This is a genomic window from Streptomyces sp. ISL-12 (genome assembly GCF_018614415.1).
Lineage (GTDB): Bacteria > Actinomycetota > Actinomycetes > Streptomycetales > Streptomycetaceae > Streptomyces.
Window position 1 is genome coordinate 1 of sequence record NZ_JAGGOO010000058.1, and the last position, 42075, is coordinate 42075.

At 72.0% G+C, this 42075-nt stretch carries 35 protein-coding genes and 2 pseudogenes; 17 read left to right on the forward strand and 20 right to left on the reverse strand.

The window, feature by feature from the left end; translation table 11 throughout:
* The 4 genes from J7I94_RS16135 to J7I94_RS16150 form a co-directional block, all read left to right on the forward strand.
* Positions 1 to 842: VWA domain-containing protein (locus J7I94_RS16135; protein ID WP_215167797.1), on the forward strand; the 842-nt coding region annotated here is incomplete at its 5' end.
* Positions 843 to 852: 10 nt separating this feature from the next.
* Entirely contained in the window at positions 853 to 2469 is a 1617-nt protein-coding gene (metG, locus tag J7I94_RS16140) for a methionine--tRNA ligase (protein WP_215167798.1), read from the forward strand.
* Positions 2470 to 2592: 123 nt separating this feature from the next.
* On the forward strand, positions 2593 to 2958 hold the full coding sequence (locus J7I94_RS16145; RefSeq protein WP_215167799.1) for a PH domain-containing protein: 366 nt from the start codon (positions 2593 to 2595) through the stop codon (positions 2956 to 2958).
* A gap of 168 nt (positions 2959 to 3126) precedes the next feature.
* Positions 3127 to 4629 carry a polysaccharide pyruvyl transferase family protein gene (locus J7I94_RS16150; RefSeq protein WP_215167800.1) on the forward strand — a complete coding sequence of 501 codons (1503 nt, stop codon included), beginning with the start codon at positions 3127 to 3129 and terminating at the stop codon, positions 4627 to 4629.
* Positions 4630 to 4706: 77 nt separating this feature from the next.
* Here the strand turns inward: J7I94_RS16150 and aspS are convergent, their stop codons facing one another.
* On the reverse strand, positions 4707 to 6470 hold the full coding sequence (aspS, locus tag J7I94_RS16155; protein ID WP_215167801.1) for an aspartate--tRNA ligase: 1764 nt from the start codon (positions 6468 to 6470) through the stop codon (positions 4707 to 4709).
* Positions 6471 to 6683: 213 nt separating this feature from the next.
* Here aspS and J7I94_RS16160 point away from each other — a divergent pair, with 213 nt between their 5' ends.
* Complete coding sequence (locus tag J7I94_RS16160; RefSeq protein WP_215167802.1) at positions 6684 to 8825, forward strand: SpoIIE family protein phosphatase; 2142 nt, start codon at positions 6684 to 6686, stop codon at positions 8823 to 8825.
* Here the strand turns inward: J7I94_RS16160 and J7I94_RS16165 are convergent.
* The 3 genes from J7I94_RS16165 to J7I94_RS16175 all read right to left on the reverse strand — a co-directional run bounded on the left by J7I94_RS16165 (position 8783) and on the right by J7I94_RS16175 (position 11484).
* Positions 8783 to 9841: an AI-2E family transporter gene (locus tag J7I94_RS16165; RefSeq protein WP_215167803.1), complete on the reverse strand. Its 1059-nt coding sequence runs from the start codon at positions 9839 to 9841 to the stop codon at positions 8783 to 8785. The genes J7I94_RS16160 and J7I94_RS16165 overlap by 43 nt on opposite strands.
* Before the next feature lie 80 nt (positions 9842 to 9921).
* Positions 9922 to 10899, reverse strand: coding sequence for a pirin family protein (locus J7I94_RS16170; protein WP_215167804.1), 978 nt, complete (start codon positions 10897 to 10899; stop codon positions 9922 to 9924).
* Between the two features lie 120 nt (positions 10900 to 11019).
* Positions 11020 to 11484: an SseB family protein gene (locus J7I94_RS16175; RefSeq protein ID WP_215167805.1), complete on the reverse strand. Its 465-nt coding sequence runs from the start codon at positions 11482 to 11484 to the stop codon at positions 11020 to 11022.
* A 160-nt stretch (positions 11485 to 11644) separates the two neighbouring features.
* On the opposite strand from J7I94_RS16175, the gene J7I94_RS16180 reads away from it, so the two are divergent.
* The 3 genes from J7I94_RS16180 to J7I94_RS16190 all read left to right on the forward strand — a co-directional run bounded on the left by J7I94_RS16180 (position 11645) and on the right by J7I94_RS16190 (position 15211).
* Entirely contained in the window at positions 11645 to 13471 is a 1827-nt protein-coding gene (locus J7I94_RS16180) for an acyl-CoA dehydrogenase (protein ID WP_215167806.1), read from the forward strand.
* A gap of 93 nt (positions 13472 to 13564) precedes the next feature.
* Positions 13565 to 14863, forward strand: coding sequence for a M18 family aminopeptidase (locus J7I94_RS16185; RefSeq protein ID WP_215167807.1), 1299 nt, complete (start codon positions 13565 to 13567; stop codon positions 14861 to 14863).
* Positions 14864 to 14965: 102 nt separating this feature from the next.
* Positions 14966 to 15211 (forward strand): DUF6458 family protein, encoded by a 246-nt coding sequence (locus J7I94_RS16190; RefSeq protein WP_215167808.1) that lies wholly within the window; start codon positions 14966 to 14968, stop codon positions 15209 to 15211.
* Positions 15212 to 15316: 105 nt separating this feature from the next.
* On the opposite strand, the pseudogene J7I94_RS16195 reads toward J7I94_RS16190, so the two are convergent.
* Positions 15317 to 15706: pseudogene (locus J7I94_RS16195) on the reverse strand (cupin domain-containing protein); the annotation flags it as partial.
* A 52-nt stretch (positions 15707 to 15758) separates the two neighbouring features.
* Between J7I94_RS16195 and J7I94_RS16200 the strand changes: the two are divergent.
* From J7I94_RS16200 to J7I94_RS16210, 3 genes are all read left to right on the forward strand, one after another.
* Positions 15759 to 16790, forward strand: a complete 1032-nt coding sequence (locus J7I94_RS16200; RefSeq protein WP_215167810.1) for a GlxA family transcriptional regulator — start codon at positions 15759 to 15761, stop codon at positions 16788 to 16790.
* Positions 16787 to 17311, forward strand: a complete 525-nt coding sequence (locus J7I94_RS16205; RefSeq protein ID WP_215167811.1) for an LURP-one-related/scramblase family protein — start codon at positions 16787 to 16789, stop codon at positions 17309 to 17311. Before J7I94_RS16200 ends, J7I94_RS16205 begins: the two co-directional genes overlap by 4 nt.
* Positions 17312 to 17587: 276 nt before the next feature.
* On the forward strand, positions 17588 to 18412 hold the full coding sequence (locus J7I94_RS16210) for a maleylpyruvate isomerase family mycothiol-dependent enzyme (RefSeq protein WP_215167812.1): 825 nt from the start codon (positions 17588 to 17590) through the stop codon (positions 18410 to 18412).
* Between the two features lie 88 nt (positions 18413 to 18500).
* Here J7I94_RS16210 and J7I94_RS16215 read toward each other — a convergent pair whose 3' ends face one another.
* The 3 genes from J7I94_RS16215 to J7I94_RS16225 are packed head-to-tail and all read right to left on the reverse strand — an operon-like array spanning position 18501 to position 20953.
* Positions 18501 to 18953: an ester cyclase gene (locus J7I94_RS16215; RefSeq protein WP_251075235.1), complete on the reverse strand. Its 453-nt coding sequence runs from the start codon at positions 18951 to 18953 to the stop codon at positions 18501 to 18503.
* Between the two features lie 51 nt (positions 18954 to 19004).
* Complete coding sequence (locus tag J7I94_RS16220; protein WP_215167813.1) at positions 19005 to 20306, reverse strand: nitrate/nitrite transporter; 1302 nt, start codon at positions 20304 to 20306, stop codon at positions 19005 to 19007.
* The gene (locus J7I94_RS16225; RefSeq protein WP_215167814.1) at positions 20303 to 20953 is read right to left on the reverse strand and encodes a GntR family transcriptional regulator; all 651 of its coding nucleotides are present in this window, start codon (positions 20951 to 20953) and stop codon (positions 20303 to 20305) included. The genes J7I94_RS16220 and J7I94_RS16225 overlap by 4 nt, the downstream gene beginning before the upstream one ends.
* Before the next feature lie 256 nt (positions 20954 to 21209).
* Between J7I94_RS16225 and J7I94_RS16230 the strand changes: the two genes are divergently transcribed.
* Complete coding sequence (locus J7I94_RS16230; protein ID WP_251075239.1) at positions 21210 to 22043, forward strand: serine hydrolase; 834 nt, start codon at positions 21210 to 21212, stop codon at positions 22041 to 22043.
* Between the two features lie 69 nt (positions 22044 to 22112).
* Here the strand turns inward: J7I94_RS16230 and J7I94_RS16235 are convergent, their stop codons facing one another.
* The 3 genes from J7I94_RS16235 to pdhA (J7I94_RS16245) are packed head-to-tail and all read right to left on the reverse strand — an operon-like array spanning position 22113 to position 25835.
* A complete protein-coding gene (locus J7I94_RS16235) occupies positions 22113 to 23612 on the reverse strand; it encodes a dihydrolipoamide acetyltransferase family protein (RefSeq protein ID WP_215167815.1) in 1500 nt (499 codons plus the stop codon).
* A gap of 10 nt (positions 23613 to 23622) precedes the next feature.
* Positions 23623 to 24600, reverse strand: coding sequence for an alpha-ketoacid dehydrogenase subunit beta (locus J7I94_RS16240; RefSeq protein ID WP_215167816.1), 978 nt, complete (start codon positions 24598 to 24600; stop codon positions 23623 to 23625).
* Positions 24601 to 24602: 2 nt separating this feature from the next.
* The gene (gene pdhA / locus J7I94_RS16245; protein ID WP_215167817.1) at positions 24603 to 25835 is read right to left on the reverse strand and encodes a pyruvate dehydrogenase (acetyl-transferring) E1 component subunit alpha; all 1233 of its coding nucleotides are present in this window, start codon (positions 25833 to 25835) and stop codon (positions 24603 to 24605) included.
* Positions 25836 to 26334: 499 nt separating this feature from the next.
* Here pdhA (J7I94_RS16245) and J7I94_RS16250 point away from each other — a divergent pair, with 499 nt between their 5' ends.
* On the forward strand, positions 26335 to 27366 hold the full coding sequence (locus J7I94_RS16250) for a phosphotransferase (RefSeq protein ID WP_215167818.1): 1032 nt from the start codon (positions 26335 to 26337) through the stop codon (positions 27364 to 27366).
* Positions 27367 to 27638: 272 nt separating this feature from the next.
* Here the strand turns inward: J7I94_RS16250 and J7I94_RS16255 are convergent, their stop codons facing one another.
* Both J7I94_RS16255 and J7I94_RS16260 read right to left on the reverse strand, forming a co-directional pair.
* The gene (locus J7I94_RS16255; RefSeq protein ID WP_215167819.1) at positions 27639 to 29258 is read right to left on the reverse strand and encodes a protein kinase; all 1620 of its coding nucleotides are present in this window, start codon (positions 29256 to 29258) and stop codon (positions 27639 to 27641) included.
* A gap of 489 nt (positions 29259 to 29747) precedes the next feature.
* Positions 29748 to 30290: a bacterial proteasome activator family protein gene (locus J7I94_RS16260; protein WP_215167820.1), complete on the reverse strand. Its 543-nt coding sequence runs from the start codon at positions 30288 to 30290 to the stop codon at positions 29748 to 29750.
* A 574-nt stretch (positions 30291 to 30864) separates the two neighbouring features.
* Between J7I94_RS16260 and J7I94_RS16265 the strand changes: the two genes are divergently transcribed.
* On the forward strand, positions 30865 to 31164 hold the full coding sequence (locus J7I94_RS16265) for a hypothetical protein (RefSeq protein WP_215167832.1): 300 nt from the start codon (positions 30865 to 30867) through the stop codon (positions 31162 to 31164).
* A 32-nt stretch (positions 31165 to 31196) separates the two neighbouring features.
* On the opposite strand, the gene J7I94_RS16270 is transcribed toward J7I94_RS16265, so the two are convergent.
* Positions 31197 to 32177 carry an NAD(P)H-quinone oxidoreductase gene (locus J7I94_RS16270; protein ID WP_215167821.1) on the reverse strand — a complete coding sequence of 327 codons (981 nt, stop codon included), beginning with the start codon at positions 32175 to 32177 and terminating at the stop codon, positions 31197 to 31199.
* 211 nt (positions 32178 to 32388) lie between these two features.
* Between J7I94_RS16270 and J7I94_RS16275 the strand changes: the two genes are divergently transcribed.
* Complete coding sequence (locus J7I94_RS16275; protein WP_215167822.1) at positions 32389 to 33444, forward strand: ATP-binding cassette domain-containing protein; 1056 nt, start codon at positions 32389 to 32391, stop codon at positions 33442 to 33444.
* Positions 33441 to 34289: an ABC transporter permease gene (locus J7I94_RS16280; protein ID WP_215167823.1), complete on the forward strand. Its 849-nt coding sequence runs from the start codon at positions 33441 to 33443 to the stop codon at positions 34287 to 34289. The genes J7I94_RS16275 and J7I94_RS16280 overlap by 4 nt, the downstream gene beginning before the upstream one ends.
* A 13-nt stretch (positions 34290 to 34302) precedes the next feature.
* On the opposite strand, the gene J7I94_RS16285 is transcribed toward J7I94_RS16280, so the two are convergent.
* The 6 genes from J7I94_RS16285 to pdhA (J7I94_RS16310) form a co-directional block, all read right to left on the reverse strand.
* Entirely contained in the window at positions 34303 to 35400 is a 1098-nt protein-coding gene (locus J7I94_RS16285) for a TrkA family potassium uptake protein (RefSeq protein WP_215167824.1), read from the reverse strand.
* Entirely contained in the window at positions 35397 to 37013 is a 1617-nt protein-coding gene (locus J7I94_RS16290; protein ID WP_251075236.1) for a molybdopterin molybdotransferase MoeA, read from the reverse strand. The genes J7I94_RS16285 and J7I94_RS16290 overlap by 4 nt, the downstream gene beginning before the upstream one ends.
* Positions 37010 to 37975: an NTP transferase domain-containing protein gene (locus tag J7I94_RS16295; protein ID WP_215167825.1), complete on the reverse strand. Its 966-nt coding sequence runs from the start codon at positions 37973 to 37975 to the stop codon at positions 37010 to 37012. Before J7I94_RS16295 ends, J7I94_RS16290 begins: the two co-directional genes overlap by 4 nt.
* 77 nt (positions 37976 to 38052) lie before the next feature.
* Positions 38053 to 39480 (reverse strand): dihydrolipoamide acetyltransferase family protein, encoded by a 1428-nt coding sequence (locus J7I94_RS16300; RefSeq protein WP_215167826.1) that lies wholly within the window; start codon positions 39478 to 39480, stop codon positions 38053 to 38055.
* Entirely contained in the window at positions 39480 to 40484 is a 1005-nt protein-coding gene (locus J7I94_RS16305) for an alpha-ketoacid dehydrogenase subunit beta (protein WP_215167827.1), read from the reverse strand. Before J7I94_RS16305 ends, J7I94_RS16300 begins: the two co-directional genes overlap by 1 nt.
* Entirely contained in the window at positions 40481 to 41665 is a 1185-nt protein-coding gene (gene pdhA, locus J7I94_RS16310) for a pyruvate dehydrogenase (acetyl-transferring) E1 component subunit alpha (protein WP_215167828.1), read from the reverse strand. The genes J7I94_RS16305 and pdhA (J7I94_RS16310) overlap by 4 nt, the downstream gene beginning before the upstream one ends.
* 175 nt (positions 41666 to 41840) lie before the next feature.
* On the opposite strand from pdhA (J7I94_RS16310), the pseudogene J7I94_RS16315 reads away from it, so the two are divergent.
* Positions 41841 to 42075, forward strand: a pseudogene (locus tag J7I94_RS16315) (hypothetical protein); the annotation flags it as partial.

Genomic DNA, 42075 nt, shown 5'->3' on the forward strand with positions numbered 1-42075 from the left:
CCACCACTCCCGCCCCCACCCCCGAACCCGCAGCCGCCGACGTCGAAGAACCCCCACAGGGGCCACCCGCACCCGAAGACGAAAGCAGCACGGGCGGTGCGGGTGGGAAAACAAAGGAGGCCGAAGCCGAAGGCGAGGCCAAAACCCCCGCCACCCCACCCGCACGCATCCGATCCCGCGCCCCCCACCTCCTCCCCGCCCACAAGGCCGCCGCCGCCACCCTCCGCAAAAAAGACCTCACCGGCACCCGCGCCAAGGTCTACCTCGTCCTCGACCGCTCCGCGAGCATGCGCCCGTACTACAAGGACGGCTCCGCCCAGGCCCTCGCCGACCAGGCGCTCGCCCTCGCCGCGCACGTCGAGGCCGACCCCGCCGTCCCCGTCGTCTTCTTCTCCACGGAGATCGACGGAACGACCACCCTCACCCTCACCGACCACGAGAACAAGATCGACACCACCCACGCGGAGCTGGGCCGCATGGGCCGCACCAGCTACCACGCCGCCGTCGCCGAGGTCCTCTCCCTCCACGACAAGTCCGCGGACCCCACCGCCCCCGCCCTGGTGATCTTCCAGACGGACGGCGCCCCCGACGCCAAGACCCCCGCCACCCAGGCCCTCGCCGAGGCGGCGAAGACGCACCCCTCCCTCTTCTTCTCCTTCGTCGCCTTCGGCGACCCGGAGAACAAGGCGTTCGACTACCTCCGCAAGCTCAGGACCGGCAACACGTCGTACTTCCTCGCCGGCGCGACCCCGCGCGAGCTGACCGACAAGGAGCTGTACGAGGGCGTCCTCGCATCCTGGCGCCCGGAAACGCGGGTGAGTGGATCTCCCCAGGCCAAGTAGGATTTCGACCATGGCGGCCACTGGAACCGAGAAGCAGGGGGCGAAGGCGTTCTACGTCTCGACCCCCATCTACTACGTCAACGACGCTCCTCACCTGGGCCACGCCTATACGACCGTCGCAGGCGACGTGCTCACCCGCTGGCACCGCCAGCGCGGTGAGAAGGTGTGGTACCTCACCGGCACGGACGAGCACGGTCAGAAGATCATGCGCACGGCGGAGGCGAACGGCGTCAGCCCGCAGCAGTGGGCGGACAAGCTCGTCACCGAGTCCTGGGAACCCCTGTGGGAACACCTCGACATCGCCAACGACGACTTCATCCGCACCACGCAGCAGCGGCACACCGACCGCGTCCAGGAGTTCGTGCAGGACCTGTACGACAAGGACGAGATCTACAAGGGCGGCTACGAGGGCCCGTACTGCGTGGGCTGCGAGGAGTACAAGCTCCCCGGCGAGCTGCTCGACGGCGAGGGCGAGTACGCGGGCCAGAAGCTGTGCCCGATCCACAAGAAGCCGGTGGAGATCCTCAGCGAGGAGAACTACTTCTTCAAGCTGAGCGCGTACGGCGAGAAGCTCCTCGCCCACTACGAGGCCAACCCGGACTTCATCCAGCCCGAGTCCGCGCGCAACGAGGTCGTCAACTTCGTCCGCCAGGGCCTCCAGGACCTCTCCATCTCGCGCTCGACCTTCGACTGGGGCATCCCGATCCCCTGGGACGAGAAGCACGTCATCTACGTGTGGATCGACGCACTGCTGAACTACGCCACGGCGGTCGGCTACAACCAGAACCAGCAGAAGTTCGAGGAGACCTTCCCCGCCGACGTGCACCTGGTCGGCAAGGACATCCTCCGCTTCCACGCGGTGATCTGGCCGGCCATGCTGATGGCCCAGGGCCTGCCCCTGCCCGGCAAGGTCGCCGCCAACGGCTGGCTGATGGTCGGCGGCGAGAAGATGTCGAAGTCGAACCTGACCGGCATCAAGCCGCAGGACCTGACCTCGCACTTCGGCGTGGACGCCTACCGCTGGTACTTCCTGCGCGCCATCGCCTTCGGCCAGGACGGCTCGTTCTCGTGGGAGGACTTCTCCGCCCGCTACACCAGCGAGCTGGCCAACGACTACGGCAACCTCGCTTCCCGCGTCGCCGCCATGGTCGGCAGGTACTTCGGCGGCTCCCTGCCCGAGGCCACGGCCGACGGCGCGGCCGAGGAGGCGATCCACGCGGGTCTCGCCAAGGCCGTCACCGAGGCCGACCGCAAGATCGGCGACGAGCTGGACTTCCAGGGCGGCATCCTGGCCGTCTTCGACTTCGTGAAGCAGGTCAACGGCTACATCACGGAGCAGGAGCCGTGGAAGGTGGCCAAGGACACCTCGGACGAGGGCAAGGCCCGCCTGGCCACCATCCTCTACACGGCCGCCGAGGCGCTCCGCGCCGTCGCCGTCCTGCTCAACCCGGTCATGCCGGAGACCTCCCAGAAGCTCTGGGACTCCCTCGGCGCGGAGGGCTCCCTGGGCGCCCTCGCCGAGCAGCGGATCCAGGACGCCGCGGACTGGGGCCGGCTGCCGGCCGGCTCGACGGTGACCAAGGGCGCGGTCCTCTTCCCGCGTCTCGAGGAGAAGCCGACCGCGTAACACACGTGCCACAAGCGCGGGGCCGGGGAGAGCGGAACCTTCTCCCCGGCCCCGCGCTCTGCCACGATCACCCCAGGCGGGCCGTCCGGCCGTCGCCGCAGCTCATCCGGGGGGACAGATCCCATGGCCCTGTTCGGCAACGCCCACAGCATCAACCCGACACAGGCGGCCCAGGAGTACGCGCGCCTGCTCGGCCACGGCGAGCAGGTGCACGCCGCGTACCTGCTGATCCGCGACACCATCCTCTTCACCGACCGCCGCCTGATCCTGATCGACAAGCAGGGCATCACCGGCAAGAAGACGGAGTACCACTCCGTCCCGTACCGCAGCATCACCCACTTCTCCGTCGAGACGGCCGGCCACTTCGACCTCGACGCCGAACTGAAGATCTGGCTCTCCGGCACCCCCGCGCCCCTCCAGAAGACCTTCACCAAGGGCGTCGACATCTACGAGGTCCAGGCGATCCTGACCCAGTTCGTGGCCCGCTAGGACCTGGTGACGGTTTCCGCGCCACCACCGCTTCACGCCTCATTCACCCGACGTATAAGGTTTGCTCACCCGTGCGGTCATATCGAACGCACATCCCCCGCACGGGTGTGCGTCGCGGTCGCGCCGACCGGTACGCAGCCGAGTCCGCCCGCGTACCGAGGGACTGTCGTGAAGCGCATCCTCATCCGCTCCGGAAAGAGCCCGTTCCGCGTGGCCACCCCGACGGAGTTCATCCAGCAGGATCTGATCGGCACCAACACCGGCAACCTGCTGTTCAGCGACTCCGCCCACAAGATGCTCTCGGCACCGGACACCGAGGTGACCTCCAACGGCATCCGTACCGACCCCTCGGCCCGCCGCGCCGCGGAGATCAACGAGCAGTACGACGTGTTCGTCGTCCCGCTCGCCAACGCCTTCCGCCCGAGCTTCCACGCCTCGCTGGACCGGCTCTCCACCCTGATCGAGCAGCTCACCATCCCGGTGGTGGTCTTCGGCGTCGGCGCCCAGGCCCCCGACGACTACGACACCGGCGGGCTCGGCCCGATGGCGGCCTCCGTCAAGCGCTTCGCCTCCGCGGTCCTGGAGCGGTCCGCCTCCATCGGCGTCCGCGGCGAACTGACCGCCGGCTATCTCAACAGCCTGGGCTTCAAGGACGTCGACATCATCGGCTGCCCGTCGATGTTCCTGTACGGTGCCACGTTCCCGGAGATCCGGACCGCCGAGCTGACCGCCGCCTCCCGCGTCGCCGTCAACCTCTCGCCGGACGCGATACCCGTCGGCGACATCGCCGGCATCGCCCGGCACGCCTGGGAGCACTACCCGCACCTCACGTACTACGCGCAGAACACCGACGACGCCGAACTGCTGCTCTGGGGCGACACCACCCCCGAGTCCGGCGTCACCGACCCCTTCCCGCGCCACCTCACCCACCCCCTGCTGCGCGAGAACAAGGTGCGCATGCCCCTGGACCCGGCGACCTGGATCAAGGAACTGCGGGACTACGACTTCGCCTACGGCACCCGCATCCACGGCAACGTCGCCGCCCTGCTCGCCGGCACCCCCAGCGTCGTCCTCACCCACGACTCGCGCACCCTGGAGCTGTGCCGGTACTTCGACATCCCGCACCGGTCGCTGGCGGAGCTGCCCGCCGACACCGACCCGCGCGACCTGTACGAGAACGCCGACTTCTCCGCGATGCTCAAGAACCACGGCGAACGCTTCGAGCGGATCGTCGCCTTCCTGGACCGCAACGACCTGAAGAACACCTACACGCACGGCGACGGCGGCGCCGCCTTCGAGACGCGGATGGCCGCTCTCGACCTGCCCGCGTCGATGCCGGTCTGGGACGGTACGGACGACGGGCAGCTGCGCTACCGCTTCAGCCGCCTGCGCGAGCAGCTCACCACGGTCTCCGAGAAGACCCGTGAGCAGGCGCGGAAGCAGGCCAAGCAGGCCAAGGAGCTGCGCGCCGAGCTGGCCGCCGCCGAGCAGCGCGCCGAGGAGACGGCGAAGCGGCTGGACGCCGTCCAGGCGGAGCTGCAGGCCGCCCGCAAGACCCTGGCCGCCGTGGAACGCAAGGTCAACGGCATCGACAAGCGGCTCCTGGTCCGCCTGGGCCCGGCCCTGCGCCGCCGCACCCGCAAGCTCTCCGGCGGCGGCGACAAGGGCTGACCCGACCGCCGCACACGCGAAGGCGCCCGGGACGGATGACGTTCCGTCCCGGGCGCCTTCGCGCGCGTACCGCCGTCCTACTTCGGCTGCGGCTTGCGCACCGACAGGTGCAGCTCCCTGAGCCGGGACTCGTCCAGCTCCGTCGGGGCGCCCATCATCAGGTCCTGGGCGTTGCCGTTGAGCGGGAAGGCGATGGTCTCGCGGATGTTGGGCTCGTCGGCCAGCAGCATGACGATGCGGTCGACGCCGGGGGCGATGCCGCCGTGCGGCGGGGCGCCGAAGCGGAACGCGCGCAGCATGCCGGCGAACTCGCGCTCGACGGTCTCCGCGTCGTAACCGGCGATCTCGAACGCCTTCAGCATGATGTCCGGCTCGTGGTTCCGGATCGCGCCGGAGGACAGCTCCACACCGTTGCAGACGATGTCGTACTGCCAGGCGAGGATGGACAGCGGGTCCTGGGACTGGAGGGCTTCCATGCCGCCCTGCGGCATCGAGAACGGGTTGTGGGAGAAGTCGATCTTCCCCGTCTCCTCGTCCTTCTCGTACATCGGGAAGTCCACGATCCAGCAGAACCGGAAGACGTTCTCCTCGAACTGCCCGGCGCGCTTGGCGGCCTCGACCCGCACCGCGCCCATGATCTTGGAGACCTCGTCGAACTCGCCCGCGCCGAAGAACACCGCGTGCCCGGCGGCCAGCGACAGCCGCTTGGTCAGCTCCGCGACGTTCTCCTCCGTCAGGAACTTCGCGATCGGGCCGGTCAGCGAGCCGTCCTCGCCGACCCGGACCCAGGCCAGGCCCTTGGCGCCCTGGGAGACTGCGTAGTCACCGAGCTGGTCGAAGAACTTGCGCGGCTGGGCCGCGACGTCCGGCACCGGCAGCGCGCGCACGTGCTTGCCGGCGAAGGCCTTGAACTCCGAGCCCTCGAAGATGTCGGTGATGTCCACCAGCTCCAGCTTGGCGCGCAGGTCCGGCTTGTCGGAGCCGTACTTGAGCATCGCCTCGCGGAACGGGATGCGCGGGAAGGGAGAGGTCACTTCCCGGCCGTTGCCGAACTCCGTGAACAGCTCCGTCATCAGCTGCTCGATCGGCTGGAAGACGTCCTCCTGCTCGACGAAGCTCATCTCGACGTCGAGCTGGTAGAACTCGCCCGGCGAGCGGTCGGCTCGGGCGTCCTCGTCGCGGAAGCAGGGCGCGATCTGGAAGTAGCGGTCGAAGCCCGAGATCATCAGCAGCTGCTTGAACTGCTGCGGCGCCTGGGGCAGCGCGTAGAAGCGGCCCGCGTGCAGCCGGGAGGGGACGACGAAGTCGCGGGCGCCCTCGGGGGAGGTGGCGGTCAGGATCGGCGTCGCCATCTCGTTGAAGCCGAGGGCGACCATCTTGCTGCGGATCGAGGAGATCACCGACGTACGCAGCATGATGTTGCGGTGCATGCGCTCGCGGCGCAGGTCCAGGAAGCGGTACTCCAGGCGCCGCTCCTCGTTCACCCCGTCCTCGGTGTTGATGGTGAACGGCAGCGGCTGGGCGGCGCCGAGCAGCTCGACCTCGCCGACCTCGACCTCGACCTCACCGGTGGGCAGGTCCGGGTTGACGTTCTCGGCACCGCGCGAGACGACCTTGCCGTCCACCCGGACGGTGGACTCCTTGGTCAGCTTGTCCAGCGCCTCGTACGCGTCCGTGCCCGGACGGGCGACGAGCTGGGTGATGCCGTAGTGATCACGCAGATCGATGAAGAGGATGCCGCCCAGGTCGCGCCGATTGTGCAGCCAGCCGCTCAGCCGGACGTCGCTGCCGACGTCAGAGGCGCGGAGCTCGCCGCAGGTGTGGGACCTGTACCGATGCATCGTCGTTCATCCAGTCTTCGCGGATCGGGGTGGGCGTTTCACGTGAAACAACCCCAGCGTACCGGGCGGCCGGTCCCCGCTTCCTCCCCATTGGCTCCGCCGCGGCCGTCACCCCGCCACGACCACCGGCACCATCGACGATCGGCACCGCGGGACCACCGGCATCACCACGACCGGTGGCAACCTGCGATCACCTCTCCATAGAGTGGAGCAATGCGCACTGGTGAGCCCCTGCCCGCTGTGGGGGACGTCCTGGCCGCCCTCGCGACCGGCCTGTGGCACTGGGACACGGCCACCGGGCTCGTCACGGTCGACGCCGAGGCGGCACGGCTGCTCGGGCTGCCCGCCCGCCGGGTGAGTCTCCAGCAGACCGAGGTCCGCTCCCGGCTGCACCCGGTCGACTGGAACGAGATCATCGGCGTCGTCCGGCTCGCCGCCACCGAGGGCACGGTCGCCGAGGTCCGCGTCCGGATCGTGGACGGACAGGGGCGGGTCGTCCGGGTGGCCCGCAGCCGCTCCAAGCCCTCCTTCGACCCCGGGAGCAAGACCTACCGGGTGGTCGGCACCCTCCAGGAGGTCACCGAACCGTCGCCGGGCACCGCCGCCGGGAGCGGCGCGGTCACCGGTGACTGGCGCCGCTCCCGCGAGGCGTTCCTGCTGGACGCGGGCCGGGCACTGGCCGAGGCGCGGTCGACGGAGGAGGTGCTGCGGGTCGCGGCGGGGCTGTCGATGCCGGGATTCTCGCCGGACGGGCTGGCCGTCTTCGGCGTCGAGGGCGACGAGCTGGCCATCATCGGCCACCGCACCCAGCCGGAGCGCCAGGACAGCCCGTTCGCCCGGATGGCGCTGGAGACCGACTACCCGGCCGCCGAGGTGGTCCGCACCGGCCGCGCCGTCTACCTCTCCTCCCCCGAGGAGTACGCCGCCCGCTACCCGCTCACCTGGCCGCTGGCCAAGTCCTTCCAGCGGCACTCCTGGGCGTTCCTGCCGCTGACCGTGGCGGGCCGCACGATGGGCGCCTGGATGGCCGCCTTCTCCTACCCGGTCACCTTCACCCCGGACGAGCGGTCGGTGCTGACCACCGTGGCCCGGATGATGGCGCAGGCCCTGTCCCGGGCGAGCGCCGACGAGACCCAGCGGGAGCTGACCGACGGGCTCCAGCGCTCCATGCTCCCCGCGGTGGGCCCGGAGATCCCGGGCGTGCGGATCACCGCCCGCTACGTCCCCACCGGCGGCGGACTCCAGGTGGGCGGCGACTGGTACGACGTGATCCCGCTGCCCCACGACCGCCTCGCCCTGGTCATCGGCGACGTACAGGGCCATGACGTACGGGCCGCGGGGCTGATGGGCCAGCTGCGCATCGCCCTGCGCGCCTACGCCTCCGAGGGCCACCGCCCCGACGCGGTGCTCTCCCGCGCGTCCCGCTTCTTCCACGGGCTCACCCAGGCCGCCGACGACCCCGGCGACACCCGCTTCGCCACCTGCCTCTACGTCGAGGTCGACCCCGCCACCGGGACCCTGGAGACCGCCCGCGCCGGCCACCTCGACCCGGGGATGCGGATGGCGGACGGGACGGTGCTGGTCCGGTCCACGGCCGGCGGGCTGCCGCTGGGCGTCGACCCGGACAGCGACTACCCCACCACGCGGCTCGCCCTGGAGCCCGGCGAGACGCTGATGCTGATCACCGACGGCGTGCTGGAGACCGGCGGCCACGACCTGGACTCCGGCTGGCTGCGGCTGCGCGCCGTCCTGGAGGAGCACCGCACCAGCGGCCTGGAGGAACTGGCCGACGCGATGGTCCAGGCCGTCCACGGGCCGTCCTCCCACCACACCACCGGCCCGCTCGCCGACCGCCGGGAGGACGACATCGCCTTCCTGATGCTCTGCCGGACGGGGAAGGACGACAACTGCGGCGACGCGGCCCACCCCCGTCCGCCGGGCCGCCGCACGATGCTCACGGTCGCGCAGGCCGAGCCGGAGCGGATCGGCACCGCGCGGCGGCATCTGCGCGACCTGCTGTACGACTGGCCCAGCGAGGACCAGAAGGACTCCGCGGTGCTGCTGCTCTCCGAGACGCTGACCAACGTCCTGGTGCACACCGACACCGACGCGCTGATGGTCGCCGAGGTCACCGGCGATCCCGGCGGGCGCCGCATCCGGGTCGAGGTCACCGACGCCGGCCAGGACCTGCCGCACAAGCGCACTCCGGGCGAGATGGCGTCCTCCGGGCGGGGCCTGATGCTGATCGAGATGCTCGCCGACGAGTGGGGCGTCACCCCGCGCGGCGAGGGCAAGAGCATCTGGTTCGACCTCTACGAGTCCGCCGTGCCGGTGGCGGGGCCGGTCTCCGCGTAGCGGTTCTGCACCTCGTGCACGATGCCGACCCCGGCGGCGGTCAGCGGCACCGCCAGCAGCATCCCCAGGATGCCCGCGACCGAGGCCCCCGCGGTCAGCGCCAGCAGCACCACGGCCGGATGCATCCGCACGGTACGGCTCTGCACCATCGGCTGGAGCACGTGCCCCTCCAGCAGCTGCACGGCGACCACCACGCCGAGCGCCCACAGCGCGATGACGAACCCCCGGTCGGCGAGCGCGACGAGCACCGCCACCGCGCCGGAGATGAACGCGCCGAGGTAGGGAATGTACGCGCCGACGAAGACCAGCGCCCCGAGCCCCAGGGCCCCCGGGACGCGCAGCACCAGCAACCCCACCGTGATGCAGGCCGCGTCGATCAGGGCGATGATCGTGGTCCCCCGCATGAACCCCTCGACGGCCCCGAAGGCCCGCCGGGCCATCGCCTCCACCATGTCCCCGCCGCTGTGCGGCACCAGCGCCCGTACGGTGCCGGCCGCCCGGTCGGAGTCGCGCAGGAAGAAGAAGACCAGCAGCAGCGCCAATACGGCCATGGCGGCGGTCTCCCCGACCACGCTGACCCCGCTGATCACCCCCGAGGCGGCCGTCCCGCCGAACTTGCCCAGCAGCTCCCGGGCGTTGGAGGCCAGGTCGTCCACCGAGGTGCCGACCGCGCCGAAGTGCTCGGCGAGATCCCGCGCGGAGGCCTTCAGGGACGCCACGATCTGATCGCCGGTGTCGATGAGCGCGGCGACCACGATGTACACGGCCCCGCCGACCACCGCGACCACGGCGACACAGGTGAGCCCCGCGGCCAGCGACCGCTGCACGTGGGCCGCCACCAGCCGCCGGTACAGCGGGCGCAGCAGCGCGGTCCCGAGCAGCGCGAGCAGCGCGGGGATCACGGCGGTCCGCAGCTCCACGCAGAGCCTGATGCCGAGGTAGCCGACCCCGGCGGCGAGCAGGAGAACGGCACACCAGGCGGCGAACCGACGGACCGGGACGGGAAGCAGCTGCACTCCCCCAGCCGACCACGCGCGAGGTGGGCCGTCCCGTCAGGACGGCCCACCCGGGTGACGTACCGTCAGCCGACCACGCGTCAGGCGTCCGGCCCCGTCTCCGACATCCCGTGCACCGCCGGAACGCTGCCCAGCCGCCCCTTCTGGAAGTCCTCGAAGGCCTGCTGCAGCTCGTCGCGGGTGTTCATCACGAACGGGCCGTAGTGGACCATGGGCTCCCGGATGGGCCGCCCGCCGAGCAGGACGACCTCCAGGTCGGGGGTGTTCCCGTCCTGCTTCTCGTCAGCCCGCACGGTGAGCGAGGAACCGGCGCCGAAGACGGCGGCCTGCCCGGTGTGCACCGGCCGGCGCTCGGCGCCCACGGAGCCGCGCCCGGCGAGGACGTACGCGAGGCCGTTGAAGTCCTCGCGCCAGGGCAGGGTCAGTTCGGCGCCCGGCGCGAGCGTCGCGTGGATCATGGTGATCGGCGTGAAGGTGGAGCCGGGCCCCTGGTGGCCGTCCAGCTCGCCGGCGATGACCCGGACCAGCGCACCGCCGTCCGGGGAGGCCAGCAGGGCCACGCTGCCGCCGCGGATGTCCTGGTACTTCGGGGCCATCATCTTGTCCTTGGCCGGCAGGTTCACCCACAGCTGGAGCCCGTGGAAGAGGCCGCCGGACATGACGAGGGACTCCGGCGGCGCCTCGATGTGCAGCAGGCCGCTGCCCGCCGTCATCCACTGGGTGTCGCCGTTGGTGATGGTGCCGCCACCGCCGTGGCTGTCCTGGTGGTCGAAGATGCCGTCGATGATGTAGGTGACGGTCTCGAAGCCGCGGTGCGGGTGCCAGGGGGTGCCCTTGGGCTCTCCGGGCGCGTACTCCACCTCGCCCATCTGGTCCATCATGATGAACGGGTCGAGGTGGCGGTAGTTGATCCCGGCGAACGCGCGGCGCACCGGGAAGCCCTCGCCCTCGAAACCGCTGGGCGCGGTCGTGACGGTGAGCACGGGGCGCGCCACCGCGTCCGCGGGCGCGGTCACGCGGGGAAGCATGAGCGGGTTCTCGACGGTCACGGCAGGCATGTCGACCTCCTTGGGCGGCGTGCGTTCCACTTTAGTTGAGCGTTGAACTTCTTGCTACCCCAGAACGGCGAGAGCCCGGAGGGCATTCCCTCCGGGCTCCACCGGTATACGCGGCCGGTCTCAGCCGTACATCCGCCGCATCGCGAAATCGACCATCTGTTCGACGGCCTTGGCGTCGAAGACCATCCGGTGCTCCCCCTCCATGTCGAGGACGAACCCGTACCCGGTCGGCAGCAGGTCGAGCACCTCGGCACCGGTGATCACGAAGTACTTGGACTCCTTGCCCGCGTACCGGCGCAGCTCCTTGAGCGTGGTGAACATGGGGATCACCGGCTGCTGGGTGTTGTGCAGGGCGAGGAAGCCGGGGTTGTCGCCGCGCGGGCAGTAGACCTTCGAGGTCGCGAAGACCTGCTGGAAGTCCTCGGCGGCCAGCTGTCCGGTGGTGAAGGCCCGCACCGCGTCCGCGAGCGAGGGCGGGGACGGCTCGGGGTACAGCGGCGGCTGCTGCCCGTATCCGCCGGACATCGGCTGCTGCGGCGGGGCGTACTGCTGCTGCGGGCCCGCGGTCTGGTCGTAGCCGTACATGACCCAAAGCCTAGCGAGTGAAGGGTCACAGATGGAGCGGTCGGGGTTGCGACTTATTACCGACGGGTAGCATCATCGTAGCTACCAGCCGGTACGTGGCTGGTACGTGGAACAGGCGCGAGGAGTCAGTGCCTCGCCGATCTCGCAACGGAGCTCAGTCATGGGGCACTACAAACCGAATCTCCGCGACATCGAGTTCAACCTCTTCGAAGTGCTGGGACGCGACGAGGTGTACGGCACCGGTCCGTTCGGGGAGATGGACGTCGACACCGCCAAGAGCGTCCTGGAGGAGCTGACCCGCCTCTCCGAGAACGAGCTGGCCGCCTCCTTCGAGGACGCCGACCGCAACCCGCCGGTCTTCGACCCCGAGACGAACACCGCCCCCGTCCCGGCGTCCTTCAAGAAGAGCTACCAGGCCTTCATGGACTCCGAGTACTGGCGCCTCGGCCTGCCCGAGGAGATCGGCGGCACCACCTCCCCGCGCTCCCTGATCTGGGCGTACGCGGAGCTGGTCCTGGGCGCCAACCCGGCCGTGTGGATGTACTCCTCCGGCCCGGCCTTCGCGGGCATCCTCTTCGACGAGGGCAACGAGGTCCAGAAGCAGATCGCGAAGATCGCGGTCGAGCGGCAGTGGGGCTCGACCATGGTGCTCACCGAGCCGGACGCGGGCTCGGACGTCGGCGCCGGCCGCACCAAGGCGGTCCAGCAGGAGGACGGCTCCTGGCACATCGAGGGCGTCAAGCGGTTCATCACGTCCGGCGAGCACGACATGTCGGAGAACATCCTCCACTACGTGCTGGCCCGCCCCGAGGGCGCCGGCCCCGGCACCAAGGGCCTGTCCCTCTTCCTCGTGCCGAAGTACGAGTTCGACGTCGAGACCGGCGAGCTGGGCGCGCGCAACGGCGTCTACGCCACCAACGTCGAGCACAAGATGGGCCTGAAGGCCTCCAATACCTGCGAGATGACCTTCGGCGACCGCCACCCCGCCAAGGGCTGGCTGATCGGCGACAAGCACGACGGCATCCGCCAGATGTTCCGCATCATCGAGTTCGCCCGCATGATGGTCGGCACGAAGGCCATCTCCACCCTGTCGACGGGCTACCTCAACGCGCTGGAGTACGCCAAGGAGCGCGTCCAGGGCCCCGACCTGGCCAACTTCATGGACAAGACCGCGCCCAAGGTCACCATCACCCATCACCCCGACGTCCGCCGCTCGCTGATGACGCAGAAGGCGTACGCCGAGGGCATGCGCGCCCTGGTGATGTACACCGCGGCCGTGCAGGACACCATCCAGGTCAAGGAGGCGAACGGCGAGGACTCCGCCGCCGACCACGCCCTCAACGACCTGCTGCTGCCGATCGTCAAGGGCTACGGCTCGGAGAAGGCGTACGAGCAGCTCGCCCAGTCGCTCCAGACCTTCGGCGGCTCCGGGTTCCTCCAGGAGTACCCGGTCGAGCAGTACATCCGCGACGCCAAGATCGACACCCTGTACGAGGGCACCACGGCGATCCAGGGGCAGGACTACTTCTTCCGGAAGATCGTCCGCAACCAGGGCGCCGCGCTGAACTCGCTCGCCGAGGACATCAAGAAGTTCCTCGCCCTCGGCACCGGCGGCGACGAACTGGCGGGCGCCCGCGAGCACCTCGCCAAGGCCGCCGTCGAACTGGAGGCGATCGTCGGCCAGATGCTCACCGACCTCGCCGCCACCGAGCAGGACGTCAAGAACATCTACAAGGTCGGGCTCAACACCACCCGCCTGCTGATGGCCTCCGGTGACGTGATCGTCGGCTACCTGCTGCTCAAGGGCGCCGCGGTCGCCGCCGAGAAGCTGCCGGCCGCGTCCGCGAAGGACAAGGCGTTCTACACCGGCAAGATCGCCGCGGCGAAGTTCTTCGCGGCGAACGTCCTGCCCGGCGTCACCCTGGCCCGCAAGGTCGCCCAGGGCGTCGAGCTGGACCTGATGGAGCTGGACGAGGCCGCGTTCTAGGCACCGTGCCGAGGGCCCGCTCCCGGTGGACGACGACCGGGAGCGGGCCCTCGCCCGTCGTGCGGGTGAACGCCCCGTCGTTAAGGTGGCCCCATGAGCGAACCCCCCCGCTTCGACCGCGGCCACACCGATGACCTGATGTCCTTCCTCGCGGCGTCCCCGACGCCGTACCACGCCGTGGCGAACGCCGCCCAGCGACTGGAGAAGGCGGGCTTCAGGCAGGTCGCGGAGACGGACGCCTGGGACGCCACGAGCGGCGGCAAGTACGTCCTGCGCGGCGGCGCGATCATCGCCTGGTACGTCCCCGAGGGCGCCGATCCGCACACCCCCTTCCGCGTCGTCGGCGCCCACACCGACTCGCCCAACCTGCGCGTCAAGCCGCGTCCCGACACCGGGGCGCACGGCTGGCGCCAGGTCGCCGTGGAGATCTACGGCGGCCCGCTGCTGAACTCCTGGCTCGACCGCGACCTGGGCCTGGCCGGCCGCCTCACCCTGCGCGACGGCTCGGCCCGCCTCGTCAACGTCGACCGGCCCCTGCTGCGCGTCCCGCAGCTCGCCATCCACCTGGACCGCAACGTCACCGCCGACGGCCTCAAGCTCGACAAGCAGCGCCACCTCCAGCCCGTCTGGGGCCTGGCCGGCACCGTCGGCGACGGCGACCTGATCGCCTTCCTGGAGCAGGAGGCGGGTCTCGACGCCGGTTCGGTCACCGGCTGGGACCTGATGACGCACTCCGTGGAGGCCCCGGCGTACCTGGGCCGCGACCGGGAGCTGGTCGCCGGACCGCGCATGGACAACCTGCTCTCCGTGCACGCGGGGGTGGCCGCGCTGGCCGCCGCAGCGACCGACGCGGCCGGACTGTCGTACATCCCGGTCCTCGCCGCCTTCGACCACGAGGAGACCGGCTCGCAGTCGGACACCGGTGCGGACGGGCCGCTGCTCGGCACCGTGCTGGAACGCTCGGTGCTGGCGCGCGGCGGTACGTTCGAGGACCGGGCCCGTGCCTTCGCCGGCACCGTCTGTCTGTCCTCCGACACCGGCCACGCCGTCCACCCCAACTACGCGGAGCGGCACGACCCGACGCACCACCCGCGCGTCAACGGCGGCCCGATCCTCAAGGTCAACGTCAACAACCGGTACGCGACGGACGGTTCGGGCCGCGCGGTGTTCGCCGCCGCCTGCGAGAAGGCGGGCGTCCCCTTCCAGTCGTTCGTCTCCAACAACTCCATGCCGTGCGGCACGACGATCGGCCCGATCACCGCCGCCCGGCACGGCATCCGGACCGTCGACATCGGCACCGCCATCCTGTCGATGCACAGCGCCCGCGAGCTGTGCGGCGCCGACGACCCGCGGTTGCTGGCGAACGCGCTGGTGGCGTTCCTCCGGTCGTAGAACGGCCCGACACCGCATGGGTGTTGCCTCCCGGGGTAACCGAACGGAACCGGATCGACCGGAAAGACCGGAACCGACCGGATCTACAGGGAGGCGACAGTCATGGGCCTCGGCGGGTGCATCATCCTCATCGCCGTGGGAGCCATCCTCACGTTCGCGACCGACTGGGACATGCAGGGTGTCAATCTCGACCTGGTCGGCGTCATCTTCATGATCGTCGGCCTGATCGGTGTCGCGACCTTCAGCAGCATCGCCCGCAGGCGGCGCGTCGTGATGCCCCCGACGACCCCGGTCGTCGAGGAACGGCCCCACTCGCGCGACGGCTACAACAACGGTTACGGCGCCTGACCGCCCCGGCGTGACTCAGGCGTCCGGCCCCGCCGGCGCGCGCTCCGACAGCGCGGGTTCCATCAGCGCGGGTTCCATCAGCGCGGGTTCCATCAGCGCGGGTTCCGTCAGCGCGTGTCCCGTCGTCGCGTCCACGTGGTCCGGCACCTCGTCGTGGCGGTCGCCGACGGTGGAGGTGCCGGTGGGCTCCAGCACCAGGATCCGCGTGGGGACGGGGGCGTACGGCTTGTGTTCCGTGCCGCGCGGGACCGTGAAGACCGAGCCCGTGGGCAGCACGACCACGCGTTCGCCGGCCGGCTCGCGCAGGGCGATGCGCAGCTCGCCGTCGAGCACGAGGAAGAACTCGTCGGTGTGGTCGTGGACGTGCCACAGGTGCTCGCCCTCGACCTTGGCGACCCGGACGTCGTAGTCGTTGACGGTGGTGACGATGCGAGGGCTCCACTGCTCCGTGAAGGAGGCGAGGGCGGTGGCGAGGGAGACGGGTTCCTTGGTCATGGGGCCATCGTGCGGGCTGCCGTACGGGCCGCACGAGTGCTAGGAATCGCACATGCCGCACGATTCCTCTCAGCCGTCTCCGCCTGTTCGGCCCTCCCGGCCCTCCCGGCCGCACCGGGTCGCCGTGGTCGTCGACGAGGGCACCAACCCGTTCGAGGTCGGCTGCGCCACCGAACTGTTCGGCCTGCCCCGGCCCGAGCTCGGGCTGCCGGGCCCGTTGTACGAGACGACACTGTGCGGACCCACGCCCACTGTCCGGATGAACCACGGGTTCTTCGGCATCGCCGGCCTGCCCGGCCTGGACGTCGTGGACACGGCGGACACGCTCGTCGTCCCCGGCCGGCCCGACAACGTGGTGCCGCGCGGCCCGGAGGTCCTGGACGCCATCCGGCGCGCGCACGCCCGGGGCGCCCGCGTCGTCAGCCTGTGCACCGGCAGCTTCGCGCTCGCCGAGGCCGGACTGCTCGACGGACGGCGGGCCGCGACCCACTGGATGTGGGCCGACTCCTTCCGCCGGCTGCACCCGCGCGTGCTGCTGGAACCGGACGTGCTGTTCGTGGACGAGGGGGACGTGCTCACCGCGGCGGGCAGCGCGGCCGCGCTCGACCTGGGTCTCCACCTCTGGCGCCGCGACCACGGCGCCGAGATCGCCAACGCCGTGTCCCGGCGGCTGGTGTTCGCCGCCCACCGGGACGGCGGACAGCGGCAGTTCGTGGAGCGGCCGGTGCCCGACGTGCCGGACGCCTCGCTGGCACCCCTGCTGGCCTGGGCGCAGGAACGCCTGGGGGAGCCGCTGACGGTGGCGGACCTGGCCGCCCGCGCGGCGGTCTCGCCGGCCACCCTGCACCGGCGGTTCCGGGCGCAGCTGGGCACGACGCCGCTGGCCTGGCTCACGGCGGAACGCGTGATCCTCGCGCGGCGGCTGATCGAACGCGGCGAGGAGCGGCTGGACGTCGTGGCCGCCCGCGCCGGACTGGGGAGCGCCGCGAACCTGCGGGCGCGGCTGCGCCGGGAGACCGGACTCAGCCCCTCGGCCTACCGCCGACGTTTCGGACCGGCCACCGGGGAAGCGATCCCCGTATGACATCCCGTAAGAGATTCCTCGTGTACGACCGGCTCCTCGGCTTCGGTGACGACTACTGGATCGAGGACGACCGGGGCGACAAGGTCTTCCTCGTCGACGGCAAGGCGATGCGGCTGCGGGACACCTGGGAGCTGAAGGACACCCAGGGACGGGTGCTCATCGGCATCCACCAGAAGATGTTCGCGCTGCGCGACACCATGGTGATCGAACGGGCCGGCGATCCGCTGGCCACCATCAAGCGCAAGCGGCTGTCGCTGCTGCGCAACCACTACCGGGTGGCCCTGGCCGACGGCAACGAACTGGACGTCAGCGGCAAGATCCTCGACCGGGAGTTCGCCATCGAGTACGACGGCGAACTGCTGGCCGTCATCTCCCGCCGCCTGCTGACCGTCCGGGACACCTACGGCCTGGACGTCGTCCACGAGGACGCCGATCCGGCGCTGCTGATCGCGCTGACGGTGTGCGTGATCCACTTGGCGGAGAAGGAACGGGAGAAGGAACGCGAGAAGGAGCAGGAGTAGCAGCAGGAGAAGCAGCAGGAGAAGCAGCAGGAGAAGCAGCAGGAGTCAGCAGGAGAAGCAGCAGGAGAAGCAGCAGAGGGCCGCTGAGCGGGTGCCCGGCGCCGGGTGGGGCACCACCCTGGCATTCGAGGCGTCAACACGGGCCTACGATCGTCACACGAAAGCACTGCCGGGGTGCCGCACAGCAGCGTAACTTAGCCTCCCAAGACGCCCGCCGACCGCCGCCCGTCCACCTTGTACCGACCGCCTGTACCGACCGCCGAGGGGTCCCGTTCCGTGAGTCTGCATCCCACCCTCCAGCCCTACGCCGACGCCTGGACTCACTCCATCGAAGCGATATCCGAGCTGGTGCAGCCGCTCGTGGAAGCAGAGTGGAACCGCCGTACGCCGTGCCCCGGCTGGTCCGTGCGCGATGTCGTCTCCCATGTCATCGGCCTGGACTCGGAGATGCTCGGCGACCCGCGTCCCATCCACACGCTCCCGCGCGACCTGTTCCACGTCACCAACGACCACCAGCGCTACATGGAGATGCAGGTCGACGCCCGCCGGCACCACACGGCGCCCGAGATGACCTCCGAGCTGGAGTACATGATCATCCGGCGCAACCGGCAGCTGCGCAACGAGTCGCGCGACCCCGGCGCCAAGGTGCGCGGCCCGCTCGGCGCCGAGCTGACCCTGGAGGAGTCGATGCGCCGGCACGCCTTCGAGGTGTGGGTGCACGAGCAGGACCTGCGCACCGCCCTCGGGCACCCCGCCGACCTCGACTCCCCCGGCGCGCACGTCGCCCGTGACGTGCTGCTCGCCGAGCTGCCGCGGATCGTCGCCGAGGACGCGGACGCACCGCGCAGTTCGGCCGTCGTCTTCGACGTCCACGGGCCCGTCGAGTTCCTGCGCACGATCCGCGTCGACATCCAGGGCCGCGGCACCCTGGAGACGGCCCCCGCGCTGGGCCCCGTCGCCACCCTGACCCTCGACTGGGAGACGTACGTCCGCCTGGCCTGCGGCCGGGTGACGCCGGAGGCGGTGGCCGACCGGGTGAAGGCGGAGGGCGACCCGGAGCTGACGGCGGCGATCCTGCGGCACTTCACCGTCACCAAGTGACGGGCGTCATCGGGTGACGGCCGCCCTCGGGTGACGGCCGCCCTCGGGTGACGACGGCCACCGGGGGTGGCGCGCACGGGTACCGGGGCTACAGGACGGTGTCCGGGGGAGAGCCGAGCTGGCGCAGGGCGCCGGCCAGGCCCCAGTTGAACCAGCTCTCGGCGATCTTCCCGTCGTCGAAGCGCAGCGTGACATGGCCGGTCGCCTCGAACGACGCCCCGCTCGGCGGGTTCCCCTGGTACGCGCCGGTGTGCCGGCCGCGCAGGACGAACCGGGCGCAGACGAGGTCGCCCTCGGCCACCATGCTCTGCGCCCGGTGGGTGAGGCCGAAGGCCTCCATCAGCTCCCGGTACACCCGCGCGGCCTCGGCGAGGCCCACCGACTCCTGGGCCATGTTCGGGTCGTGCTCGACGTAGTCGGGGGTGCAGTGCCGGGCGTAGACGGGCCCGCGGTCGTGGTCCGCCGTCTCCTCCAGCAACCGGCGGGCAAGGGTCTTGTTGTCCATGTCCATGTCCGTGTCGGTGACCATGTCCGTGTCCATGACCCGTTCCTACCGGGGCCCGCTCCTCCCGGGCCGTGCCGCCACGCGCGGTCACACGGGAACGTGCACCGACGACACCCGACTGGCCACCAGCCGCTCCCGCTCCCGCCGCGCGGCCCGCCCGCGCAGCCGCAGGATCTGCGAGACGCCCAGTGCCTGGAGCACGAACACCGCCGAGAAGGCGACCGTGTAGTCGTCGCCGGTGGCGTCCAGCAGCACGCCGATGGCCAGCAGTGTCGTCATCGAGGCGATGAAACCGCCCATGTTGGTGATGCCGGAGGCGGTGCCCTGACGCTCCGGCGGGTTGGCCGGGCGGGAGAAGTCGAAGCCGATCATCGAGGCCGGTCCGCAGGCGCCCAGCACCACGCACAGCACGATCAGCAGCCACATCGGCGCGTGCTCGGCCGGGTAGGCGAGCGTCGCCGCCCACAGCAGCGCCGTGGCGCCCACGGTCGCCAGCGCCAGCGGCAGCCGCGCCCGGTGGTGCCGGGCGATGATCTGGCCGTAGACCAGGCCGACGACCATGTTCGACAGCACGACGAGGGTGAGCAGCTCGCCGGCCGTGGCGCGGGTCAGGCCCTGTGCCTCGACCAGGAACGGCAGGCCCCACAGCAGCAGGAACACCATCGCCGGGAACTGCGTGGTGAAGTGCACCCACAGGCCCAGCCGGGTCCCCGGCTCCCGCCAGGAGGCGGCGATCTGGCGGCGTACGTACGTCGCCCCCTGGTGCGGCACCGGCTCGGGCTCGTGGCCGTCGGGGTGGTCCTTGAGGAAGAGCAGCAGCAGGACGAGGACGACCACGCCGGCCAGCGCACTGCCGGCGAACGCCGCCGTCCAGCCGATGCCGTGCAGCAGGCGGGCGATGACCAGGGTGGAGACCAGGTTGCCGGCCATGCCGGCCAGTCCGGCGAGCTGGGCGACCAGCGGCCCGCGCCGGGCCGGGAACCAGCGGGTGCCCAGGCGCAGCACGCTGATGAAGGTCAGCGCGTCACCGCAGCCCAGCAGCGCCCGCGAGGCCAGCGCCGTGCCGTAGGAGGGGGAGAGGGCGAAGCCGAGCTGGCCCAGCGTGAACAGCACCGCGCCGATGGCCAGCACCTTCTTGGTGCCGAGCCGGTCGACCAGCAGGCCGACGGGTATCTGCATGCCGGCGTAGACCAGCAGCTGGAGTATGGAGAAGGTGGACAGCGCCGAGGCGCCCACGTGGAAGCGCTCGACGGCGTCCAGTCCCGCGACGCCCAGCGACGTGCGGAAGATGACGGCCACGAAGTAGACGGCGACGCCGACGCCCCAGACGGCGAGCGCGCGCCGGCCGCCCGGGGGGTCGCCGGGCAGCGTGGTGCCGGCGCTGCTCATCGGACCTCCCCCCGGGCCAGGTGGGAGACCCAGCCGACGTGCCGGCCGACGACGGCGACGGCCGCCTCCGCGTCGCCGGCGCGCAGCGCGTCGAGGATCTCCTGGTGCTCGGTGATGGTCTTGGCGATCCGGTCGGGGTGGGAGTGCATGACGGCGACGCCCATCCGCAACTGGCGGTCGCGGAGCTGGTCGTAGAGGCGGGAGAGGATCTCGTTGCCGCCGCTGCGCACGATCTCGGCGTGGAAGCAGCGGTCGGCGACGGCGGCGGCGGCGAAGTCCCCGGCCGCGGCCCGCTCCTTGTGCTCGTCGAGCAGCTCGGCCAGCCGCTCCAGCAGCGCGGGCGAGGCCGGTACGGCCTTGCGGGCGGCGTGCTCCTCGACCAGCAGCCGGGTCTCCACCACGTCCGCGATCTCCTGCGCGGAGACGGGCAGGACGAGGGCGCCCTTCTTCGGGTAGAGCCGGATCAGGCCCTCGACCTCCAGCCGCAGCAGCGCCTCGCGCACCGGGGTGCGCGAGACCCCGGTGGCCTCGGCCAGTTCGCCCTCGGTCAGCAGGGTGCCGCCTTCGTAACGGCGGTCGAGGACACCTTGCTTGACATGTGTGTAGACGCGGTCGGCGGCGGGGGGTTGCTTCACGGCCATGGTCATGCCCACAGGATAGATACAACAGGGACGCATGAAGAGGCTCGTCCATCATGCGGACACTTCCTCCGTCACAGAGCAACCATCCACCCCTGTCATGAGTCGAATACAGTCGCGGCATCATGCTGTTCAGATGATGAACTGACCTCAACTCGGCCGCACCGCCGGTGAATTCCACACAATCGGGGTACTACACGTGAATACCGTCAATCAGGGCTTTCGCCTCCGCAGGGCCGTCGCCGTCGCCGTGACGAGCGGCACCATGGTGGCGACCGGTGTCCTCACCGCGGCGCCGGCCCAGGCCGCCACGACGCCGTCCATCACCGCCAAGGGCGGGTTCGTGATGAACAGCGCCAACGGCAAGACGCTCTACAGCAAGTCCGCCGACACCAAGCGGCTGACCGCCTCCACCACGAAGATCATGACCGCCAAGGTCGTGCTCTCGCAGAAGAACCTGAACCTCGACTCCAAGGTCACCATCAAGAAGGCCTACAGCGACTACATCGTCTCCAAGGGCGCCTCGTCGGCCCGGCTGATCGTCGGCGACAAGGTCACCGTCCGCCAGCTCCTCTACGGGATGATGCTGCCGTCCGGCTGCGACGCCGCGATGGCGCTGGCCGACAAGTTCGGTTCCGGCTCGACCGTCTCGGCCCGCACCAAGAACTTCATCAGCAAGATGAACTCCACGGCCAAGAGCCTGGGCATGACCAAGACGCACTTCGACTCGTTCGACGGCATCAGCAACGGGTCCAACTACTCGACGCCGCGCGACCTGACCAAGCTCGCCCGCAGCGCGATGAAGAGCTCCACCTTCAAGACCGTCGTGAAGGCCAAGTCGTACAAGGCCAAGACCATCACCAAGACCGGGTCCACCCGCACCATGGCGACCTGGTCGAACACCAACACCCTGCTCGGCTGGAACGGCACGCTGGGCGTGAAGACCGGCTCCGGCTCCTCCGCCAAGTACTGCCTGGTGTTCGCCGCCACCAAGAACGGTGAGTCGGTCGTCGGCGCGGTGCTCACCTCGTCCTCCGCGGCCAACCGCACCTCGGACGTGAAGAAGCTCGTCAACTACGGCTACTCGAAGATCAGCTGACGCTCCGTCCACGGCTTCGCGCGAGGGGGTCCACCGCCGGCGGGCGGTGGACCCCCTTCGCCGTGCTCGCTAGGCCCAGGTGATCAGCCGCTTGGGCTGCTCCAGGATCGCGGCCACGTCGGCCAGGACCTTGGAGCCCAGTTCGCCGTCGACCAGACGGTGGTCGAAGCTCAGCGCCAGCGTGGTGACCTGACGGGGCTTCACCTTGCCCTTGTGCACCCAGGGCTGGAGCTTGATCGCGCCGATCGCGAGGATCGCCGACTCGCCGGGGTTGAGGATCGGTGTGCCGGTGTCGACACCGAAGACGCCCACGTTGGTGATGGTGACCGTGCCGCCCTGCATCGCGGCCGGGGAGGTCCTGCCCTCCCGGGCCGTGGTGACCAGCTCGCCCAGCGAACGGGCCAGTTCCGGCAGCGTCTTGGCGTGCGCGTCCTTGATGTTCGGCACGAGCAGGCCGCGCGGGGTCGCGGCGGCGATGCCCAGGTTGACGTAGTGCTTGACCACGATCTCCTGCGCGGCCTCGTCCCAGGCGGCGTTGATGTCCGGGTGGCGGCGGATCGCGACCAGCAGGGCCTTGGCGATCAGGAGCAGCGGGTTGACCCGCAGGCCCTCGAACTCCTTGTCCTGCTTCAGCTCCTCGACCAGCTTCATCGTGCGGGTCACGTCGACCGTCACGAACTCCGTGACGTGCGGCGCGGTGAACGCCGAGCCGACCATCGCCGCGGCCGTCGCCTTGCGGACACCCTTGACCGGGACGCGGGTCTCGCGGGCACCGCCGGACGGCACCGCCGCCGGGGCGGCGACGGAGGGCGCCGGTGCGGGGGCCGGCACGGCGGCCGACGCGGCGGCCGGTTCCGTGGCTGCGGCGGGCGCCACCGCCGCGTGCACGTCCTCGCGCGTGATGATGCCGTCCGGCCCCGACGGGACCACGGTCGTCAGATCGACGCCGAGGTCCTTGGCGAGCTTGCGCACCGGGGGCTTGGCCAGGGGGCGCTCCCGGGTGACCGGCGCCTGCCCGTTCAGCTCGGCCTGGATCGCGGCGGCCGGTGTGGCGGCGGGGGCGGTGGCCGGGGCGGCGGCGGGCTCCGCGGGCGTCTGTGGTGCCGGTGGCGTCAGCGGCACCTGTGATGCCTGTGGCACCTGCGGTGCCTTGCGCGGGCGGCGGCGGGTCGAGGACGCGGCCACCCCGTAGCCGACCAGGACCGGCTGGCGGCCCTGCGGCTGCTCGGGCTCACCGGCCGCGGACGCCTCGGCCGGTTCCCGCGCCACCGTCTCCCGGGCCGGCTCGACGCCCGTCCCGCCGCCCGTGTCCACCGCGATGATCGCCGTGCCCACGTCCACCGTGGTGCCCTCGGGGACGTGCAGCGCGCGGACCACGCCGTCGTAGGGGATGGGCAGCTCGACCGCGGCCTTGGCCGTCTCGACCTCGCAGACCACCTGGCCGTCGGTGACCGTGTCGCCGGGCTGGACGTACCACTTGAGGATCTCGGCCTCGGTGAGTCCCTCGCCCACGTCGGGCATCTTGAACTCGCGCACCGCGCCCACGGACGCTTCCGTCATCGTCGTCACGACCCTCTCCTCAGTACGCCAGCGAGCGGTCGACGGCATCCAGCACCCGGTCCAGGTCGGGCAGGTACTCCTCCTCCAGACGCGCCGGCGGGTACGGCGCGTGGTAGCCGCCGACCCGGAGCACCGGGGCCTCCAGGTGGTAGAAGCAGCGCTCGGTGATCCGCGCGGCGATCTCCGCGCCGGAGCCGAGGAAGACCGGCGCCTCGTGCACCACGACCAGGCGGCGGGTCTTCTCCACCGAGGTCTGCACGGTGTCGAAGTCCAGCGGGGAGACCGAGCGCAGGTCGACGACCTCCAGGGACCGGCCCTCCTCCGCCGCCGCGTCGGCCGCCTCCAGGCAGAGCTTCACCATCGGGCCGTACGCGACCAGGGTGAGGTCGGTGCCCTCGCGGGCCACCCGCGCGGCGTGCAGCGGGCCGGGAATCGCCTCCGGGTCGACCTCGCCCTTGTCCCAGTAGCGCCGCTTGGGCTCGAAGAAGATCACCGGGTCGTCGCTCTGGATGGCCTGCTGCATCATCCAGTAGGCGTCCGAGGAGTTGGACGGCGTGACCACCTTCAGCCCCGCCACGTGCGCGAAGAGCGCCTCGGGGGACTCCGAGTGGTGCTCGACCGCGCCGATCCCGCCGCCGTAGGGGATGCGCACGACGACCGGCAGCTTGATCTTGCCCAGCGCGCGGGCGTGCATCTTCGCGAGCTGCGTGACGATCTGGTCGTACGCCGGGAAGACGAAGCCGTCGAACTGGATCTCCACCACGGGGCGGTAGCCGCGCAGGGCGAGGCCGATCGCCGTGCCGACGATGCCGGACTCGGCGAGCGGGGTGTCGATGACGCGGCCCTCGCCGAAGTCCTTCTGCAGGCCGTCCGTCACCCGGAACACACCGCCGAGCTTGCCGACGTCCTCGCCCATGACGAGGACCTTGGGGTCCGTCTCCAGGGCGCGGCGCAGCGACTCGTTGATCGCCTTGGCGATCGCCATCTTCTCGGCCATGATCAGACCCCCTCGGCCTCGGTGTCGGCGAACGACGCCTGGTAGGCGACGAACTGGGCGCGCTCCTCGTCGACCAGCGCGTGGCCGTCCGCGTACGCGTGCTCGAAGAGGGCCAGCCGGTCCGGGTCCGGCATGGCACGGACCACTTCGCGCACTCGTTTGCCCAACGCCTCGCTCTCGGTCTCCAGTTCCGTGAAGAATCCCTCGTCCGTGTGGTTTGAGGCCTCCAGGTGGCGGCGCAGGCGCAGGATCGGGTCCTTCGCCTCCCAGGCGATCCGCTCGTCGTCGTGGCGGTAGCGCGAGGGGTCGTCGGAGGTGGTGTGGGCGCCCATCCGGTAGGTGTACGCCTCGATGAGCGCCGGGCCCTCACCGCGCCGGGCCCGCTCCAGCGCCCAGCGGGTGACCGCGAGGGAGGCGAGGACGTCGTTGCCGTCGACGCGGACGCCCGGGAAGCCGAAGCCCTCGGCGCGCTGGTAGAGCGGCACCCGGGTCTGCTTCTCGTTGGACTCGGAGATCGCCCACTGGTTGTTCTGGCAGAAGAAGACCACCGGCGCGTTGTAGACCGCGGCGAAGTTGAACGCCTCCATGACGTCGCCCTGGCTGGAGGCGCCGTCGCCGAAGTAGGCGAGGACGGCCGAGTCGGCGCCGTCCATGGCGACGCCCATCGCGTAGCCGGTGGCGTGCAGCGCCTGGGAGCCGATGACGATGGTGTAGAGGTGGAAGTTGTTGCTGTTGGGGTCCCAGCCGCCGTTGTTCACGCCGCGGAACATGCCCAGCAGGTTGGTCGGGTCGACCCCGCGGCACCAGGCGACGCCGTGCTCGCGGTAGGTCGGGAAGACGTAGTCGTCCTCGCGGGTGGCCCGGCCGGAGCCGATCTGCGCGGCCTCCTGGCCGAGCAGCGACGCCCACAGCCCCAGTTCGCCCTGGCGCTGCAGCGCGGTGGCCTCGGCGTCGAAGCGCCGGGTGAGCACCATGTCGCGGTACAGGCCGCGCAGCTCGTCGGGGGTGACACCGGCGACGTACGGGTCGAACTCGGCGTTCTTGACGCGCTTGCCCTCGGGCGTCAGCAGCTGCACGAGCTGCGGGTCGGCGCCCTTGCCGGCGGCGCGGGTGCTGCGCGTGGTGCGTTTGGTACCGGTGGTGCCGGCTGCCTTGGTGCCGGTGGTACCGGCGTTCCCGGCCTTGCTCCCGGCGCTGCGTCGCGGCTTGCGCGCGGCAGTGCTCTCCACGGTCACGTGTGCTCCTCCGTCGGTCCGGCCCCCGGGTTCGCCGGGAGGCGGTGCGGCTCACCCGCGTCCGGCGGGCGCACGGGGTGGGTGCGCCGGAGCCGGGTGCGGGCGTGGCAGGTGCCCCGGCGAGCGTCCTGCAAATAGCACGTTACCCAGTGCGCCACATTTCTGTGAAACCCCTCCTGACCTGCGTTTTTACTTGGGTTTCCTAGTAAATCGGCAAAGTCGGGAACAGGCACTGGTCACAGCGTCGCAGGGGGCCGGGACAACGGCACGTTATCCCGGCCGCCCCGGGCGCGGGAAGAGTCCGTTCGCGACGCCGGTTCCGTACGCGAAGGCGGGAAAAGCACCACTTCGGGAACACACCGGGCGCGCTCCGATGCGCCCCCTGACGGACTGGCGACCGAAAGCGACCATCGATGACTGTGTGTGAGAAGGCCCAGCTCACACAGGATTCCGGTGCCCTAGCATCAGCGGCGTGCCGCGCTTATGTGTACCAACCACTGTGCCTCACGCGCCCCCTCTGGGCGCCCTTCTCCCCCAGTACCGCGCCGGTTCCGCGCTCTCCTGCGAACCCGTCGACCAGGGCCTGCTCAACCGCGGCTGGCGCCTGTGCACCACCCGCGGCCGCTTCTTCCTCAAGCACCACTTCGACCCCGAGACCGCCACGCCGGCCGCCATCGACCGCCAGCACCGGGCCACCCGGCGCCTGGCCCGCCTGGGCGTCCCGGTCGCCCCCGCCCTGCCCGGCCGCGACGGGCGCACGGTGGTCGTGGTCGGCGGCCACTGCTACGCCCTGCACCCGTGGATCGAGGGCCGGCACCGGCACGGCGGCCAGCTCACCGAGGCCCAGTGCGAACGGCTCGGCGCGCTGCTGGGGGCCGTGCACGCCGGCCTGGAACAGGTGATGCCGGGGTCCGAGCCGCGGACGCCGTCCCGGACCGGCGCCCCCGGCGTCCCCGACCCGGCCGCGAGCGCCGACCCCGCCGACACCTTCGCCCTCATCGACGACCTGCTCGCCCAGGTGCGCCGGCACCGCCCCGCCGACTCCTTCGACGCACTCGCCCGGCACCGGCTGCTGGAGCGCCGCGAGCTCCTCGAACGGCACGCCGACCGGCGTCCCCCGCGCGGCGGCGCGGTGGGCTGGGTGCACGGCGACTTCCACCCGTTCAACCTGCTCTACCAGGGGGAGGCGCCGGCCGCGATCGTGGACTGGGACCGGCTCAGCGTGCGCCCGCGCGCGGAGGAGGCGGTACGCGCCGCAGCGATCTTCTTCGTCCGCCCCGCCGGTCCGCTCGACCTGCTGAAGGTACGCGCGTACGCGCGCGCGTACCGGCGCACGGCGGGCGCGACGCCTTCCCAGCTGGTGGCCGCCGTGCACCGGGTGTGGTGGGAGCGGCTCAACGACTTCTGGATGCTGCGCTGGCACTACGAACGCGACGACCGGCGGGCCGACCCGCAGTTCCCGGCGGCGTCGGCCCTCGCGGTGTGGTGGACCCGGGAGTACGAGGCGGTGTGCGAGGCGTTCGCCGACTGACCCGACCGAGCGGGACCGGCCGGGGCGGGGTGCCCGCCCGGTAGGGCGGGGTGCCCGCCCGGTAGGGCGGGGTGCCCGCCGGTGCTGGCGTCCGCCCGGTACGGGGCGGGGGCCGAACGGTGCGGGGTGCCCGGCCGATACGGGCCGGGGGGGCCGAACGGTGCGAGGCCTCCGGCCGATACGGGGCGGGGAGGGCCGAACGGGGCGAGGCGTCCGGCCGGTACGGGCGTCCAGCCAGTGCCGGGCAGGGTACCCGCCCGGCGTCGGGTGGCTCAGCCGCCCAGGCCGCCCAGGCCGCCGTCGTCCTCCTCGCCCTCGCCGTCGCCGCCGGTGTCGCCGGTCGCGGTGTCCGTGGGCTGGGCGCCCCCGGTCTCCCCGCCGTCGCCGCCGGTGTCGTCGGTCGCGGTGTCCGTGGGCTGGGCGCCCCCGGTCTCCTCGCCCGACGGCTCCACGCTGGTCTCCTGGGACTGCGTCGCGGTCGGCGTCCACGACTGCTGGTACGACGGCGACGTCCAGTTGCCGCCACTGTCGCTGCCGGTGTTCTCCCCGGTGTCCGTCTCGCCGGTGGACTCGTCGGTGGCCTCGTCGTCCGGCGACTCGGAGGTCTTCTCCTCGCCGGTGCTCTGCGTGGCGCTCGGCGACGTGGACGTGCCGGTCTTGCCGCCGCCTTCGCTCTCGCCCTGGTTCAGCGCCAGCGCGACGCCGCCCGCGATGGCGATCACCGCGAGCACGGCCAGGATCCACAGCTTGCCCCGGCCGCTGCCCCCGTTCCCGTGCCCCTCGAAGCCGCCGTCGTCACCGCCGCCGTAGCCGCCCGGCAGGATCGGCTGGGGGATCTGCGCGGTGCCCGAGTGGTCGGGGTGCGGCAGCGCGGTCGTGCCGGCCATGCCCATCCCGGCCGCGGGCGTCTGCCGCCCGTCGTGGGCGACCGGGCCGGTGTTCCAGGTGCCGGTGTGGCCGCCCTGGTCGTACAGCATCTGCAGCCCGTACTGGACCAGCCCGCGCATCTCCTCGGCGGTCTGGAAGCGGTCGTCGGGCTCCTTGGCCAGCGAGCGCATGACGAGGCCGTCCAGCTCCGGCGGGACCGCGTCGGAGACCTCGGACGGGGGCGTCGGGATGTCCTGGACGTGCTGGTACACCACCGACAGCGGGGTCTCGCCGGTGAACGGCGGGCGCAGTGCGAGGAGTTCATAGAGCAGGCAGCCGGTGGCGTACAGGTCGGAGCGGTGGTCGACGGCCTTGCCGAGGGCCTGCTCCGGGGAGAGGTACTGCGGGGTGCCCATGACCATGCCGGTCTGCGTCATCGTCGTCGACGCCCCGTGCAGGGCGCGGGCGATGCCGAAGTCCATCACCTTCACGGCGCCGCTGTTGGTGATGATGACGTTGGCCGGCTTGATGTCGCGGTGCACGATGCCGTGCTGGTGCGAGTAGGCCAGCGCCTCCAGGACCCCGGAGACGATGATCAGCGCCTGCTCGGGCCCGGGCGCCTCAGCGTTCAGGAGGAGGTCGCGGATGGTCCGTCCCTCGACGATCTCCATCACGATGTACGGCACGGACTGGCCGCCGACGAAGTCCTCACCGGAGTCGTACACGGCGACGATCGCGTGGTGGTTGAGCCCGGCCACGGACTGCGCCTCGCGCGTGAAGCGGGCCTTGGAGACCGGGTCCTCGGCGAGGTCGGCGCGGAGCAGCTTGACCGCCACGGTACGTCCCAGGCGGACGTCCTCCGCGGCGAACACCTCGGCCATGCCGCCCCGCCCGAGTCTGCGGGTCAGCCGGTACCGGCCGTCGCCGACCAACCCGCCGTTGCCCCAGGTCTCCGGCGCGTCCGACATACCGCCGCCAGTCGCCTCGGGTTCGGACGGGCCCTGAGCGCGTTGCTGCTGTGCCATCAGTCCTCGCCGTCGTTTCTGCCCGCGGTACGCGCGGTGTTGTGTCACGGTCTCCGTCGGCCACGCTACAGCCTCCGCGCTAGCCTCCGGTCCGAGATGGGCGCCGGGCCCGGCACGTGACGGACCGGTCATGAAACCGTGCTTCCGTACTGTCGTGCAAATTCTGTGTACCGTCCGCGCCCGCGCTGTAACGCATCCATGACGCTTCCTTCGCGTACGGTCACGGATCGGGCACCGCGCTTGACGTGTCGGAGCCCTTCGGCAGACTTGGCGGAATCGCGGATTCGATCAAGTCTTCCCTTCCGCCGTTCCCGGCCAGGGTCGCATCGTCGCGAGTGACCTTCGCCACGGTCCCGGTCGTGCCGGTGGGCGTGGTCGCCGACGGTTCGCCGTGCGCCGGAGCACGAGGAACGCCGAAGGCCCGGCAGTCCTCGCTGCCGGGCCCTGCGGGTTCGGTGGTCCAGGGGTGAGCGGACGCGCTGAGGTGGTCTAGAGGTACGGCCCGCCCGAGCGGCCGCCCGGGTGGGGGCCCTCCTCGGCGTCGCCGATGCCGGGCGGGAGGGCGCGGCGCATCTGCTCCAGCTGGGCGCGGGCGGCCATCTGCTGGGCGAACAGGGTGGTCTGGATCCCGTGGAACAGACCCTCCAGCCAGCCGACCAACTGCGCCTGGGCGATCCGCAGTTCCGCGTCGCTGGGGGTCGCCTCCTCCGTGAAGGGCAGGGAGAGCCGCTCCAGTTCCTCCACCAGCTCCGGCGCGAGACCGTCCTCCAGCTCCTTCACCGAGCTGGAGTGGATCTCCTTGAGCCGGGCCCGGCTGGCGTCGTCCAGGGGAGCCGCGCGCACCTCCTCCAGGAGCTGCTTGATCATGCTGCCGATGCGCATGACCTTCGCGGGCTGCTCGACCTGGTCCGTCACCGGGGTCTCCCGGGCGTCCTCGTCTCCGTCACCGCCGCCGCTGAGCGCCATGCCGTCCTGGCCGACGACCAGGATCTGGGGGTTCTCCGACGACCTGTCGTTCCTCGGCATCTCCATGCCGTCATTCTCTCGCACGCCCCCACCGCGTCACCGGGGCGCCCCTGCCCGAACCGGGTTCCCCGCGTTCGGCTCCACCCGGAATGCCGGAATGGTCGGTGAGTGTGACGCTTGTTCCGTCGATCTTGACGGCAAGCACGGCAGGTATGACGGGCATGACAGGCATGACAGGCACGACAGGTACGACAGGCACCGAGAGGGGGTCACCGGCGTGACTCCACGGCGGGACACACCTCGGAACACACCTCGGGACACACTGCGGGTCACGGCGCTGGCAGGGCTCCTGGGGCTGAGCACGGTCGTGTGCCCCTGCGCGGCGAGCACGGCGTACGCGGCCGGCACGGCGTACGCGGCCGGCACGGCGTACGCCGTGAGCGCGACCCGCGCGGCGTACGACCCGGGCCCCGCGTCACCGGACGCCGTGACGTCCGCCCCGCCGGCCACGCGTTCCGCCCGGCCCTCGCCTCCGTCCCCCTCAAGGTCCACGCACGCCTCACCGGGCAACCGCCCGGATCCCTCCCGCGCCGGGAGCCGGGCCGGCGAGGGGCGGCAGCGACCGGGGCGGGACGAGGACGTGATGGAGACACGAGAGGCGGGGGAGACGCAGGGGGCGAGGGAGACGGACGCCGGGCCCAAGGAGAAGGGAAGGAGCAGCGCCGTACCGGTCGGCCCGGACGACGCCTCCGCGGGGCCCGGGGAGACCGGACTGGCACCTTCCGAGACTCCGGTACGCCGTCCCGCTCCCCGGCCCGTCGCACACACCGAGGACGGGTCCGGGCCAGCCCCGCGGATCCTGCCCCTGGGCAGCGGGCTGGTCCTCGTCGGGCTCGGCCTGGCCCTCGCCTTCGTCGGTCTCCGGCTGCGCCGGACATGAGCGGGGCGAGCGCGACGCCCGTACCACGGCCGCTACGGCGCGACCAGCAGCACCTTCCCGATGTGGCCGCTCTCCTCGACGATCCGGTGGGCGGCGGGCGCGTCGTCCATCGGCAGCTCCCGGTCGACGATCGGGCGTACGTGGCCCTCGGCGAGGAGCGGCCAGACATGCTCGCGTACGGCAGCCACGACGGCCGCCTTCTCCTCCTTGGGACGGGCGCGCAGCCCCGCGGCGGTCACGGCGGCGCGCTTGGCGAGGAGGGTGCCGATGTCCAGCTCCGCCTTCCGGCCGCCCTGCATGCCGATGATCGCCAGCCGGCCGTTGAAGTTGAGCGCCTGCACGTTGCGGTCCAGGTACTTGGCGCCCATGTTGTCGAGGATGACATCGGCACCGGCGCCGCCCGTGGCCTGCTTGACCTCGGCGACGAAGTCCTGCTCCCGGTAGTTGATCAGGATGTCCGCGCCCAGCTCGGCGCAGCGCTCCAGCTTCTCGCCGGTGCCCGCCGTCACGGCGACCTTGGCGCCGACCGCCTTGGCCAGCTGGATCGCCATGGTGCCGATGCCGCTGGAGCCGCCGTGCACGAGGAAGGTCTCGCCGGGACGGAGGTGGGCGATCATGAAGACGTTCGACCAGACGGTGCAGACCACTTCGGGCAGCGCCGCGGCGTGCTTCAGGTCGACGCCCTCGGGGACCGGCAGCAGCTGCCCGGCCGGGACGACGACCTTCTGGGCGTAACCGCCGCCCGCCAGCAGCGCGCACACCTCGTCGCCCACGGACCAGCCGGAGACGCCGGTGCCGAGGGCGGCGACGCGTCCGGAGCACTCCAGGCCGGGGTAGGGGGACGCGCCGGGCGGCGGCGGGTAGAAACCCTGCCGCTGCATGATGTCGGCCCGGTTGACGGCGCTGGCCGTCACCTCGACGAGGACCTCGCCCTCGCCGGGCACGGGGTCGGGGACCTCGGCCCAGACCAGCGCCTCGGGGCCTCCGGGTTCGGGGATCGTGATCGCATGCATGAAGGGGACGCTACTCCCGCCAGCCCCGCCAGCCCTGCCCGGCCCGCCCGACCCGGCCGCCCGCCTCCCGCACGCGCCCCTTTCCCGCCCCGCCCGGACACGGTCCCCGGCCGCCGCCGTCCCCCGGGAAAACCCTGTGCGCGAGCGATGAGTTCGCGGGACGGTAAAGGTCTTCCCATGCGTGGGCCAAGAACGCGGAAGGACTCTCAGCATGAGCACGCAGACGTCCGGCCTCGCGATCGAAACCGCGGGCCTGGTCAAGACGTTCGGCGAGACCCGCGCCGTCGACGGGGTGGACCTCCGGGTGCCGGCCGGCACGGTCTACGGCGTGCTCGGTCCGAACGGGGCCGGCAAGACCACCGCCGTGAAGATCCTCGCGACGCTGCTGCGGCCGGACGGCGGCCACGCCCAGGTCTTCGGTCACGACGTGGTCCGCGAGGCGGACGAGGTACGCGGCCGGGTGAGCCTCACCGGGCAGTACGCGTCCGTGGACGAGGACCTCACCGGCACCGAGAACCTGGTGCTGCTCGGCCGGCTCCTCGGCCACGGCAAGGCGGCCGCCCGGCAGCGCTCCGGACAGCTCCTGGAGGCCTTCGGACTGACGGACGCCGCCGCCAAGCAGGTCAAGCACTACTCCGGCGGCATGCGGCGCCGTATCGACATCGCCGCGTCCATCCTCAACACCCCCGACCTGCTCTTCCTGGACGAGCCGACCACCGGTCTGGACCCGCGCAGCCGCAACCAGGTGTGGGACATCGTGCGCGCGGTCGTCGCCCAGGGCACCACCGTCATGCTGACCACCCAGTACCTGGACGAGGCCGACCAGCTGGCCTCCCGGATCGCCGTCATCGACCAGGGCAAGGTGATCGCCGAGGGGACCAAGGGCGAGCTGAAGGCGTCCGTCGGCGCCGGTTCCGTCCATCTGCGGCTGCGCGACGCGGGCCGGCGGCCCGACGCCGAGCGGGTCCTGCGTGACCTGCTGGTCGCCGAAGTACAGCTCGAGGGCGATCCGGTGGCGCTGACCGCCCGGCTGAGCGCGGCGGCCGAGGAGACCGCCGCCGACCAGGCCGCCCGCGCGCTCACCGCGCTGACCCGGGCCGGCATCACCGTCGACAACTTCTCCCTGGGGCAGCCCAGCCTCGACGAGGTCTTCCTCGCGCTGACCGGCCACGACACCGGGCAGGACACCGGCTACGACACCGGGCAGGACCCGGCCCCGGGCACCGGCGAGGGCACGGACGACACGAAGGACGGGGTGGCGGCATGAGCACGGTCACGAGCACCGGGAACAAGGACCTCGCACCGGTCAGCACCGAGTCCCTGGCCGCCCTGCTGGTCTCCGGCGAACGGCCCCCGCGGCCCAGCTCTCTCTCGGCGTCGCTGACGTTCGGCTGGCGCGCGATGCTCAAGATCAAGCACGTGCCGGAACAGCTCTTCGACGTCACCGCGTTCCCGATCATGAACCTGCTGATGTTCACGTACCTCTTCGGCGGTGCGCTGGCCGGTTCACCGGGCGACTACATCCAGTTCGTGCTGCCGGGCATCCTGGTGATGTCGGTCGTCATGATCACGATGTACACCGGGGTGTCGGTCAACACCGACATCGAGAAGGGCGTCTTCGACCGCTTCCGTTCGCTGCCGATCTGGCGGCCGGCCGCGATGGTCGGCTACCTGCTCGGTGACGCCCTGCGCTACACCATCGCCTCGGTGGTGATGCTCGTCGTCGGGCTGATCCTCGGCTACCGGCCGGACGGCGGGGTCGGCGGTGTGGTCACCGGGATCGCCCTGCTGCTGGTGTTCTCGTTCGCCTTCTCGTGGATCTGGACGATGTTCGGGCTGATGCTGCGCACCGAGAAGGCGGTGATGAGCGTCAGCATGATGGTGATCTTCCCGCTCACGTTCCTCTCCAACGTCTTCGTCGCCCCGTCGACCATGCCCGGCTGGTTGCAGGGGTTCGTCAACAACAGCCCGATCACCCACGTGGCCTCCGCGGTGCGCGGTCTGATGGCGGGTGACTGGCCGGCCGACGAGATCGCCTGGTCACTGGGGTGGTCGGCGCTGTTCCTGCTGGTCTTCGGCCCGATCACGATGCGGCTCTACAACCGCAAGTGACCCGCCCGGCCGGTCAGTCCCTGGGCAGGGGACGGGCGTCCGGCGCGACCTGCGTGCTGGGCGTCGCCCGGACGATCGTGATCAGCCGGTCCGTCAGTTCCAGCCCGCCGACGGCGGGGTCGTCGTACCCCAGTACCCGGTGTCCGCGCAGCACGCTCACCACCAGGTCATCGACCTCCCGCGGTCCCCTGCCCACCTCGGCCTTTATGACGGGCCGCTCCACGATGTCGAGACCGCTGCCCTGGCTGATGAGGTCCTCCATCACCATGCCGGCGGCGGGGCTGAGCACGGAGAGCCCGAGCAGCCGGCCCGCGGCGCTGGCGCTGGTGATCACGGCGTCGGCGCCGGACTGCTTCAGCAGCGGCGCGTTCTCCTCCTCGCGGACCGCGGCCACGATCTTGGCGCCTTTGTTGAGCTGCCGGGCCGTCAGCGCCACCAGCACCGCCGTGTCGTCGCGCTGGGTCGCGATGATGATCTGCCGTGCCCGGTGCACCTCGGCCCGCTTGAGCACCTCGCTGCGGGTGGCATCGCCTATCACCCCGGCGAAGCCGTCGGCGGTGGCGGCCTCGATCGCCTTGCCGCTCGGATCGACCACCACCACCTGTTCCTTCCGCAGCCCCGTCGCGCAGACGGTCCGGACCGCCGACCTGCCCTTCGTGCCGAAGCCGACGACGACGGTGTGATCGCGCAAGGTGGACCTCCAGCGGTTCAGTCGCCATTCCTCCCGGGTGCGTTCGGTGAGGGCTTCCAGCGTGGTGCCGACCAGGATGATCAGGAACAGCACGCGCAGGGGCGTGATGACGAAGATGTTGGTCAGCCGGGCGGCGTCACTGACCGGTGTGATGTCGCCGTACCCGGTGGTGGAGAGGGTGACGGTCGCGTAGTAGAACGAGTCGAGGAGATCGACGGAACCGTCGGAGTTGTCGTTGTAGCCGTCGCTGTCGGCCCACACGATGAACGCGGTCGCCACCAGGACGATCAGGGCCCAGGAGAGCCGCTTCCCGACCTGGCGGAACGGGTGTTCCACCAGCTTTCTCGGGAGCCTCACCTTATGGGTCACGAGGTGTTCGTCCGCCTGGCGCGCGATCGCGTCCTGGCCGGGAAGTTTCACGTGAAACACACTCCGATTCCGCCGGTGGCCCAGGGCAGCGAGAGCACCTCGGCCTCCTGACCCGGCCGCACCCCACCCGGCGGTACGACCGCCAGGGCGTCGGCGGCCGCGACCCCCCGCAGCATGGCCGGTCCGTTGTAGTGCAGCGGCACGGCCCCGCCGCCCCGCAGGACCACGGGGACGAGCCGGGTGTCGTGCGGGTGGCCGTGCGCCTCACCGCGCAGCGGCAGGGCGTACGGCTCCGGGGCCGGGCGGGCCGCCAGGGTCCGCAGCAGGGGCCCGACGAGCGTGAGCAACCCGGAGACGGCGGCGAGGGGGTTGCCGGGCAGCCCCACGAGGTGCTGCTCCTCCCCGGTCCGCGCCAGCAGCATGGGGTGACCGGGTCTCACCTGGACGCCGTCCACCAGAAGTTCGGCGCCTACGCGGCGCAGGGTGGGGTGGACGTGGTCGACCGGTCCCCCGGCGGTCCCGCCGGTCGTCACGACGAGGTCGGCGCCGGAGGCGGTGACCGCCCGGTGCAGGGCTTCGGCGTCGTCGCCGAGCCGGCGCACCGCGATCACCTCGGCGCCCAGCGCCCGCAGCCAGGAGGGCAGCATCGGGCCGAGCGCGTCGCGGATGAGGCCGTCGTGCGGCAGGCCCTCGGTGAGCAGCTCGTCGCCGAGGACCAGGACCTCGGCGCGGGGGCGGGGCACCACGGTCAGCGCGTCGTACCCGGCCGCCGCGGCCAGTCCCAGCACCGGCGGGGTCACCAGGGCACCGGCCGGCAGGAGTTGATCACCGCGTCCGCACTCCTGGCCGCGCGGGCGGATGTCCTGGCCGTGCACGACCGCGCGCGTGGCGTGCAGCCGGTTCTGGGTGTCGGTACGGCCGTGTTCGCTGCGGAGCACGCCCGTGGTGCCGACGGGGACACGGGCACCGGTCGCGATCCGTACGGCCTCGCCGTCGGCGAGGAGCGGGTGCTCGGCGTGGCCCGCGAGGACGCCCTCCTCGCGCACGGTCCAGGGGCCGGGTCCCGCGACCGCCCAGCCGTCCATCGCCGAGGTGTCGAAGGAGGGCAGATCGGTGAGGGCCGCGAGGGGCGCGGCCAGGGTGAGCCCGAGGGCCGCGTCGACGGGGACGGAGACCGGCGACCGGCCGGCAGCGGAGGCCCCGGCCCGGCCGGCCCGCTCGGCGGTCCGCCGCGCGTCGGGCCAGGGGGCGGCGTGGTGGCGGGAGCCGTCCCGGCGGGGGGCCGGGCGGGGGGCATCTCGGTGGGGGTCGTCTCGGCGGGGGGCCCGGCGGGAGTCGGCCATGTGGTCGGCGCGGTCGTCGCCGCGGTGGCCGCCGCGGTCGTCACCGACATGGCCGCCGCGGTCGTCGCCGCCGTGGCCGGACTGGTCGTCGTCCCAGTGGTCGACCCGCTCCTCAGCCCGCGCGTCGTCCCGCTCACCGGCCGCGTCGTCCCGCTCACCGGCTCGGCGGTCCTGCCGCTGAGGCCCGCGTACGGGTTCGCGGCCGTGATCGTGATCGTGATCGTCGGAGACGGGACCGCGGTTGTCGCTCACGAGGGCGAGCGCTTCCTCGACATCGAGGTCCTCGGCGTCCAGCCCCGTCCCGCCGGAGCGGGCGGTCATCCGGCGTCCGGACGGCTGCCCGGGGCGGCGTCGGCCGCACCCGCGCCCGAGGGCCGGGCCGTCGTTCCGGAGGCGCCTTCCGCCTCCCAGCACAGGGCGAGCGCCGCGGCCTTGCGGGCGGCGTCAGCGACGGCTTCCGGCCCGCCACCGGCCCGTGCGGCCGCGTAGCCGACGAGGAAGGTGGTCAGCGGGGCGGCGGGCCGGGCCACGCCGTGGGCGGCGTCGCGGGCCAGGTCGAGCAGGAGGGCGGTGTCGACGTCGAGATCGATGCCCAGTTCGTCCTTGGCGGCGGAAATCCATTCATCCAACACGTGCCCATGCTCCCTGATGCGTGCCCTAGCGGTGGCGATGTCGTCCCAGGTGTCGCAGTCGAAGGACGCGACGGGATCGGGGACGCGAACGAGTCGCAGCCCCGCGGTCAGCCGGCGCAGGGGCAGCCCGGTGAGCCCTGCGTGCGCGGCGGCCAGTGCGGCGAGTTCTCGGCGGAGCGCCGACGCCCGGTACGCGGCGACGAGGGGCTGGTCGCGTCCGTCGGCGTCGGTGAGCAGCGCGCCCTCGGCGGTGGCGGGCGCCGCGGCGACAGCCGTCAACAGGGCTTCCACGGTCGCCCCGTCGAGGAACGGCAGGTCGGCCGAGAGCACGACGACGTACTCCGCCGTCGTACGGCTCAGCCCCGCCGCGAGCGCGGCGACCGGTCCGGCGCCGGGCGGATCCTCACGGGCCCACACGACGGGCCGTACGGTCGGCCGCGGGCCGGCGACGACCACGGTGGCCGCGGCTCCGGCGCAGGCGGTCAGCACCCGGTCGAGCAGCGCGCGCCCGCCGACCCGGACGCCGGGCTTGTCCGCGCCGCCGAGCCGCCGGGCGGCACCGCCGGCCAGCACGACGGCGTCGTGGACGACGGGGGCGGCCCCCGCCTCGGGGACGCCGCCGGGGCCGCCGGAGGACTCGTACGCGCTCACCCCCCGAGTATGCGTGCCGGGGAGATCGCAGGGAACGCAGGGGGAGCGCCTCGGCCGGAACACGGCCGGGGCCGCGGTCAGAGCGTGCGCAGCAGCACCGCCGGCTGCTCCACGCAGTCCGCGACGTACCGCAGGAATCCCCCCGCCGTGCCGCCGTCGCACACCCGGTGGTCGAAGGTGAGCGACAGCTGGACGACCTGGCGCACCGCCAGTTCCCCTTCGTGCACCCAGGGTTTGGCCGCGATCCGGCCGACACCGAGCATGGCGGCCTCGGGGTGGTTGAGGATCGGGGTGGAGCCGTCGACGCCGTACACGCCGTAGTTGTTCAGCGTGAAGGTGGAGCCGGTGACATCGGCGGGGGCCAGGGTGCCGGCGCGGGCGGCCTCGGTCAGCCGGGCCAGCTCGGCGGTGAGGGACTCGGCGTCCCGGGTGTGCGCGTCGCGGACCACCGGCACCACCAGGCCCCGGTCGGTCTGCGCGGCGAAGCCGAGGTGGACGCGGTCGAGCCGGACGATCTCCCGGGCCTGGGTGTCGACGGTGGCGTTGAGCTCGGGGAAGCGGGCGAGGGCGGCGGTGCAGATCCGGGCCAGCAGGGCGAGCAGGGAGATCTTCGGCTCCCCGGCCGCGTTCATCGCGGCGCGTGCCCGGGTCAGCTCGGTGGCGTCGGCGTCCACCCAGACGGTCGCGTCCGGTATCTCGCGCCGGCTGCGGGTCAGCTTGTCGGCGACGGCGCCCCGGACGCCCTTGAGCGGCACGCGGTGGCCGTCCGCGGGGGCGGTCTCCTGCCGGACGGGGGCCTGTGCCGCGCGTACGTCCGGCTCACCGCGCGCCACCGCCGTACGGCCCCGCGCGGCGGCGGCGCGCAGCGCGTACTCCACGTCGGCGCGCAGGATCAGCCCGTCCGGGCCCGAACCGGACAGCTCACGCAGGTCCAGGCCGTTCTGCCGGGCCAGCCGGCGCACCAGCGGGGAGATGACCGGCACCGGCCCCTCGGCCCGCTCGGCGTCCGCCGCCCGGCCGTTCACCCGGTCCGGGGGTCCGCCCACGGGCACCGGCTCGGTCCGCACCCGGCGCCGCCGCGCGGGCGCCCGCGCGGTCCCGTACCCCACGAGCACATTGCCCGAGCCTTCGTCCCGCCCGCCCGCACCCCCGGCACCGTCTTCCGCACCCTCACCAGCACCCGCACGGGAACCGGCACCGACTCCGACCCGCGCCCCCGCACGCACACCGGAACCGTGACCCCCGTCGCCCCCGAGGTCACCATCGGCCACCGTCAGCAACGGCGCCCCGACCGGCACTTCCGTGCCCTCGTCGCCGAAGCGCTCGGTGACGGTCCCGCCGTAGGGGCAGGGCACCTCCACCATCGCCTTGGCCGTCTCGACCTCGACGACCGGCTGGTCGACGGCGACGACGTCACCGACCTCGACCATCCAGCGCACGATCTCCGCCCCGGTGAGCCCCTCACCGAGGTCGGGGAGCCTGAACTCCCGCACCTGTGCTGCCATCAGCTCTCGGCCTCCCATTGCAGACGCGCCACCGCGTCCAGGACACGGTCCACCCCGGGCAGGTGGTGGCGCTCCAGCATCGGCGGCGGGTACGGGATGTCGAACCCGGCCACCCGCAGCACCGGTGCTTCCAGATGGTGGAAGCAGCGTTCGGTGACCCGGGCCGCGATCTCCCCGCCCGGACCGCCGAAGGAGCCCGACTCGTGGACGACGACCGCGCGTCCCGTCCGCCGCACCGAGGCGCACACCGTCTCGTCGTCGAACGGCACCAGCGAGCGCAGGTCGACGACTTCGAGGTCCCAGCCCTCGGCCCGGGCCGCCTCCGCCGCCTCCAGGCAGACGGGCAGGGACGGTCCGTACGTGATGAGCGTGGCGCTCCGCCCCGAGCGCCGCACCACCGCGCGGCCTATCGGTTCAACGGGTGCCGGCTCCTCGGGGTTCCAGGCGTCCTGGGACCAGTACAGGCGCTTGGGCTCCAGGAAGACCACGGGGTCGTCGGAGGCGACGGCAGCGCGCAGCAGCCCGTAGGCGTCGGCGACGGTCGCGGGCGTGACGACGTGCAGGCCGGGGGTGGCCAGGTAGTACGCCTCGGAGGAGTCGCTGTGGTGCTCGACGCCGCCGATGCCGCCGCCGTAGGGGATGCGGACGGTGAGCGGGAGGGGCATCGTCCCGCGCGTGCGGTTGCGCATCCGGGCCACGTGGGAGACGAGCTGCTCGAACGCCGGGTAGGCGAAGGCGTCGAACTGCATCTCCACCACCGGGCGCAGCCCGTACATCGCCATGCCGACCGCGGTGCCGAGGATGCCGGCCTCGGCGAGCGGCGTGTCCGTGCAGCGGTCCTCGCCGAACTCCTTCGCGAGTCCGTCGGTGACCCGGAAGACGCCGCCGAGCGTGCCGACGTCCTCGCCCAGGACATGGACGGCCGGGTCGGCGGCCATGGCGTCGCGCAGCGCGCGGGTGAGGGCCTGGGCCATGGTGGCCGGCCGGGCGGCGACGGTGGTCATCGCGCCCCCCCTTCCGACACGGCCCCGGCGGCGGCGTCCGGCTCCGCCTCGTCATCGAGCTCCGCCTCCGCCTCCAGCTCCGCCCGCAGCCGCTCCCGTTGTTCGCGCAGTTGCGGGGTCGGTTCGGCGTAGACGTGGGCGAACAGGTCCATGGGGTCCGGCCGCGGGTCCTGGTGCATCCGGGCGCGCAGGCCGGCGGCGAGCGCCTCGGCGTCCTCGCTGGCGGCCCGGACGGTGTCCTCGTCGAGCAGTCCGCGCCGGGTCAGCTCGCGCTCCAGGAGGTCGACGGGGTCGTGTCCGCGCCAGGTGGCGACCTCGGCGTCACCGCGGTAGCGGGTCGCGTCGTCGGCGTTGGTGTGGGCGTCCAAGCGGTACGTGATCGCCTCCACCAGGACCGGGCCGCCGCCCTCGCGCGCGTGCCGTACGGCGTCGGACAGTACCTCGTGGACGGCGACGGCGTCGTTGCCGTCGACCAGGCGGCCGGGCATGCCGTAGCCGACGGCCTTGTGGGCCAGCGACGGGGCCGCGGTCTGCTTCTCGAGCGGGACGGAGATCGCGAAGCCGTTGTTCTGGACGAGGAAGACGACCGGCGCGCGCTGGACGGCGGCGAAGTTCAGCGCCTCGTGGAAGTCGCCCTCGCTGGTGCCGCCGTCGCCGACCATGGCCAGCGCGACCACGTCGTCGCCCTTGAGGCGGGCGGCGTGCGCGAGGCCGACGGCGTGCGGGAGCTGGGTGGCGAGCGGCGTGGAGAGGGGGGCGACCCGGTGCTCGTAGGGGTCGTAGCCGGTGTGCCAGTCGCCGCGCAGCAGGGTGAGCGCCTGGACGGGGTCGACGCCGCGGGCGATGACGGCGAGTGTGTCGCGGTAGCTGGGGAAGAGCCAGTCGCGGTCCTGGAGCACCAGCGCGGCGGCGATCTCGCAGGCCTCCTGCCCCGTGCTGGAGGGGTAGACGGCGAGCCGGCCCTGTTTGGTGAGGGCCGTGGCCTGCGCGTTGTACCGCCGGCCCGCCACCAGCCAGGTGTGCAGGGTCCGCAGCAGCACGGGGTCGGCCCGGTCGGCCGCGTCGGTGCCGAGGACGCGGTACGGCTCGGCGTCGGGCAGCAGCGGCGCGGGGTCCGTGCGGGGCTGCCAGGCGGGCGGCGGAGCGGGCCGGTACGCGCCCCGCTGCTCCGTGACCGTCATGACGGCACCTCCTCGTGGGAGTGGTTCGCGGCACCGCCACGGGTGTGACGGGTCTCACCTACCGATTGTTTGGTCGCCGGCACATTTTGGCTACAGCGGCCCCGGGGCTGTGGACAAACGGTTCTGCACAGCCTGAGATGGACGCAGTACGTCCATGGTAGAGAGGCGGGGGCAGATGGCAGCTGAACAAATGGCCGATCGCCCGGAGGACGCCCTCGGCCCGGACACTCCCGGGCCGGACACTCCCGCCACGACCGCCTCCGCCCGGGACGCCGCCACCACGGCGATCCCCGCCGAAAACACCAGCACCCCAGCCACCCCCGCCACAACGGCCCCCACCCGCGACCCCCCCACCACAGCCACCAAGTCCCCAGCGGGCCCCACCCGCGACACCAGCACCACAGCCACCC

Coding starts and splice junctions, on each gene's coding strand:
- J7I94_RS16170 (WP_215167804.1), bottom strand. CDS start 10,899: ATGCCTGCCGTGACCGTCGAGAACCCGCTCATGCTTCCCCGCGTGACC.
- J7I94_RS16175 (WP_215167805.1), bottom strand. CDS start 11,484: ATGTACGGCTACGACCAGACCGCGGGCCCGCAGCAGCAGTACGCCCCG.
- J7I94_RS16220 (WP_215167813.1), bottom strand. CDS start 20,306: ATGAGCAGCGCCGGCACCACGCTGCCCGGCGACCCCCCGGGCGGCCGG.
- J7I94_RS16205 (WP_215167811.1), top strand. CDS start 16,787: ATGACATCCCGTAAGAGATTCCTCGTGTACGACCGGCTCCTCGGCTTC.
- J7I94_RS16160 (WP_215167802.1), top strand. CDS start 6,684: ATGCGCACTGGTGAGCCCCTGCCCGCTGTGGGGGACGTCCTGGCCGCC.
- J7I94_RS16305 (WP_215167827.1), bottom strand. CDS start 40,484: ATGACCACCGTCGCCGCCCGGCCGGCCACCATGGCCCAGGCCCTCACC.
- J7I94_RS16225 (WP_215167814.1), bottom strand. CDS start 20,953: ATGACCATGGCCGTGAAGCAACCCCCCGCCGCCGACCGCGTCTACACA.
- J7I94_RS16215 (WP_251075235.1), bottom strand. CDS start 18,953: ATGGACACGGACATGGTCACCGACACGGACATGGACATGGACAACAAG.
- J7I94_RS16290 (WP_251075236.1), bottom strand. CDS start 37,013: ATGACCGCCCGCTCCGGCGGGACGGGGCTGGACGCCGAGGACCTCGAT.
- J7I94_RS16230 (WP_251075239.1), top strand. CDS start 21,210: ATGGTGGCGACCGGTGTCCTCACCGCGGCGCCGGCCCAGGCCGCCACG.
- pdhA (WP_215167828.1), bottom strand. CDS start 41,665: ATGACGGTCACGGAGCAGCGGGGCGCGTACCGGCCCGCTCCGCCGCCC.
- J7I94_RS16300 (WP_215167826.1), bottom strand. CDS start 39,480: ATGGCAGCACAGGTGCGGGAGTTCAGGCTCCCCGACCTCGGTGAGGGG.
- J7I94_RS16280 (WP_215167823.1), top strand. CDS start 33,441: ATGAGCACGGTCACGAGCACCGGGAACAAGGACCTCGCACCGGTCAGC.
- J7I94_RS16185 (WP_215167807.1), top strand. CDS start 13,565: ATGAGCGAACCCCCCCGCTTCGACCGCGGCCACACCGATGACCTGATG.
- J7I94_RS16180 (WP_215167806.1), top strand. CDS start 11,645: ATGGGGCACTACAAACCGAATCTCCGCGACATCGAGTTCAACCTCTTC.
- J7I94_RS16255 (WP_215167819.1), bottom strand. CDS start 29,258: ATGGCACAGCAGCAACGCGCTCAGGGCCCGTCCGAACCCGAGGCGACT.
- J7I94_RS16260 (WP_215167820.1), bottom strand. CDS start 30,290: ATGGAGATGCCGAGGAACGACAGGTCGTCGGAGAACCCCCAGATCCTG.
- J7I94_RS16145 (WP_215167799.1), top strand. CDS start 2,593: ATGGCCCTGTTCGGCAACGCCCACAGCATCAACCCGACACAGGCGGCC.
- J7I94_RS16200 (WP_215167810.1), top strand. CDS start 15,759: ATGCCGCACGATTCCTCTCAGCCGTCTCCGCCTGTTCGGCCCTCCCGG.
- J7I94_RS16240 (WP_215167816.1), bottom strand. CDS start 24,600: ATGGCCGAGAAGATGGCGATCGCCAAGGCGATCAACGAGTCGCTGCGC.
- J7I94_RS16275 (WP_215167822.1), top strand. CDS start 32,389: ATGAGCACGCAGACGTCCGGCCTCGCGATCGAAACCGCGGGCCTGGTC.
- J7I94_RS16190 (WP_215167808.1), top strand. CDS start 14,966: ATGGGCCTCGGCGGGTGCATCATCCTCATCGCCGTGGGAGCCATCCTC.
- J7I94_RS16270 (WP_215167821.1), bottom strand. CDS start 32,177: ATGCATGCGATCACGATCCCCGAACCCGGAGGCCCCGAGGCGCTGGTC.
- metG (WP_215167798.1), top strand. CDS start 853: ATGGCGGCCACTGGAACCGAGAAGCAGGGGGCGAAGGCGTTCTACGTC.
- aspS (WP_215167801.1), bottom strand. CDS start 6,470: ATGCATCGGTACAGGTCCCACACCTGCGGCGAGCTCCGCGCCTCTGAC.